Annotated in this window: 50 protein-coding genes (1 of these 50 running past the window's edge); 20 read left to right on the top strand and 30 right to left on the bottom strand. The window is 72.8% G+C overall.

All coding sequences use genetic code 11. The features are described from left to right. The 4 genes in view from ACGF0D_RS32210 to narI are tightly spaced (each overlapping or abutting the next) and all read left to right on the top strand, a layout consistent with a single transcriptional unit that may run on beyond the window. Nucleotides 1-2232, top strand: the 3' portion of a protein-coding gene (locus ACGF0D_RS32210) for a nitrate reductase subunit alpha (protein ID WP_392922239.1). It extends 1458 nt beyond the left edge of the window; the window shows 2232 of its 3690 coding nt (coding positions 1459-3690); the start codon falls outside the window, past its left edge; its stop codon occupies nt 2230-2232. After that, the gene (gene narH, locus ACGF0D_RS32205) at nt 2232-3824 is read left to right on the top strand and encodes a nitrate reductase subunit beta (RefSeq protein ID WP_392922237.1); all 1593 of its coding nucleotides are present in this window, start codon (nt 2232-2234) and stop codon (nt 3822-3824) included. Before ACGF0D_RS32210 ends, narH begins: the two co-directional genes overlap by 1 nt. Then, complete coding sequence (gene narJ / locus ACGF0D_RS32200) at nt 3821-4549, top strand: nitrate reductase molybdenum cofactor assembly chaperone (protein ID WP_392922234.1); 729 nt, start codon at nt 3821-3823, stop codon at nt 4547-4549. Before narH ends, narJ begins: the two co-directional genes overlap by 4 nt. Next, a complete protein-coding gene (gene narI, locus ACGF0D_RS32195; protein WP_392922231.1) occupies nt 4549-5274 on the top strand; it encodes a respiratory nitrate reductase subunit gamma in 726 nt (241 codons plus the stop codon). The genes narJ and narI overlap by 1 nt, the downstream gene beginning before the upstream one ends. Before the next feature lie 48 nt (nt 5275-5322). Here narI and ACGF0D_RS32190 read toward each other — a convergent pair whose 3' ends face one another. From ACGF0D_RS32190 to ACGF0D_RS32180, 3 genes are all read right to left on the bottom strand, one after another. Further along, the gene (locus ACGF0D_RS32190; RefSeq protein ID WP_392877228.1) at nt 5323-6132 is read right to left on the bottom strand and encodes an SAM-dependent methyltransferase; all 810 of its coding nucleotides are present in this window, start codon (nt 6130-6132) and stop codon (nt 5323-5325) included. 78 nt (nt 6133-6210) lie between these two features. Then, entirely contained in the window at nt 6211-6459 is a 249-nt protein-coding gene (locus ACGF0D_RS32185; RefSeq protein ID WP_392922228.1) for a hypothetical protein, read from the bottom strand. Between the two features lie 58 nt (nt 6460-6517). Continuing rightward, complete coding sequence (locus ACGF0D_RS32180) at nt 6518-6808, bottom strand: hypothetical protein (protein WP_392877232.1); 291 nt, start codon at nt 6806-6808, stop codon at nt 6518-6520. A 389-nt stretch (nt 6809-7197) separates the two neighbouring features. On the opposite strand from ACGF0D_RS32180, the gene ACGF0D_RS32175 reads away from it, so the two are divergent. After that, the gene (locus ACGF0D_RS32175; RefSeq protein WP_392877234.1) at nt 7198-7650 is read left to right on the top strand and encodes a universal stress protein; all 453 of its coding nucleotides are present in this window, start codon (nt 7198-7200) and stop codon (nt 7648-7650) included. Between the two features lie 7 nt (nt 7651-7657). Beyond that, nucleotides 7658-8494: an alpha/beta fold hydrolase gene (locus ACGF0D_RS32170; RefSeq protein ID WP_392922225.1), complete on the top strand. Its 837-nt coding sequence runs from the start codon at nt 7658-7660 to the stop codon at nt 8492-8494. Nucleotides 8495-8560: 66 nt separating this feature from the next. Here the strand turns inward: ACGF0D_RS32170 and ACGF0D_RS32165 are convergent, their stop codons facing one another. Then, nucleotides 8561-9265 carry a GNAT family N-acetyltransferase gene (locus ACGF0D_RS32165; RefSeq protein WP_392922223.1) on the bottom strand — a complete coding sequence of 235 codons (705 nt, stop codon included), beginning with the start codon at nt 9263-9265 and terminating at the stop codon, nt 8561-8563. A gap of 258 nt (nt 9266-9523) precedes the next feature. Between ACGF0D_RS32165 and ACGF0D_RS32160 the strand changes: the two genes are divergently transcribed. From ACGF0D_RS32160 to ACGF0D_RS32145, 4 genes are all read left to right on the top strand, one after another. Next, nucleotides 9524-11068: an MFS transporter gene (locus tag ACGF0D_RS32160; RefSeq protein ID WP_392922220.1), complete on the top strand. Its 1545-nt coding sequence runs from the start codon at nt 9524-9526 to the stop codon at nt 11066-11068. Between the two features lie 141 nt (nt 11069-11209). Further along, the gene (locus tag ACGF0D_RS32155; RefSeq protein WP_392877242.1) at nt 11210-11599 is read left to right on the top strand and encodes an SCO5389 family protein; all 390 of its coding nucleotides are present in this window, start codon (nt 11210-11212) and stop codon (nt 11597-11599) included. 277 nt (nt 11600-11876) lie between these two features. Continuing rightward, nucleotides 11877-12980, top strand: coding sequence for an LLM class flavin-dependent oxidoreductase (locus ACGF0D_RS32150; protein ID WP_392922218.1), 1104 nt, complete (start codon nt 11877-11879; stop codon nt 12978-12980). Nucleotides 12981-13135: 155 nt separating this feature from the next. Further along, nucleotides 13136-13765: a hypothetical protein gene (locus ACGF0D_RS32145; protein WP_392922215.1), complete on the top strand. Its 630-nt coding sequence runs from the start codon at nt 13136-13138 to the stop codon at nt 13763-13765. Nucleotides 13766-13877: 112 nt separating this feature from the next. Here ACGF0D_RS32145 and ACGF0D_RS32140 read toward each other — a convergent pair whose 3' ends face one another. Both ACGF0D_RS32140 and ACGF0D_RS32135 read right to left on the bottom strand, forming a co-directional pair. Further along, the gene (locus tag ACGF0D_RS32140) at nt 13878-15347 is read right to left on the bottom strand and encodes a WGR domain-containing protein (RefSeq protein WP_392922212.1); all 1470 of its coding nucleotides are present in this window, start codon (nt 15345-15347) and stop codon (nt 13878-13880) included. A 93-nt stretch (nt 15348-15440) separates the two neighbouring features. Continuing rightward, complete coding sequence (locus tag ACGF0D_RS32135) at nt 15441-17522, bottom strand: hypothetical protein (RefSeq protein ID WP_392922209.1); 2082 nt, start codon at nt 17520-17522, stop codon at nt 15441-15443. A 152-nt stretch (nt 17523-17674) separates the two neighbouring features. On the opposite strand from ACGF0D_RS32135, the gene ACGF0D_RS32130 reads away from it, so the two are divergent. After that, a complete protein-coding gene (locus ACGF0D_RS32130; protein WP_392922207.1) occupies nt 17675-18664 on the top strand; it encodes an alpha/beta hydrolase in 990 nt (329 codons plus the stop codon). 31 nt (nt 18665-18695) lie between these two features. Here ACGF0D_RS32130 and ACGF0D_RS32125 read toward each other — a convergent pair whose 3' ends face one another. The 7 genes from ACGF0D_RS32125 to ACGF0D_RS32095 form a co-directional block, all read right to left on the bottom strand. Beyond that, complete coding sequence (locus ACGF0D_RS32125; protein ID WP_392922205.1) at nt 18696-19289, bottom strand: GNAT family N-acetyltransferase; 594 nt, start codon at nt 19287-19289, stop codon at nt 18696-18698. Beyond that, entirely contained in the window at nt 19273-20208 is a 936-nt protein-coding gene (locus ACGF0D_RS32120) for a class I SAM-dependent methyltransferase (protein WP_392922203.1), read from the bottom strand. The genes ACGF0D_RS32125 and ACGF0D_RS32120 overlap by 17 nt, the downstream gene beginning before the upstream one ends. A gap of 128 nt (nt 20209-20336) precedes the next feature. Beyond that, on the bottom strand, nt 20337-20837 hold the full coding sequence (locus ACGF0D_RS32115) for a Pycsar system effector family protein (RefSeq protein ID WP_392922201.1): 501 nt from the start codon (nt 20835-20837) through the stop codon (nt 20337-20339). Nucleotides 20838-20947: 110 nt separating this feature from the next. Beyond that, nucleotides 20948-21916, bottom strand: a complete 969-nt coding sequence (locus tag ACGF0D_RS32110; RefSeq protein WP_392922199.1) for a hypothetical protein — start codon at nt 21914-21916, stop codon at nt 20948-20950. Beyond that, nucleotides 21906-24059, bottom strand: coding sequence for a hypothetical protein (locus ACGF0D_RS32105; protein WP_392922197.1), 2154 nt, complete (start codon nt 24057-24059; stop codon nt 21906-21908). Before ACGF0D_RS32105 ends, ACGF0D_RS32110 begins: the two co-directional genes overlap by 11 nt. Beyond that, nucleotides 24056-25006, bottom strand: coding sequence for a hypothetical protein (locus ACGF0D_RS32100; RefSeq protein ID WP_392922196.1), 951 nt, complete (start codon nt 25004-25006; stop codon nt 24056-24058). The genes ACGF0D_RS32105 and ACGF0D_RS32100 overlap by 4 nt, the downstream gene beginning before the upstream one ends. Before the next feature lie 122 nt (nt 25007-25128). Beyond that, nucleotides 25129-25818: a Crp/Fnr family transcriptional regulator gene (locus tag ACGF0D_RS32095; protein ID WP_392922194.1), complete on the bottom strand. Its 690-nt coding sequence runs from the start codon at nt 25816-25818 to the stop codon at nt 25129-25131. A gap of 443 nt (nt 25819-26261) precedes the next feature. Between ACGF0D_RS32095 and ACGF0D_RS32090 the strand changes: the two genes are divergently transcribed. The 5 genes from ACGF0D_RS32090 (at nt 26262) to ACGF0D_RS32070 (ending at nt 31071) form a co-directional block, all read left to right on the top strand. Further along, nucleotides 26262-27977 (top strand): sensor histidine kinase, encoded by a 1716-nt coding sequence (locus ACGF0D_RS32090; RefSeq protein ID WP_392922192.1) that lies wholly within the window; start codon nt 26262-26264, stop codon nt 27975-27977. A gap of 17 nt (nt 27978-27994) precedes the next feature. After that, nucleotides 27995-28381: a roadblock/LC7 domain-containing protein gene (locus ACGF0D_RS32085; protein ID WP_392922190.1), complete on the top strand. Its 387-nt coding sequence runs from the start codon at nt 27995-27997 to the stop codon at nt 28379-28381. A 78-nt stretch (nt 28382-28459) separates the two neighbouring features. Next, entirely contained in the window at nt 28460-28822 is a 363-nt protein-coding gene (locus ACGF0D_RS32080; RefSeq protein WP_392877276.1) for a DUF742 domain-containing protein, read from the top strand. Next, nucleotides 28803-29459 carry an ATP/GTP-binding protein gene (locus tag ACGF0D_RS32075; RefSeq protein ID WP_392922187.1) on the top strand — a complete coding sequence of 219 codons (657 nt, stop codon included), beginning with the start codon at nt 28803-28805 and terminating at the stop codon, nt 29457-29459. The genes ACGF0D_RS32080 and ACGF0D_RS32075 overlap by 20 nt, the downstream gene beginning before the upstream one ends. A 64-nt stretch (nt 29460-29523) precedes the next feature. Further along, entirely contained in the window at nt 29524-31071 is a 1548-nt protein-coding gene (locus ACGF0D_RS32070) for a cytochrome P450 (protein ID WP_392922185.1), read from the top strand. Between the two features lie 37 nt (nt 31072-31108). Here ACGF0D_RS32070 and ACGF0D_RS32065 read toward each other — a convergent pair whose 3' ends face one another. The 3 genes from ACGF0D_RS32065 to ACGF0D_RS32055 form a co-directional block, all read right to left on the bottom strand. Next, nucleotides 31109-32734, bottom strand: coding sequence for a purple acid phosphatase family protein (locus tag ACGF0D_RS32065; protein ID WP_392922182.1), 1626 nt, complete (start codon nt 32732-32734; stop codon nt 31109-31111). Nucleotides 32735-32852: 118 nt separating this feature from the next. Continuing rightward, nucleotides 32853-33668: an SAM-dependent methyltransferase gene (locus ACGF0D_RS32060; protein WP_392922251.1), complete on the bottom strand. Its 816-nt coding sequence runs from the start codon at nt 33666-33668 to the stop codon at nt 32853-32855. Between the two features lie 206 nt (nt 33669-33874). After that, nucleotides 33875-35227 (bottom strand): MFS transporter, encoded by a 1353-nt coding sequence (locus ACGF0D_RS32055; protein WP_392877283.1) that lies wholly within the window; start codon nt 35225-35227, stop codon nt 33875-33877. A gap of 146 nt (nt 35228-35373) precedes the next feature. Here ACGF0D_RS32055 and ACGF0D_RS32050 point away from each other — a divergent pair, with 146 nt between their 5' ends. After that, the gene (locus tag ACGF0D_RS32050; protein ID WP_392922179.1) at nt 35374-36978 is read left to right on the top strand and encodes an alpha/beta hydrolase; all 1605 of its coding nucleotides are present in this window, start codon (nt 35374-35376) and stop codon (nt 36976-36978) included. A gap of 77 nt (nt 36979-37055) precedes the next feature. Here the strand turns inward: ACGF0D_RS32050 and ACGF0D_RS32045 are convergent, their stop codons facing one another. The 12 genes from ACGF0D_RS32045 to ACGF0D_RS31990 all read right to left on the bottom strand — a co-directional run bounded on the left by ACGF0D_RS32045 (nt 37056) and on the right by ACGF0D_RS31990 (nt 48217). Beyond that, nucleotides 37056-38042, bottom strand: a complete 987-nt coding sequence (locus ACGF0D_RS32045; RefSeq protein ID WP_392922176.1) for a LuxR C-terminal-related transcriptional regulator — start codon at nt 38040-38042, stop codon at nt 37056-37058. A gap of 275 nt (nt 38043-38317) precedes the next feature. Next, complete coding sequence (locus ACGF0D_RS32040; RefSeq protein ID WP_392922173.1) at nt 38318-40381, bottom strand: glycoside hydrolase domain-containing protein; 2064 nt, start codon at nt 40379-40381, stop codon at nt 38318-38320. 56 nt (nt 40382-40437) lie between these two features. After that, nucleotides 40438-41808 carry an FG-GAP repeat domain-containing protein gene (locus ACGF0D_RS32035; RefSeq protein ID WP_392922170.1) on the bottom strand — a complete coding sequence of 457 codons (1371 nt, stop codon included), beginning with the start codon at nt 41806-41808 and terminating at the stop codon, nt 40438-40440. 53 nt (nt 41809-41861) lie between these two features. Continuing rightward, entirely contained in the window at nt 41862-42788 is a 927-nt protein-coding gene (locus ACGF0D_RS32030) for a hypothetical protein (protein WP_392922167.1), read from the bottom strand. A 122-nt stretch (nt 42789-42910) separates the two neighbouring features. Next, on the bottom strand, nt 42911-43204 hold the full coding sequence (locus tag ACGF0D_RS32025) for a hypothetical protein (RefSeq protein ID WP_392922164.1): 294 nt from the start codon (nt 43202-43204) through the stop codon (nt 42911-42913). Further along, nucleotides 43195-43449, bottom strand: coding sequence for a hypothetical protein (locus ACGF0D_RS32020; protein WP_392922161.1), 255 nt, complete (start codon nt 43447-43449; stop codon nt 43195-43197). Before ACGF0D_RS32020 ends, ACGF0D_RS32025 begins: the two co-directional genes overlap by 10 nt. A 330-nt stretch (nt 43450-43779) precedes the next feature. Then, nucleotides 43780-44931: an MAB_1171c family putative transporter gene (locus ACGF0D_RS32015; protein WP_392922158.1), complete on the bottom strand. Its 1152-nt coding sequence runs from the start codon at nt 44929-44931 to the stop codon at nt 43780-43782. Beyond that, nucleotides 44931-45452, bottom strand: coding sequence for a hypothetical protein (locus tag ACGF0D_RS32010; protein WP_392922155.1), 522 nt, complete (start codon nt 45450-45452; stop codon nt 44931-44933). The genes ACGF0D_RS32015 and ACGF0D_RS32010 overlap by 1 nt, the downstream gene beginning before the upstream one ends. Nucleotides 45453-45525: 73 nt before the next feature. Continuing rightward, nucleotides 45526-46050, bottom strand: a complete 525-nt coding sequence (locus ACGF0D_RS32005) for a hypothetical protein (RefSeq protein WP_392877302.1) — start codon at nt 46048-46050, stop codon at nt 45526-45528. An 89-nt stretch (nt 46051-46139) separates the two neighbouring features. Then, complete coding sequence (locus ACGF0D_RS32000; RefSeq protein ID WP_392922153.1) at nt 46140-46490, bottom strand: 5-carboxymethyl-2-hydroxymuconate Delta-isomerase; 351 nt, start codon at nt 46488-46490, stop codon at nt 46140-46142. A 130-nt stretch (nt 46491-46620) separates the two neighbouring features. Further along, nucleotides 46621-47013: a ribonuclease domain-containing protein gene (locus tag ACGF0D_RS31995; protein ID WP_392877306.1), complete on the bottom strand. Its 393-nt coding sequence runs from the start codon at nt 47011-47013 to the stop codon at nt 46621-46623. Nucleotides 47014-47146: 133 nt separating this feature from the next. Further along, nucleotides 47147-48217 carry a phosphatidylinositol-specific phospholipase C domain-containing protein gene (locus tag ACGF0D_RS31990; RefSeq protein WP_392877307.1) on the bottom strand — a complete coding sequence of 357 codons (1071 nt, stop codon included), beginning with the start codon at nt 48215-48217 and terminating at the stop codon, nt 47147-47149. Between the two features lie 292 nt (nt 48218-48509). On the opposite strand from ACGF0D_RS31990, the gene ACGF0D_RS31985 reads away from it, so the two are divergent. Continuing rightward, nucleotides 48510-49154 (top strand): dihydrofolate reductase family protein, encoded by a 645-nt coding sequence (locus ACGF0D_RS31985; protein ID WP_392922151.1) that lies wholly within the window; start codon nt 48510-48512, stop codon nt 49152-49154. A gap of 118 nt (nt 49155-49272) precedes the next feature. Here ACGF0D_RS31985 and ACGF0D_RS31980 read toward each other — a convergent pair whose 3' ends face one another. Together ACGF0D_RS31980 and ACGF0D_RS31975 are read right to left on the bottom strand one after the other, a co-directional pair. Next, on the bottom strand, nt 49273-50151 hold the full coding sequence (locus ACGF0D_RS31980; RefSeq protein ID WP_392877311.1) for a geranyl diphosphate 2-C-methyltransferase: 879 nt from the start codon (nt 50149-50151) through the stop codon (nt 49273-49275). Nucleotides 50152-50253: 102 nt separating this feature from the next. Continuing rightward, on the bottom strand, nt 50254-51597 hold the full coding sequence (locus ACGF0D_RS31975) for a family 2 encapsulin nanocompartment cargo protein terpene cyclase (RefSeq protein WP_392922148.1): 1344 nt from the start codon (nt 51595-51597) through the stop codon (nt 50254-50256). Nucleotides 51598-52114: 517 nt separating this feature from the next. On the opposite strand from ACGF0D_RS31975, the gene ACGF0D_RS31970 reads away from it, so the two are divergent. Both ACGF0D_RS31970 and ACGF0D_RS31965 read left to right on the top strand, forming a co-directional pair. Continuing rightward, nucleotides 52115-54307, top strand: coding sequence for a germacradienol/geosmin synthase (locus tag ACGF0D_RS31970; RefSeq protein ID WP_392922145.1), 2193 nt, complete (start codon nt 52115-52117; stop codon nt 54305-54307). 176 nt (nt 54308-54483) lie between these two features. After that, nucleotides 54484-55809 (top strand): radical SAM protein, encoded by a 1326-nt coding sequence (locus ACGF0D_RS31965; protein ID WP_392922142.1) that lies wholly within the window; start codon nt 54484-54486, stop codon nt 55807-55809. Nucleotides 55810-56000: the final 191 nt, after the last annotated feature.

Genomic DNA, 56000 nt, shown 5'->3' with positions numbered 1-56000 from the left:
CCGGGCCTGCCCGGCGACTGGCCGACCGGCTACGGGGACGCCGAGGCGCCCGGCACCCCCGCCTGGCAGCAGCGGCACACCTCGGTGCCAGCCTCGGCCTGCGCCCGGATCGCCCGCGAGTTCGCGACCACGGCGGAGAGGTCGCGGGGCCGCTGCATGATCGTGATGGGCGCGGGCACCAACCACTGGTTCCACTCCGAGACGATCTACCGCTCCTTCCTGGCGCTGCTCCAGCTGACCGGCTGCCAGGGCCGCAACGGCGGCGGCTGGGCGCACTACGTCGGGCAGGAGAAGTGCCGCCCGTCCACCGGCTGGGCGACGCTGGCCGGGGCCGCCGACTGGGCCCGCCCGGCCCGGCAGGAGATCGGCACCGGATGGTTCTTCCTCCACACCGACCAGTGGCGCTACGACCACTTCCGGGCCGAGGTGCTGGCCTCGCCGCTCGGATCGGGGGTCTTCCGGGGGATGACCGCCGCCGACTGCCTGGCCCGGGCCGCCCGCACCGGCTGGATGCCCTCGTACCCGACCTTCGACCGCAACCCGCTGGACCTCGGGGACGCCGAGGACCCGGCCGCCGCCGCGGTGGCGGAACTCCGCGCCGGGACGCTGCGCTTCGCCGCCGAGGACCCGGACGCCCCGGAGAACTGGCCGCGGGTGCTCACCCTGTGGCGCTCCAACCTGTTCGGCTCCTCGGCGAAGGGCGCCGAGTACTTCTCCCGGCACCTGCTCGGCACCCACTCCGGCCTGCGCGCCGCCGAGGCCCCCGAGTCGGTGCGCCCGCGCGACGTGCGCTGGCGCGCCGAGGCCCCGGAGGGCAAGCTCGACCTGCTGCTCTCGCTGGACTTCCGGATGACCTCCTCCACCCTGCTGTCGGACGTCGTCCTCCCGGCCGCCACCTGGTACGAGAAGCACGACCTGTCCAGTACCGACATGCACCCCTTCGTCCACGCCTTCGCACCCGCCATCGACCCGCCCTGGCAGGCCCGCAGCGACTTCGACGCCTTCCACGCCATCGCCCGGCGGTTCAGCGAGCTCGCCGCCACCCACCTGGGCACCCGCCGCGACCTGGTCGCCACCGCGCTGCAGCACGACACCCCCGGCGAGACCGCCCAGCCCGGCGGCACCGCCCCGGACTGGCGGGCCGGCGACTGCGAGCCCGTCCCGGGGCGCACCCTGCCCGGACTCACCGTGGTCGAGCGCGACTACACCGCGGTCGCCGCGAAGCTGGCCGCCCTCGGCCCGCTCGCCGAACGGCTCGGCCTGCCCGCCAAGGGCATCGCGCTGCACCCGGACGAGGAGGTCGCGGCCCTGGCGGCGGCCAACGGCACCGCCCGGGGCGGGGCGGCGGACGGCCGCCCGCTGCTGGACACCGCCGTGAAGGCCGCCGACGCGATCCTCGCGCTGTCCGGCACCACCAACGGCCGCCTCGCCGTCCAGGGCTTCCACACCCTGGAGCGGCGCACCGGACAGCCGATGGCCCGGCTCGCCGCCGAGCACGAGGGCCGGCGGGTGACGTACGCGGACACCCGGGCCGCGCCCGTCCCGGTGATCACCTCACCGGAGTGGTCGGGCAGCGAGGCGGGCGGGCGGCGCTACACCGCGTTCACCCTCAACACCGAGCACCTCAAGCCCTGGCACACCCTCACCGGCCGCCAGCACTTCTTCCTCGACCACGACTGGATCCACGAGCTGGGCGAGGCCCTGCCCGTCTACCGCCCGCCGCTGGACATGCACCGGCTGTTCGGCGAACCCCGGATCGGCCCCGACGGTCAGCGGGAGGTGACGGTGCGCTACCTGACCCCGCACAACAAGTGGTCCATCCACTCCGAGTACCAGGACAACTGGTTCATGCTCTCGCTCTCCCGCGGCGGCCAGCTGATCTGGCTGAGCGACCGCGACGCCGCCGCCATCGGCGTCGCCGACAACGACTGGATCGAGGCGGTCAACCGCAACGGCGTGGTCGTCGCCCGGGCCGTGGTCTCGCACCGGATGCCGCCCGGCACCGTGTACATGCACCACGCCCAGGACCGCACCGTCAACGTCCCCCGGACGGAGCGGGAGGGCCGCCGCGGCGGCATCCACAACTCGCCCACCCGGGTCCTCCTCAAACCCAGCCACCTGATCGGCGGCTACGCCCAACTGACCTGGGGCTTCAACTACCTGGGCCCCACCGGCAGCCAGCGCGACGAGGTCACGACGATCCGCCGCCGCTCCCAGGAGGTGCAGTACTGATGCGCGTGATGGCACAGGTCGCGATGGTGATGAACCTCGACAAGTGCATCGGCTGCCACACCTGCTCGGTCACCTGCAAGCAGACCTGGACCACCCGAGCCGGCGTCGAGTACGTCTGGTTCAACAACGTGGAGACCAGGCCCGGCCAGGGCTACCCGCGCCGCTGGCAGGACCAGGAACGGTGGCGGGGCGGCTGGAAGCTCAACCGGCGCGGCCGGCTCACCCTGACCTCCGGCGGCCGGGTCGAGCGGCTGGCGAGGATCTTCGCCAACCCGGTGCTGCCCACGATCAAGGACTACTACGAGCCCTGGACGTACGACTACAACAAGCTCACCGACGCCCCGCTCGGCGACGACTACCCGGTGGCCACGCCGCGCTCGATGCTCACCGCCAAGCCGATGAAGATCGAGTGGAGCGCCAACTGGGACGACAACCTCGGCGGCCTGCCCGAGCACGCCGACGCCGATCCGATGGTCGCCCGGGTGCGCCGGCAGGCCGAGGAGAAGGTGCGGTTCGCCTTCGAGGAGAGCTTCATGTTCTACCTCCCCCGGATCTGCGAGCACTGCCTCAACCCCTCCTGCGTCGCCTCCTGCCCGTCCGGGGCGATGTACAAGCGCGCGGAGGACGGCATCGTGCTGGTCGACCAGGACCGGTGCCGGGGCTGGCGGCAGTGCGTCACCGCCTGCCCGTACAAGAAGGTCTACTTCAACCACCGCACCGGCAAGGCCGAGAAGTGCACCTTCTGCTACCCGCGGATCGAGGTCGGCCTGCCCACCGTCTGCTCGGAGACCTGCGTGGGCCGGCTGCGCCACCTCGGGGTGCTGCTCTACGACGCCGACAAGGTCACCGCCGCCGCCTCCGTCCAGGACGAACAGGACCTCTACGAGGCCCAGTTGGGCGTCTTCCTGGACCCGGAGGACCCGGTGGTACGGGCCGCCGCCGAGCGCGACGGCATCGCCCACGAGTGGATCGAGGCCGCCCGGCGCTCCCCCGTGCACGCCCTGGTCGTCCGCCACCGGGTGGCACTGCCGCTGCACCCGGAGTTCCGCACCCTGCCGATGGTCTGGTACGTCCCGCCGCTGTCGCCCGTCGTCGAGGCGCTCACCGAGACCGGCTTCGACGGCGAGGACGCCGGCAACCTCTTCGGCGCCATCGACGCCCTGCGCATCCCGGTCGAGTACCTGGCCGGCCTGTTCACCGCCGGCGACCCGCGGCCCGTGCGGACGGCCCTCGGCCGGCTCGCCGCGATGCGCACCCACCTGCGCGCCCGCAACCTCGGCGAGGAGCCCGACCCGGCCGTGCCCGCCGCCGTCGGGCTGACGGCTCAGGACGTCGAGGAGCTGTACCGGCTGCTGGCCATCGCCAAGTACGAGGAGCGGTACGTCGTCCCCACCGCCGCCCTGGGCGAGGCCCGGGCGCTGGAGGAGTCGGCCGTGCCCGCCGAGTGCGCCGTCGAACCCCGGGACGGACCGGGCGGCAGCGGCCCGTTCGGGGAGAACTCCGGCCGCCGGGCGCTGCCGATGGTCTCCCTCGACTCCTTCCACGCGCTGCGCCGCCGGCAGCGCGCCGACCGCGAGGAGGACGCCCGATGACCCTCCGAGGACACCTGCCGGCCGGCCGTGCCCGGCGCCGCGCCGTGGTCCGCCAGGCCGCCGCGCTCTGCCTGGTCCACCCGGACGCCGAGCTGTACCGGCGGCTGCCGCTGCTGCGCGAGGCCCTCACGGCAGGCCGGCCCGGGGTCCTCCCCGGGGCCCTCACCGGCGCTCTCCCCGGCGCCGACGGCCTGCTGCGCTTCCTCGACCACGCCGAACGGGTCGGCCGGGCCGCGCTGGCCGCGCACTACGTCGAGGTCTTCGACTTCACCGACCGGCACAGCCTCCACCTCAGCTGGTGGACCGACGGCGACACCCGGCGGCGCGGCACCGCGCTGCTCCGCTTCCGCGACACCTACGGGCGCCACGGCCTGGACCAACTCGACGGCGAACTGCCGGACTTCCTCCCGGTCGTGCTGGAGTTCGCCGCCGCCACCCGCACCGACGGCCTGCTCCGCGACCACCGGCCCGGGCTGGAACTGCTGCGCCTGGCCCTGCTGGAGGCCGGCACCCCGTACGCCGGCCCGCTCGAAGCCGTCTGCGCCACCCTGCCCGGACCGAGCCCCACCGACCGCGCCCAGGCCCTCGCGCTCGCCCGCTCCGGCCCGCCCCACGAGGAGGTCGGCGCCGGGGCCGAGCTGCCGCCGTACGGGCAACCGCCGCCCTACGGGGACCGTCCCTACGGGCACCTCAACCAGCTCCCCGTGATCGCCGGAGACCGCTGATGGACACCTTCCTGTGGGGCGTCCTGCCCTACCTCGCCTTCGTCTCCCTCACCGTCGGGCTGCTCTGGCGCTACCGCTACGACCGGTTCGGCTGGACCACCCGCTCCAGCGAGGTGTTCGAGTCCCGGCTGCTCAACTGGGCCTCCCCCGCCTTCCACTACGGCATCCTCTTCGTCCTCGCCGGACACCTGATCGGCCTGTTCGTCCCCGCGAGCTGGACGGACGCCCTCGGCATCGGCGAGCACGCCTACCACCTGCTCTCGCTGATCGGCGGCACCGCCGCCGGCGTCCTGGCGGTGGCCGGCCTCGCCACCCTGCTCTACCGGCGGCGCACCAACACCCCCGTCTTCCGCGGCACCACGCGCAACGACAAGGCGATGTACCTGCTGCTCTTCGGCGAGATCTGCCTCGGCCTGTACGCCAAACTCACCAACTCCGGCCTGAGCGAGGGCTACGACTACCGCGTCACCATCGCCCCCTGGGCCCGCGGCCTGTTCACCCTGCGGCCCGACACCGGCCTGTGGGCCGGCGTCCCCACCACCTACCGGGCCCACGCCGTACTCGGCATGCTGCTGATCGCCGCCGTCCCGTACACCCGGCTGGTGCACATGTTCAGCGCGCCGTGGTTCTACCTGTTCCGCCCGTACCTGGTCTACCGCAGCCGGCCCGCCGGGCAGCGGGCCGAGCGCCCGCCGCGCCGCGGCTGGGAGGGCATCGACACCTGAGGGCGCCTTCGGGAGCGGTGGAACGTCACTGCCCGGCCCGGCGCCCGTTCAGCCCTTCGTGCTCGTGGCCGCCCGGAGGCCGAGTCGTTCGAGCATCCCGTCGTCCATCGGAGTCTTCGCTGCCGGGGGGACGTAGAGCGTGGAGATCCCCGTCAGCGGCGCGTCGGGAAGCTTGGCCAACGGGACGCGCTTCATGACAGGCTCGCAGATCGGGAACTGGGCCGCCTCGTAGACGACCACCTCGTGATCGGGCGAGTACTCCTCCAGCAGGGCGTCGACCAGGACCTCGACGCCCGCCCTGCTGAAGGCCTGGTCGGTCCGGTATCCGATCTCACCGATCACCGCGATCTGCCAGAGGATCAGCGGGACATTGGGGTCGAACCGGCGGTGGTGGATGAGGAAGTCGGTGGACTCGTAGCTCTGGCAGCCGAGCTTCCCGGGATCGAGGCCGAGGTCGGCGAACAGGCAGTCCTCGGCCGAGATGCCCGGCAACATCCGCGCGTCGTACCCCTCCTCGCGCGCGATCCGTACCGCCTCGTGCGCGGGATGGACGAACACGCCGGGGTGCCCGTAGAACGCGACGCAGACCCGGCCGCCCTCCCGGACGCACGAGAGGATCCGCTCGATCATCTCGGTGTACGTGACGAGACGGTCCTTGCCCTCCCCGTAGAAGGACTGCAGCGACTCGGCCGTGCTGTTCAGCTTCTTGAGCCAGTAGCCGGTGGCCACGTCGGCCACCAGGAACAGCAGTTTGTCGGCCTGCTCCATGTGGGCGCGAGCCTCGATGGTCACCTGACCGGCGATGCCGATCCCGGTGCCCACCACGGTCAGAGATCCGCGGGTCTTCGGCGTTGTCAAGACTTCTCCTCTTTCCAGGTTCGTGGTCGATGCTTCGGGCCGCCACGGGGGGACCCGGGGGTTCGGCTGGTCCTCCGCCTAATGGGGGTGGTGAATGACCCAGACGAGCGTCATGACGAGCGTCGTGCTGGCCAGCACCGGCCCTTCGCCCGTCTCAGCGGCGATGAAGGTCCTGACGCGCAGCGGGTCATTGCTCGTCAGCACGTCCTTCTCCTCCTGTGAGAGTCCGGCCTCCGCCATCATCTCGGCCGGGTACTTCTCGAATCGACGAACGGCCGCGGGATCCTCCGCGAGTTTGAGGACGAATTCCGTCAGGCGCTGAGCCATGTCGATCCCTCCTTCGGCTCTGCAGAACAGGGCGGGTTCCCTCGCCCCGGCTGCCCTACTACTCGGTGTCCGGCTCGACCCCTTCGACGGCCGCGACCGCCACGGTCACCGCCACGACGACATAGACCGGCCAGAATCCGTGCGACGCCGCCTCGAACTGCGCCTTGGCTCCCACGTCTGCCGCGAGCGCGTTCCGGATCAGCGTCGCGTCCGCACTCGCCAGCACGACCTGCTCGGCGGGAGTCAGCCCTGCGGCGGACATCGTGGCCAGTGAGTCCTCTCGGAAACGAGCCAGCGTCCCAGGATCCTCCGCGAGCCTCAGCACGAACTCGGTGAACTTCTCTGCCATCTTCTCCACCACCCTTCTCGGAAGCCTTCTCGGGATCACGAGCGGTCAGACGGGGGATCAGCCGCGTTCCACCTGCTCGCCGGGTGTTCGGCCGCGGACCGGCGACGCGACGAACCCCAGGGCATGCCGACCGGACCGGGCCCTCCCGGACTCCTCGACAGCGGCCGACCGCAGCGCGCGCCCGGCCTCCGGCGGGCGTGACGCCCACGTCCCCTTGTTCCACTGTGAGCCCAGGAGACGCCAGTGGCCACTCCGGCAGCAGCCGCTCCCGGGCGCTCGTCCGACGGCCGTCACCCGGGTGCCGGGCCGTGGTGGCGGCGCCGCCCGGCGGACAGCACCGTGGTCAGGGGGCGGCGATCCGCAGCACGGCGATCCACAGGACGGTGCAGATGAACGCGAACGACTCCGCGCCCCGCGTCGTGGTCGGCGTCGACGGCTCTCCGCCGTCCTACGCCGCGCTGCGCTGGGCGGCCCGGTACGCCACGGTGACCGGCGGGGTGGTCGACGCGGTCGGCGCCTGGGAGCCACCGAGCCACTTCGGCTGGTCGGCGCCGGTGGTCGACAGCACCTTCGACCGGGAGCTCGCCGAGCGACGGTTCGCCGAGGAACTGCACACGGTGCTCGGCGACGACTGCCGGGTGGAGGTCCGCCAGACGATGGTCATGGGCGACCCCTCCGAGGTCCTCCTGGAGGCGGCCCGGCGCGCCGACCTGCTGGTGGTCGGCAGCCACGGCCACGGCGGCTTCGCCCGCAGCCTGCTCGGCTCGGTGAGCACCCGCTGTGCGCAGCACGCCGCCTGTCCGGTCGTCATCGTCCGGGCCCCCGTCACGGAAGGAAAGTGAGACGCCCATGGCGTACATCACCGTCGGCCAGGAGAACTCCACCCCGATCGACCTCTACTACGAGGACCACGGCTCCGGCCGACCGGTCGTCCTGATCCACGGGTTCCCGCTCGACGGGCACTCGTGGGAGCGGCAGAGCGCCGCGCTCCTCGACGCCGGGTACCGGGTGATCACCTACGACCGCCGCGGTTTCGGCCGGTCCTCACAGCCGACCACCGGCTACGACTACGACACCTTCGCCGCCGACCTCCACACCCTGGTGGAGACCCTCGACCTGCGGGACGCCGTGCTGGTCGGCTTCTCCATGGGCACCGGCGAGGTCGCCCGCTACGTGTCCAGATACGGTTCCGGCCGCCTCTTCAAGGTGGCCTTCCTGGGCTCCCTGGAGCCGTACCTGCTGAAGACCGACGACAACCCGGAGGGGGCGGGTCCGAAGGACTTCTTCGACGGCATCGTCGCCGCCCTGAAGGCCGACCGGTACGCCTACTACTCCGCCTTCTACCGGGACTTCTACAACCTGGACGAGAACCTCGGGAGCAGGATCAGCCCGGAGGCCGTCCGCAACAGCTGGAACGTCGCCACCTCGGGCGGCGCCTTCGCCGCTGCGGCGGCACCGTCCACCTGGTACACGGACTTCCGCGCCGACATCCCGCGCATCGACGTGCCGGCGCTGATCGTGCACGGCACCGCCGACCGCATCCTGCCGATCGACAGCACCGGACGCCCGTTCAAGAAGGCGCTGCCCGCCGCCGAGTACGTGGAGATCGAGGGCGCGCCGCACGGCCTGCTCTGGACCCACGCCGAGGAGGTCAACGCGGCGCTGCTCGCCTTCATCGGGGGGTAGCCCGGGCGGCGGCTGCCTCCGGGACGGCCGGTCCACCAAGGACGCGGCCGTCACGGGACGCGACGGTCACGGGATGCGGAAGCCGCGGAAGGTCACCGGCTTGCGGGTCTCGAAGCCGAGGCGCTCGTAGAGTGCGACGGCGCCGGTGTTCGCCTCGGCGACGTGCAGGAAGGGGCGTTCGTCCCGCGCCAGGATGCGCGCGACGAGCGCTCCGAGCAGGCGGGCGGCGTGGCCCTGCCCGCGCGCCTCGGGTGCGGTGCAGACGGCGCTGATCTCCGTCCATCCCGGGGGCCGGAGCCGTTCGCCCGCCATCGCCACCAGGGTGCCGTTGTCGCGGATGCCGAGGTAGGTGCCCAGCTCGTGGGTGCGCGGCCGGAACGGACCCGGTCGGGTCCGCTCGACGAGGGCGAGCATCTCGGGCACGTCCTCCACTCCCAGTTCGACCACGCCGGTGTCGGGCCCGGCACCGCGGTGGTCGGGGCGGCCGCTGCCGGTCCGGATCATCTGGCGGCCTTCCAGGGAGAAGACCGGCTCCCAGTCGGACGGCGGGGTCGCCGGGCAGCTGAACATGTCGGCGAGCTCGCCGGGACCGAGCAGCCGGACGAGCTCGGCCCACTCCCGGGGGCCCGCCTCGGCCGGGACCGCCGCGAAGGTCGAGACCTCCGGCAGGTAGGTGGCGGCTGCTCCGATCCGGCGGGCGAGGTGCGCGTGCCGGCCGCGCAGTGATTCGCCCACCGGGTCGTCGAGTGCGACGGCGTCGCGGTTCACCATCGTGCTGGTCCTCTCGGGTCGTGCGGTGCGGTGCGGTCGTGTGCTGTGGTCGTGCGCTGTGGTGCGGTCGGCGCCCGGCCGACAGTGTGCCACTCGGCTCCGGGACGTCGCCGACCGGCTCCGGCACCCGTCCGAAAGCTCCGCCCGTACCCGTAATGAACGATTGTGTTCCCTATCTGCCGGGGATACCGTCGGTAGTGGTGAACCAATCCGTCTCCCCTGCCCGCCCTTGACCCCTCACCCATAGGGGGACCTGCCATGGCCACCTCGCGCGCCCTGGCCGAGGCTTCACCCGCGACCGCACGTCGGGGACAGCACCCGGGGGTAGCACTCACCGTCATCGCGGCGACGCAACTCATGGTCGTTCTCGACATCACGATCGTGAACATCGCGCTGCCGCACATCCAGCAGGCGCTGCGGTTCAACACCACCGACCTGTCCTGGGTCATCAACGCCTACACCCTCACCTTCGGTGGGCTGCTGCTGCTCGGCGGGCGGGCGGGCGACATCCTCGGGCGGCGTCGGGTGTTCATCGTCGGCGTCCTCGTGTTCGCCCTGGCCTCGCTGCTCGGCGGCGTCGCGCAGTCCGCCGGCTGGCTGCTGGCCGCCCGGGCGTTCCAGGGCATGGGCGGGGCCATCGCCTCGCCGACGGCGCTGGCGCTGATCGCCACCAACTTCAGGGAGGGCCAGGAGCGCAACCGGGCCTTCGGCGTCTACTCCGCCGTCGCCGGAGCCGGCGGCGCGATCGGGCTGCTGCTCGGCGGCATGCTGACCTCCTGGCTGTCCTGGCGCTGGGTGCTGTTCGTCAATGTGCCGATCGGCATCGCGATCGCCCTGCTGGCGCCGCTCTACATCAACGAGTCCGAGCGCCACCCCGGCCGCTTCGACCTGCTCGGCGCCTTCACCGCCACCACCGGCATGGTCTCGCTGGTGTACGGCTTCATCCGCGCCTCCGACCACGGCTGGACGGACCCCGTGACGCTGACCTCGTTCGCCCTCGCGGTGCTTCTGGCCCTGGTGTTCGTGGCGAACGAGCGGCGCGCCCGGCAGCCGATCACCCCGTTGCACCTGTTCCGCAACCGCAACCGCTCGGGCGCGTTCGGGCTGATGCTCTGCGTGGCCGCGACGATGTTCGGCATCTTCTTCTTCATCACCCTGTTCGTGCAGGAGATCCTCGGATTCAGTCCGCTGAGGGCCGGTTTCGCGTTCCTGCCGATCAGCGTCGCGATCGTCGCGGCCGCCCAGTTCGCCGCCCGCACCCAGCTGCGCTTCGGGCCGAAACCCTTCCTGGTGAGCGGCTCGCTGCTGGTCCTGGGCGGGGTGGCCTGGGCGACGCAGATCGACGTCGACAGCAGCTACGTCGGCGGCGTCCTCGGGCCGACCATGCTGTTCGGCCTCGGCATGGGCTCGATCTTCGTCCCCGCCACCCTCACCGTCGTCTCCAAGGTCTCCCCGCACGAGACCGGCGCCGCCACCGGCATGCTCAACACCAGCCAGCAGGTGGGCGGCTCGCTCGGGCTGTCGATCCTGGTCACGGTGTTCGGCACGGCCAGCCGCAACGAGGCCCGGCAGCAGGTCGGGGCGTTCCTCCGGCAGGCCACCCCGCAGCAGGCCGCCCAGTTCCGGGCCACCGGGCGCCTCCCGGCGCCGTACTCCTCGCAGATCCTGGCGCACGGCATCGCCGGCGCGTTCCAGATGGGCCTGGTGTTCGCGGCGCTGGCGGTGACGATCGCGGTGTTCGTCATCAAGGTCGGCCGCCTGCCGGTGCCGTCCGCCGTCAGCCCTTCGGGGGGCGGCGCTTGACAGGGCGTCAGGGTGACCGGGAGAGTCTTTCTTGCAATGGTTTTCATCTTCGATAGCCGTTGCGGGTGAGTGACGCCCGTGCGCGGGTCGGTGCCGCCCGCCACGGGTCGAAGCCCCACGCCTCCCCGAAAGAGGACACCCATGTCGCTCGACGTCTCCCCCGCCCTCCTCGCCCAGGCCCAGCAGGGCCGCGTCGACGAGGCCGACTTCCTCGACACCGTCCGCGCCTCGCTCCCGTACGCCTACCGGGTCGTCGCCGGGCTCAGCACCGAACTCGCCGCCGGTGAGCAGGAGTTCACCACCGACAACACCACGCCGAGCGACGAGGAGCGGGCCCAGCTGCTGCGCGCGCTCGCCAGCAACGCGATCCGGGGCAGCCTGGAGAGCCACTTCGGGGTGAAGCTCGCCTTCGTCAACTGCCACCGGGTCGGCGCCTTCCGCCCCGGCACCGAGGACGGTGCGGCGTACCGCGAGTTCACCTCGCTGCACAACCAGATCCGCAACCAGAGCCCGGAGCTGCGCAGCTGCTGACCGCGGCCGGGCGCGGTCCGGACGACTGGTTCGACTTCGCCTCGGATGCTGTTCGGCTGCGGCTCGGATTGCTGTTCGGAGGTGATCCGGGCGCGCCGGCTCCCGCCCTGCTCGACGGGGCGGGAGCCGCCGCACGTGACGCCCGTGTTGCACCCGCGTTGCGCCCCGTGGCGGCCGGTGTCCGGATCGCGCGTCGATCTTGTCCGGCGGCGCGGCGGCTGCGTACGTTCGGAACGCACCACCCGACCGGCCCGCCCCTCACCACGTGGAGCCCACGATGTCGCCGACCCCTCGCCCGCTGCGGAAACTCGGCTTCCTGACCATCGGGCTCTTCGACGAGAAGGACCCCCGCCGGGGCCACGAGTCCACCCTCGACCTCATCACCCTCGGCGAGCGGATCGGCTTCGACAGCGCCTGGCTGCGCCACCGCCACCTCCAGTACGGCATCTCCTCGCCGATCGCCGTGCTCGCCGCCGCCACCCAGCGCACCAGCCGCATCCAGCTCGGCACCGCCGTCACCCCGCTCGGCTGGGAGAACCCGCTGCGGCTCGCCGAGGACCTGGCCACCGTGGACGTGCTCTCCGGCGGCCGGCTCAACCCCGGCTTCAGCGTCGGCCCGCCCACCCACTACGAGCACGTGCGCGGCGCGCTCTACCCCGACACCGGCGAGCAGGAGGACTTCAGCCCCCGGCGCGCCGAACGGCTGCTCGCCCTGGTCCGCGGCGAGGACGCCTCCGGCTTCGCCGGCACCGAGGGCATCGAGGAGTACTCGCGCCGGATCCAGCCGCACTCCCCCGGCCTGGCCTCCCGGCTCTGGTACGGCGCCGGCAGCCTGCGCTCGGCCCGCTGGGCGGGCGAGCAGGGCATCAACCTGCTCACCAGCAGCGTGGTGAAACCGGAGGAGCAGGAGGGGCCACTCGACTTCGCCGCCATCCAGGCCACCCAGATCCGCGCCTTCCGCGAGCGCCACCCCGACGGCGAACGTGCCCGGGTCTCCCAGGGCCTGGTCGTCATCCCCACCGACAGCGCCACCCCCGAACAGCGCGCCAAGTACCGGGCCTACGCCCTCGCCCGCACCCCGCGCACCCTCGCCCCGCAGGGCCCGGCCCGGCTGCTGTTCGCCCCCGACCTGGTCGGGACGACCGAGGAACTCGTCCAGCGGCTGCACGCCCACGCCGGCTACCGCGAGGTCGACGAGGTGGCCTTCGCGCTGCCGTTCTCCTTCGAGCACGAGGACTACGTGCAGATCCTCACCGACCTGGCGACCCGCCTCGGGCCCGCGCTCGGCTGGCGTCCGGCTTCGGCTCCGGTTTCGGCTCCGGTTTCGGCTTCCGCTTCCGCTTCCGCTTCCGCTCCGGCAGCGGCCCCTGGGGAGCGCTGACTGGGCGGCCTCGCGGTTTCCCCAACGGGCCTACCGGGCAAGGGAATCCGCAGCAACCACGGCGTCCGGCACGGCCTCCCGTACCGATTCGTCCTCCCGGGCCGGTACGGACGGACGGCCGCCCGGCCGGACGCCGACACGGGGGGGAGACCGTGATGGGCCCGTACCAAGCCGCACCCGTACCGCCGCCGACCCTGCAGCCCTGTCCGAGATGCCGGCTCACCGACCAGGTCCGCAGCGTCCCGGCCGTCTACCACACCGGGCGGACGAGGGTGATCGTCCGACCCTCGCAGCAGGGAGCCGGCAGCCACCGGACCCGCGAGGTCGTCTCCGACCTCGCCCGGGCCCTGGCACCCGCACCGATCCGCGAACAGCCACCCGGCCGCGTGGCGACGGGCCTGGGCGTGACCGCCCTCGCGATCGCCTTCTTCACCTTCTTCGCCGGGGCCTTCGCCCGGCAGTTCAACGACGACACGCCCGCCTTCGCCACCCCGGTCCGGGACCACCAGGCCTTCGAGATCCCCGTGGCGATCCCGGTGACCGCCGTCATCGCCGCCGTCGCCCTCCTGGTGACCGCCGCCGCGCTCCGCGCCGCCGCGGACCGCGAACTCTCCGGCCGTGCCCGGGCCGAACAGCTCTGGGCCCAGGCCTGGTACTGCGCCCGCTGCGGCACCGTCCACTTCCCGCCCGCCCCCGGCCGGGCCCCCACCGCCCTCAGCCTCCCGGAGTTCCGCCGCATCGTCTGGACGACCGGCGGCTACGGCCACCTCGCGGACCGGTACTGACTCAGAACCCGCCGGTGTCGAGGTCGTGTCCGAACGGCGCGGGCAGCCACACCCGGACGGCCGACCGAGGCCCGGTCACCGGCCGCGTGCGGCAGGTGACCGGGCCACCGGCTCAGAGCAGGCGCTTGATCTCCCCGCGCGCGCGGTAGAAGCCGCCCGAGGCGGACTCCCGCACCTCGGCGACCAGGTAGCGTGCCCCGGCTATCCGGATGTCCTTGGGGAACTGCACCCGCCACGACGAGTCGTAGCCCTGCGAGACCACCCGCATCCGCAGCCGGGCGCCGTCCTGGACGCACTCGACCTCCACCTCGCCGCCGGTCCGGGCGGTGGCCACCGTGACCGTCTCCAGCCCGGCGCCGGCCAGCACCGGCTCCCAGCCCGCGCCCTTGACCTCGGCGGTCTTCGGCAGCGTGCCGTTCTCGGCCGCCCGCACCGCCTGCTCGCTGGCGTCCAGGCAGGCCAGCGAGCCGTCCGTGGTCACCAGGTAGAGCCGGCCGTCCCGGTACTGCATGCTGTACGCCGAGCCGCAGCCGGTGGCGAGCTTCCACAGCCGGGTGCCGTCGGCGGCGAAGCAGTACACCGAGGAGTGGTTGTCCCCGGCGAAGACGTACTCGCCGTCCGGGGAGGCCGCGCAGGAGAAGACGGCGGCGTCGCAGCGGTAGGCGGCCACCTCGGCGCCGTCCGACTTCCGCAGCCGGTGCACCCAGCCGCGCGCGGTCCCGGCGAACACCTCGTCGGCCTCCTGCCAGCCGAACAGCACCTCGCCCTGGGTCGGGGTGTGCCAGCGCTGGTCGCCGCTGCGGTTGTCGTAGCGGGCGACGCCGCGCGAGTGGCCGTGGTAGACGCCGTCGGCGTCGCAGCGCACCATCCAGCCGGCCCGGCCGTCGGCCTGGCGGCGCCACTGGAACTCGTCCTCGTGGTCGACCGTGGTCAGCCCGCCGCGCTCGTCGGCGACGCCGAGCACGCCGTCGTGGATGTCGAGCCAGAAGATGTCCACGTCCTGGGCTATCTCGTACGCGACGCGCGGGATCTTGCCGCCCAGGTCGTACACCTTGCCGTCGTCGCAGCCGGCGTAGATCCACCAGTCGTCGGCGACGATGCACTTGACGCCGTCCGGCAGGCCGTAGCGGCCCGTCACCTCGCCGTCGTGGGTGAGGGTGTAGACGTCGCCGCGCTCGTTGCCGACCCAGGCGTGCTCCTCGCCGACGAAGATCCCGAAGGCGGGCGAGCCGGAGCGGAAGCGCCACAGCAGCGGCGCCTGGTTGGCGGTCGAGCGGGTGCTGACGATCTCCCGCCTGGTCACCGCCCGGCGCTGGCGCACGCCCTGGACGGCCGGGGCGTAGCCCTTGCGGACCTTCTCGCCGATCTTCTTGGCCGCCGACGCGGCCGCCTTCTCCGGGCTCGGGAACGTCGTCGACTTGCTCTGCCCGGGCTCGCCGATCCGCCCGTACCGCACCGTCACCACCTGGCCGGCGAGCCGCACCTCGTAGAACTTGTGCGCGCTCCCCTCGTCCTCGGACAGTTCGAGGTACGTGACCTGCTCTTCCACGGCGACGGACACGGTGCGGCCCCTTTCGGGCATCGGAGATGGGGGCGGCGGGGGCGGCCCGCCGACACCTCCAAAACTACGGCCCGTCACTGACAATCGGCTCCGCGGGGGGCGGGACCGCCGAGGTCAGTACAGCTCGGCCAGGAGGGCGCGCAGCCGCTCGTCCTCGCGGATGATGTCGTACGCGAGGCCGGAGGTGACGATCCGGCGGTCGCCCTCGACGAGGTCGCCGAGGTACGGGAGCGGGGAGGTGTCCCGGGCGGCCGCGCCCAGTGCGTGCAGGGCCTCGCAGCCGCCCGTGACGTCGGCGCCCGTCTCGGCCGAGTGGAGCGCGGCCCCGGCGAGGCGGCCGAGGTCGACGGTGTCGGGGTCGGCGATGTCGAGCAGCGCGCGGGCGGCGCCGGCGGCCCTCTCGGGATCGTCGAGCAGCGCCTCCAGTCGGGGTGTCAGGCCCTGGCCGGCCGCCCCGAGGGAGGCGGCGGCGCGCAGCGCGCGGACCACCGTCCAGCGGTACCACGGCCCGCTCCCGGCCGTACGGTCGAGGACGGAGGCCAGGATCCGGACGGCTTCCTCGGCGTCGCCGTCGATCTGCCAGATCGCGCGGGCTATCGCGATGTCGGCGTCCAGCCGCGGGACGGTCGGTTCCGGGCCGTCGCTCACCGCCGCGAGCAGGGCCGGGAGCAGTCCGGTGGCGGCCGGGCCCAGGTCGGCGGCCGCCTGGGCCGCTTCGGCGAGCTCGCGGGAGGCCGCCAGTCGTTCCGTGACGGCGTCGAGCAGGAGGCCCGGGTCGCCGGTGACCTCGTGGTGGGCGCGGGCCACCCGGAGCGGACCGGCCTGTGCCCGCAGCGCCTCGGCGGCGCGCTCGCGTGCCTCGGGCGGGCCGCCCGCGACGACGGCCGCGACGGCGGAGGCGGCGTACGGGAAGCGGGGCAGCACGGCGCACAGTTCGGGCAGGCCGGCGGCGGCCCGCGGGCCCCACTGGCGCAGCAGATCGACCAGGTGGGCGGTCTCGTTGTCGCCGAGCCCGTCGACGGCCAGCCGGGCGCGGGCGGCGGCGAGCAAGGCCCGGTCGAAGGGGAAGGCCTGGCCCTGGGAGCCGCCGGCGGCACAGCGGGCGTGCGGGCGCCGCGCCAGGTCGCGGGCGAGCAGCGGGGCGGCCTGCCGGGGCGCGATCCGGACCAGTGCGGCGAGGGCCTGGTCGGCCGCCTCGTCGTCCGGCCGGCCGGCGAGTTCGACGAGTACGGGCGCGGCTTCGGCGGCGAGCGGGCCGAGCTTGGCCAGCAGGCTCGCCGCCGGGGCCTGGGCGGCGAGCGGGGCGATGGCCGGGATCAGCCGCGGCGGGGCGCTGCGCGAGAGGTGGCAGGCGTGGTCGGCCGCCCACAGGGCCTCGGCCTGCACCTCGGGGCGCGGGTCGCGCAGGGCGGCCTCCAGCAGGGCGAGGGCCGCCTCGCGGTCGGCGTCGGTGTCGCGTTCCAGCAGGGCGTCGACAACCGTGTACAGCAGTTCCTCGTGGTGGATGCTGTAGCGGTCGACGGTGAGTTCGCGGGCGGGCAGCAGGCCGAGCACGGCCGCGTGGTGGTCGGCGTCCCACCGCTCCTCGTTGTCCAGGCAGACCAGGACCGCGGCCAGCCGCAGCGGCGCCTCGGTCTGCCCGGCGAGCAGGAGCCGGGCCTCGGCGGCGGCCGTGCCGAGGTCCGACCGACCGAGGGCGACGAGAAGTTCGGCGGCCACGTGCGGATCCTCCTCGGCGGACCAGCGCTCCCGCAGGGCGGTCAGCGCCGCGCCGGCCTCGCGGGTGTGGCCGACGGCCCAGGAGGCGGTCAGCCGGACGTCCTCGTCCTGGTGGGACAACAGGGGCAGCAGCAGAGGGAGTTGATCGGCCACGGCGGCCCGCACGGCACCCTCCGGCACCTTCCACTCGTCCTCGCTCTCGGCCAACCCGCCCAGCAGGCAGAGGACTTCGACCGTCCGGGTCCCGGCGGCGGCGATCCCGGCCAGGTACGGCACCGCGTCCACGCTGGCCGAATAGACCGTGCCCTGGTGGAGGATGCAGCCGTACAGTTCGGAGACCGCCTCCTCGGCCGCCTCGTCGTCGCCCTCGGCGAGCGCGCGCAGCAGGGCGGGCAGGTCGTCGGCGGGGCCGTACGCGTGCGAGACGGTGGCCCAGGGGTGGGCGTCGAGCCCGGCGAGGGCGGCGGTGAGGTCCATGGGCGCGATCCTCGCAGGCAGGACCGACAACTCCCCCGCTGTGAGGGCGGTTCGGGGACGGTCCGGGGGGTGCTGCGGCGTCCCACGGGTGGGGCTGGCAAGCTGGGTCGGTCGGCGCCGCCCCGGCGCCGCACGGCGAGGGGGTACCGGTGATGGGTGGATCGGCGGTCGGGGGCGTGCCTCCGCTGGACCCGGAGGTTCGGGCGGCACTGGCGTCCGCCGGCGACCGGGCGCGACAGGTGCTCACCCCGGAGGGCCTGACGGCCTGGCAGGAACGCGACCTCGCCGCCCGGCCCCGCCCGACCCCGGACCAGTTGCGCGACGGTGACCGGTTCGAGGTGACGGAGCTGCACGTGCCGCGGGCCGACGGCGGGGGCGAGGTCACGCTCGTCAGCGCGCGGCCCGCCGGGATCCGCGAGGAGCTGCCGTTGCTGTACTACCTGCACGGCGGCGGGATGGTGACCGGCAACGCCTGGTCCGTCCTGCCCCGGCTGCTGCGCGGCTGGGCGCTGCCGCTGCGGCTGGCGGTCGTCTCCGTCGAGTACCGGCTGGCCCCGCACACCCGCTTCCCCGGCGCCGTCGAGGACTGCTACGCCGGACTCGCCTGGGCGGCCGAGCACGCGGGCGCGCTGGGCGTGGACGCGCGACGCGTGGTCATCGGCGGCAAGAGCGCCGGTGGCGGGCTCGCCGCGGCGCTGGCCCTGCTGGTCCGCGATCGGGGCGGTCCGGCGCCGCTCGGCCAGCTGCTGCTGAGCCCGATGCTCGACGACCGCGGCGACACCTTCTCCAGCCACCAGCTGGCCGGCCACGACACCTGGGACCGCACGTCCAACGCCACCGCCTGGCAGGCGGTGCTCGGCCACCGGTACGGTGCCGCCGACCTCTCGCCGTACGCCGCCCCGGCCCGCGCCACCGACCTGTCCCGACTGCCCGCGGCGTACGTCGAGGTGGGGTCCGCCGAGACGTTCCGGGACGAGGCCGTCGCCTACGCCGACGCGATCTGGCGAGCGGGCGGCGAGGCCGAACTGCACGTGTGGCCCGGCGCCTGCCACGGCTTCGACAGCCTCGCCCCGCACGCGGCCGTCAGCCGGGACGCCCATGACGCCCGCACCCGCTGGCTGCGCCGCGTCCTCCAGCGGTGAGGCCGGCCCGGCAGGCATTCCGCACGGCCCGTCAGTCCCCGGCCGCCGCCCCTTCCCCGTCCAGCAGGCACGCCAGGTGCAGCTTCGCGACCGCCCGTCCCTCCACCAGGACCGCCCTCGGCTCCCGCCCCCACACCTCGAAGCCGCAGGCGGTGTAGAGCCGCAGGGCCGGCTCGTTGCCCTCCGAGACGGTCAGCAGCACCTGCCGCAGCCGCCCGTCGTCCGCCGCCGTGCGCAGCACCTCCCGCACCAGGGCGCGGCCGATCCCCCGGCCGCCCGCGCCGCGGGCCACCGCCATGCCGTACAGCGTGCCCTTGTGCCGCTCCTGGCTGCGCCGCGGCACCTTCAGCCCGGCGGTGCCGACCAGTGCGCCGCTGCCGTCGAAGGCGCCGATCAGGGCGCCCGGACCGTCCTCGGCCCCGGCCAGCCGGCGCAGCGTCGCGGACAGCGGCTTGCCGGCCTCCTCGGCGTGGCTTGAGGTGAAGGCGCTCGGCGTCTCGCGCAGCGCCGCGAGCCGGAAGGCCCGGTACGGTTCGGCGTCCGCGACGCCCAGGCGGCGCAGCAGCACGGAGCGCACCACGGAGTGCGCCGCGGGCCGCCGGTCGTGCTCAGCCGAGACGGACACGGGTGCACCTCGTCACGTACGGCAGGGCGATCTCGTCCCGGCCCGCCAGGTCGGGGTGGGTGGCCAGCAGCTGCTCGACGTCGGCCAGCAGGCGGACCCGCTCGTCCTCCGGCAGCGCGATCACGTAGCTGCGCGAGGCGACCATGTCGACGATCCCGGCCCGGGTGGTGAGGTGCTCCCAGCCGATCTCCAGCCGCTCGGGCGCGCCGAACGGCGCCGGGAGGACGGGCCTGGTGTCGATCCGCTGCCGCGCCGAACGGTGCATCAGCACTCCGAGTGCGGCGGCCCAGGGCTCGGTCTCGTCCCGGACGTTCCACACCAGCGAGAGCGTCCCGCCGGGGGCGAGCACCCGGGCGATCTCCGGCAGCGCGGCCGCCGGGTCGAACCAGTGCCAGGCCTGCGCCACCACCACGGCGTCCACGCTGCCGTCCGGCAGCGGGATGCGCTCGGCCGAGCCCGCCCGGACGGCCGCCTTCGGCACCGCCGCGGCCAGCCGCGCCCGCATCCCCTCGTCGGGCTCGACCGCCACCACGTCCAGGCCCGCCTCGACCAGCATCCCGGTCAACTTGCCCGTCCCGGCGCCCAGATCGAGCACCCGGCGGGCCTCCCGGGGCACCGCCGAACCGATCAGCGCCCGCGGATAGCCCGGCCGACCGTGCTGGTACGCGTCCGCCGCCACCCCGAACGACCGCGCCCGCAGCCGCCCGGCCCACCGCCTGGTCGCCCCCTGCCGCGTCATCCCGCAGGCCCGCCCGATCTCCTCCCAGGTCGCCTCCCGCCCGCGCCGCAGCTCCTCCACCAGCTCCGTCCGCCGCTCCTCCAGCGCCTCGATCACCCCCGACAGCCGCCGCAGCCCCTCCACCCCGCCGCCACCGGCCACATCCTCCGCCACCCGCCGACCAAGATCACCCGTCTCCATGGCCCGGCACTGTACGGACCGCCGACGGAAGCCGTCAACACCCATTGCCCCGTCGCGCAACATCCGTTGCCTCAGCCATGCCACCGGCCCCGGCCGTGATGCGGCCGGGGCCCGTCAACGGCCCGCCGTCACACTGGCCGGAGGGTGAGCACGAACTGCGGAAGCGCCAGCAGGAGCAGCACGGTCCCGGCCTCGATCCAGCGGTACTTCGTCCGGATGATCGCACTGGTACCGGCCAGCGCCGACAGCAGCGGCCCCGCCGGATCGCGCCCCACCCGCTCGAACGCCCGGCGCAGCCCGTCCGAACCCGCCCCCGGGACGATGTGCTCGAAGTACCCCGGCCCGGCTGCCCCGCTGCTCCGCCCCTTGCGGTGGCGCGGCACCAGCACGGAGGCGAAGCAGCCGACTGCCAGCAGGGCGCTGACCACGGCGCTCCAGCGCAGGAGCGGAGCCAGCCAGGCCAGGGAGCCCGGACCGGCGCCGCCGTCCAGGGGGATGAAGGTGGCCAGCACCGCCCCGGTGAAGGCCAGGAACACGGCGGCCTTGGTGTCGGCCCGGACGAGCTCCGCGCTGTTGGCCGCCATCAGGCGCTCCATCGCGGACACGGAGGACGGACTGGACACCTCCATCGGCGCAACGGACCGGCGGGGCCGCCGAGGGACCGGCCTCCGAGGGCTTCTGCCCACGGACCGCCTGCGGGTCCCGCACGGCGGCGGCTCGCGGCGTACGGCTGCCCGGGTCATCGCGGCGCCCCGTTCGGGACGCCGTTCGGGACGCCGCCGGCCCAGCCGTTGACGTAGGTGTGGAGCCTGGTGAAGCCCGGCCCCGGAGGGTGCGGGGGCGCCGGGGGCTGCTGGGCGGGCCCGGGGACCTGCCTCCCGAGGGCGACCAGGCGGTCTCGCAGGATCCTGGACAGCTCCTCCTGCTCCTGGTCCGTCACCTTGCCCAGCATGAGTGCCATCTGGTCCTGCCAGGTGGTCTCGCCCCGGAGCAGGTCGGCGTGGTCGACCACCCAGTCCAAGACGTCGCGCACCTCGTCGGGCTTCCTGGCAAGCCAGAGGGCCGCGAGAGCGACCGGGCCGTCCTGCACCTGGCGCCGGCAGAACGCGTACTCCTCCTGGCTCTTGGCCGTCCAGTCGAAGGGCATGTCCATCGCGTCCGGTTCCCCGAGGCGCAGTTCGTTGCCGTGTTCTCGTGTGGAGACGTCAGCGACGCGGTAGCCGAGTCCGTAGTGGGGCAGGACGTACGGCGCCGCGAGGTACTGCAGCAGCTCCTCGGTGCCCAATCTGGTGCCCGAGGCAGCGAACTGCTCCCTGAGCTGGTGCAGGCGGCCGTCGAGGTCCTTGCGAACCGGTAGCCAGCCCTGGCCGGTCCGGGTCTGTACGACCCGTGCGGCATCGTGAACCCACCAGAGAACGTGTACCTCCAGTGAGACCGTGCCGTACGACGTGGGGAGGCGAACATCCCGCATGCCCGGCCGCTCGTTGAGGTCGACCAGGTAGGCCTGGTCGATTCCGCGCAGTCCCGAGCGCCCGGTGGGTCCGCCCGCCGGTTTCGGGTGGCCCTTCCCAAGCTGGTGGTACACCCCGTGGCGGTCCCCCAGGACCAGGGCACGGTCGCGTCGCCCGGACCAGCGGTGCCAGAGGACCTCCCGCCAAGGGGCGCGGGTGGCCTGGGTGTAGACGGGCGGGTCGTGTTCAACGGTCATCGGGGCCTCCGAAGGCGGGGGTGGGCTGGTAGGGCTGGGGCTCGCCCCGCCGCCAGGCCGCCAGGGCGCGGCGGGCGATGTCGCGGCCGACCAGGTCGGGGTCGTCGCTGCGGTCGATCTCGACCAGCAGCCCCAGCTCGCCGGGGCGCATCTCCTGGGCGAGGGCGGTGAGCAGCGTCTCGACGGGAGCCCGAAGCGGTTCGTCCCAGACCGCTCGGTGACACCAGTCGAGCAACCTCCGGCTGGTACTGGCGAACAGGTTCCGGGAGTTCAGCGCTCGCCTGATGAAGACGAGCACCGCGTCGCCGAACTCACCCTCGGGGCCCAGCTGCTGCCGGAACCACGAGGGGTCGAGGAGCAGCCCGGGAATGGTCGTGAGCGCGAGCTCGGCGTCATGCCCTCGCCGGTCCGCCCACATCATGAGCTGGCGAAACACAGCCGTCTGGTTCCCGCCGTCGAAGAGGCTCTTCAGCGACCAGCGCGCCGTCGCCGCCACCGAGCGCTCGTCGCCCTCCTCCCCGCGGTAGCAGCGCCGGATCAGCGAAGTCGCGGTCTCCGGCCGGGCTGCCCCGAAGTCTCCGCCACACGCGGCGGCCACGGTCGATCGAACTCGCCAGCCGGCACTGTAGCTCCAGCTGTCGACCCGGTGCTTCACCTCTCCGGCGAGGATCGGGTCCTGCGACACGATGCCCAGGGCGTAGGCGGCCGTACTGCGGCTCTGCGCACGGTCGGACCGGGCCAGCTCGTGAATGTGCAACAGTGCTCGGCGGCCACCACCCCAGCCGGCGGCAAGCCCCATCACCCGACCCACGGGTCTGGCCAGTTCGGACTCGGTCCCGGGAACGTTGTCCATCCACTCGGTCAGCAGTCCGGACACCTCACCGTACTGCCGCCACACGTGTCGCAGCACCGTCTCTGCTTGCCGGTGCCGCTTGAAGCGCAGCGGCTCCACCGTGTAGGTGTAGCCCGAGGTCTCCCGCATTTCAGGGGGCAAGCACTCGGCTCGAATGACCTCCAGCAACTCGTCCAGCGAGCGCCGGAAGACGAACCGCGGATTCGGGCGAGCTCCCTCACCGGGTGTGGTCCGCCCCTGTTCACCGTCCCCGTTCGCTTGTGTCACCGCATCGAGGCGACCGTCGGCCAGTTTGAGCAACCGGTCGGTCTCATCCCGGATGATCCGATGGTCAAGACCCTCAAGGACACTCGTCACCAGCAGGAAGGCCAACGCGTCCGGGTCATCGCGGATCTTCTTCAGGAGGTCCGGGACCTCCGTCTCCGCGAGAAAACTGAGTCGCTGGCCGAGGTCGGCCAGGTTGGGACCCTCGTCGCCGGTCCGGCTCAGCGCATCGACGAGCTCCGCGACCTGCGCCGGAACCAGCTCGGGCGCCAACAGCGCTTCCAGGTCGACTTCCAGACGATCCAGCAGTATCCGGCGTCGCTCCTCCTGCGGGACCGCCGCCGCCAGGCGCGCGTCGAACACTTCACGCGGTGTCGGAGGCATGTAGCTCACCGGGCTGATGTCCAGCTCACGGACAATTCGCCGGAGGGTGCCGGGGTCGTGGGGCAGCATGACAACCATGCAGGCATCGGCCTCCTCCAACCGGACCCCCAGGTTGGCAACCGCCGTGGGGCCGAACCGAGCCGTGGGCGACAGGCCGTGCACCAGGTACCCGCGCGCCTCGCTGTGGGTGGGCCGCCAGGAGGACAGGTCCGAGTCGCTGTCGAGTGCGCGCAGCGCCAGGCTCTTCCCACTGCCCTCGAACAGCAGGTTGAGGGCCGTGGTGCGGCGCCCGGTGCCGGGCTCACCGGCCAGGAAGAGCAGGCGGGTGCCGAGCGTCCTCAGCGCTTCGGGGAAGCAGTCCGGCTTCGCGTACCCGGTCTGGGCGGCCAGGATCTCCATCGCGGAGATGGGGCCGTCCTGCGCCTCGACGCGCTCGCCGCTGCCCGGCGCCGCCCCGGCGGCGCCGTTCTCGACGCGCTGGTCTCCGTGCACCGAACCGGTGTTGATGTTGCCGTTCGGCGCGTAGATAAAGGCCCGGCCCGGTCCCCAGGCAGCGAACCGGTCCGCCAGGTCGTCGTCGAAGTCGGGGTCGTCCGCCGCGCCGGGCGGCCCCTCGATGGCCGGGCGCTCGTCAGCGTTCACCGGCGGTGCTCGTTCTTGTCGCCGTTCACGATGTCGCCCAGGTTGCCGTTGATCGTCCCGAACTTCACCCCCTCCACCCGGTCGCCACCGTAGGAGTCGCCGCGCACGTTGGTGACCCGCTGGTCGCCGTGCACCGTGCCGCTGTTCAGGTTGCTGCCGTCGCCCCGCTGGGTCACGACCGTCCTCGGCGCCCGACGCCCCTCCGCCGGCCGGTCCGCCTTCCGGCCGCCGTCCCGTCCCTCCTGTTCCTCGACGACGGCGTCGCCGAGGATCCGGCGGTCGTAGAGGTTCCCGGACGGCGCGGGCACGTAGAGCCACGCCTGCTGATCGAAGCGCTTGCCCTCGACGGTCGCCGGCACCTCGATGAAGTGGTCGGGGTGGCGCCCGGTGTAGCCGCTGACCACCGCGTCCTGGTAGCAGCGGTCGGACAGGATGGCCGCGACGTGGGTGATGCTCTCGTTGGACGCGGCCAGCATGGCCTTCACCGGCCGGGAGTCGAGCAGCCGGTGGGTGTCGTTGCGCGGGGTGCCGTTGCCGTCGAACTCGCCACCGGCGTCCGGGAGTGGGCCGATGTTGAGGCTGACCCGCAGTCGGATGCGTACCGTTCCGACCGAGTGCACGTTGAACTCCGTCAGCACCTCCTGGAGGGTGTTCAGCCAGGGGTGGATCAGGAAGGGCATCCAGCCCGGGTCGAAGCCGAACACGTATCCGTCGCCGGTCGAGTCGGGGAACCGCCGGTCCTTCCAGACCTCCCCCAGTCCGGCCCGCTCGAAGGACCACTTGAGCACCTGCGGCACGGACCTGCTGATCACGCCGTGCTCGATCGCGGGGTACCCGGTGAAGTCCTTGGCGTCCACGGCGACGATGCCCCGGTACGGCGGGAGGTGTCGGCTGCGGCTGTACGGCAGGGCGCTGGCCTCGGGCATCGGCTGGTCGAACTCCGTCATCTCTGCTCCTCGCGGTTTCCCGTGCTGACCTTGCGTCACCCAGCTTCGCGACACAGCGTGGTCCGGTGTGCTCGCTCAGTGCAGAAAACATGTGACGGAGGACACATCGAGGAGTCGGCCCTTCAGTCCGCAGGCGCCGCCGCTCGACGGAGGGCGGGGAGGTCGGCGAGGGTGATGGACTTCCGGCCGGTCTCGACGTGGTGGGCGGCCAGGGCGGCGAGGGCCGTGGTGACGGTGTTGCGGGACACGCCGAGGTGCTGGGCGAGTTCGTCGCGGGTCAGGGCGAGTTCGATCCGGCGGCCGGCCGTCGGGGCGGGGCCGACGGAGAGGTCGGCGAGGGCCACCAGGGTGGCTGCCAGCCGGGGGACGACGTCACCGCCGGAGCGGGCCAGGTCGGACTCGCGCAGCCGACCCATGGCGTAGCGGACCATCACGGGGAACAGCTCACGATCGGCGACGAAACGCAGGAAGGCGGCCTTGGCGAGGACCGCGACCGTGCAGTCCGAGATCGCCTGGACGCTGGCCGAGCGGACGCCGTCGTCCAGGACGGCCACTTCGCCGAGCAGTTCGCCCGGGCCGCGGAAGGCCAGCAGCCGGACGCTCCCGTCGCGCTCCCGGCGGCTGACCTTGGCCACTCCGGCCAGCAGCGCGAGGACGTGGGTGCCCGGTTCGCCCTGGCGCAGGAGGGTGGTGCCGATCGGGTGCCTGCGCTCGAACGCGCCGTCCAGCATGCCCGTCCAGGCCGCGTCGCCCATGAGGTGGCGCAGGGTCCGGCCCAGCGGGCCGGGTGTGCGGCTGTCGTGATCGTCCATGCGACGACCCTAGGAGGAACCCCGGGCCGCACGCATCCGAATCCGGGCCTCGTGGTGCGCACCATCGGCCCGGCCGCGGTGCGCGTGTCCCACGTGCGGGTGATTGCCGGGGCCGTGGTTGACCGGGGTTTGCCGCCGTAGCACGAACTCGTGGGCCGGTGGCCGGACTTGGCGTGGAAACCCTCCGCATGAGCGAATCCGGGGCGGGTCGGCGGCGCGCGGGCGGCGGGGCGAGAAGCCTGGTGGGGCGGCGGTGGCCGGTCCGGGTTGCGACTGGTGTGCGGGATGTCGGTGTTGTCCGACAGGTTGCGACAAGTCGGTTGCGAGACGGTATTTTTGACTTTCAGTCAGGATGTCCTGAACTTGGCTATGCTGCACCACCACGCCTCCGGAGCCGGTCCCCCGTTTGTCCCCGTACTGTTCCGATTGTCTGAGGATGCTGAATGCTTCGAGCTGGATCGTCGCCCACCAGACGGCGCCGAGCGCCCCTGCTCGGCTGGCTGTTGCCGACGGCCGTGATGGCGGCGGCCGTGGCGGTCGCCGCGGCGGTGGTGGCCGCCGGGGCCCGGGCCGAGGTGCTGTGGTGCGGGGCGACGGGCACCGTGCTGGTGGCCGTGGTGGCCGCCGAGTCGGCCCGCCGCGGGCGGGCGCTGAGTGAGTCGCGCGACCGGCACGCCCGGCAGGTCGAGGACCTCCAACGCCGGCTGGCCGGGCAGGAGGACGAGCTGGACCGGCTCGCCCGGGGCGAGATGCGCAGGATCGTCGCCGGGGCCCGGTACGGCTACTCCTTCGACATCCTGACCCGCCCGTTGGAGGAGGGCGACGCACCCGTCTCGCCGAGGTTCCGCCGCTCCCTGGTGGCCGTCGCCGAGGGCGTCGCCAAGGCCGTCGACGACGAGGTCAGCCGGCGCGACTCGGCCGAGCGGGCCTTCGTCAACATCTCCCGCCGGGTACAGGCCATCATCCACCGGCAGGCCAAGGACCTGCGGGAGATGGAGGACCGGCACGGCAACGACCCGGCGGTCTTCGACGACCTGCTGCGCCTGGACCACGGCAACGCGCTGACCGGCCGCCTCGCCGACAGCATCGCCGTCCTGTCCGGTGCCCGCCCCGGCCGCCAGTGGACCCGTCCGATCGCGCTCTACAGCGTGCTGCGCGGCGGCATGTCCCGGATCCTGGAGTACCAGCGGGTGGACCTGCACCCGGTGGCCCAGATCTCCGTCACCGGACCGGCCGTCGAACCGCTGATCCACGCCGTCTCCGAGTTGCTCGACAACGCCACCCGCTACTCCCCGCCGCACACCCACGTGCACCTGAGCGCCTCCGAGGTGCAGAGCGGGATGGCGATCGAGATCGAGGACGGCGGCCTCGGCCTCACCGACGAGGCCCGGTTCCGCGCCGAGCGCTCGATCCGCGAGGCGATGGTCTCCAAGGACTTCGACGACCTCACCGAGTCCCCCCGGCTGGGCTTCGCCATCGTCGGCCGGCTCTGCCAGGCGTACGGCTTCCAGATCTCGCTGCGCCGCTCCGCGTACGGCGGCGTGCGGGCGGTGCTGGTCGTGCCGCAGGAGCTGCTCACCACCGCGCCGCCGACCGGGCGGGCGCACGGGATCGGCGCATTCTCCGGCCCCCGCCCGCTCCCCCCGAACCCGCCCCGGCACGCGGCCCCCGGCCGCCCCTGGGGCGCCCGGACGACCTCCGCCGGCGTCGGGCCGTCCTACGGCTCGACCAACCCGTGGGGCCCCTCCGGCCCGGGCGCCGGGGACGACGAGGTGATCGTGACCGAGTGGACGCCCAACGGCCTGCCGCAGCGCCGGCGCAGCCGCCCGATGGTGCCCCGGGGCGGCTACGGCGGGGCCGCGCGCGCCGCCGCCCAGCCCGCCGGGCCGATGGCCCAGCCGTCCGGGACGATGCCCGGGTCGATGCCCGGGTCGATGCCCGGCCCGACGGCGGGGCCGATGGCGGGACCGCCGGCCCAGGCGTCGCGCCCCGCGAGGGAGCCGAAGCAGCCCGGCCTGTGGCTGGAGGACTTCATGAACGGCATCAAGGGCACCGGTCCGAGCCCGTCCGGGCCGGGCGGCACCGGACGCGGCACGGGATCCGGACACACCGGCGCCGCAGACACCAGTGAAGACACGGCAGGGAAGGGCGAGCAGTGATTCCGCACCGCAGCAACATGGACTGGATCCTCAACGACCTCGCGCACAGCGTCCCGTGCGTGCGCCACGTCATCGTGCTGTCCGCCGACGGCCTGCGGATCGCCCAGTACGGCACCGACTCGGACACCGCCGACCGCCTCGCCGCCGCCTGCGCCGGGCTGCAGAGCCTGGCCGGCGCGATCGGCCACGAGTTCCCGCACGGCGACGGCTCGATGCGGCTGGTGGTGATCGAGGTGGACGGCGGCTACTTCTACCTGATGGCGGCCGGCGACCGCGCCTACCTCGCGGTGCTCGCCGAAGAGGGTGTGGACGCCGGGCTGGTGAGCCACCAGATGCGCGACCTGGTCGCCCGGATCGGCGAGCACCTCTCCACGCCGCCGCGCAACCCCGAGGCGGTCGCGTGAACGGGCACCCGGCCCGTCCCGCCGCGACGGGTTCCGGCGGCGGGACGGGCACATGAACGAGCACAGTGAGGCGGTGGCATGACGGCCGAGCAGGGTGGCTGGGACGGCCCTGAGCCGGACCGGCTGTACGTGATCACCCGGGGCCGCAGCGGCCCCGCCGGACCGGGGGTCTTCGACCTGGTCACCCTGATCGTCTCCCGCGCGGAGCCGACCCCCGCCCACCAGCCGGAGCAGGCCGCCATCCTGCGGCTGTGCCGCTCCCCGCTCTCGGTCGCGGAGGTCTCCGCGTACCTGGAACTGCCCGTCAGCGTGGTCATCGTGCTGCTGGCGGACCTGCTCGACGACGGGCTGATCGAGGCCCGCAGTGCCGCCGTGCCCGCGGCGGAACTCCCCGACCGTGCCCTGTTGGAGGCGGTGATCCATGGACTTCAACGGCTCTGACACGGTGGTCGGGCCGGCCGGTGCGGACGTGCTGCCGGACACCGTCACCACGGCGGTCAAGGTGGTGGTCGTCGGCGGCTTCGGCGTCGGCAAGACGACGCTGGTCGGCTCGGTCAGCGAGATCCGCCCGCTGACCACCGAGGAGACCATGACCCAGGCCGGGGTCGGGGTGGACGACCCGACCGGGGTGGAGCAGAAGACCTCCACCACCGTGGCCATGGACTTCGGCCGGATCAGCATCAGCGACCGGCTCGTGCTGTACGTCTTCGGCACCCCCGGCCAGGAGCGGTTCTGGTTCCTCTGGAACGGCCTGTTCGAGGGCGCCCTGGGCGCGGTGGTGCTGGTGGACACCCGCCGGCTGGAGGTCAGCTTCGAGGTGATCGGGCGGCTGGAGGAGCGCGGCGTGCCCTTCGTGGTGGCCGTCAACGGCTTCGCGGAGGCGCCGGCCGTTCCGGTCGACGAGCTGCGGGGCGCGCTGGACCTGCCGCCCGAAGTGCCGATCGTCACGTGCGACGCGCGCAGCCGGGAGTCCGGCCGGGACACCCTGATGACCCTGATGCACTACCTGTACGAGCTGGCCGCCCCGTCAGTCCCGGCGCCGTCGGCCCCGGCCCCGGCCCCGGCCCCGGCCCCGTAGCCCGTACGACCGGGCGAGCGTACGACCGCCCGTCACCGAACCCCATCCGCGACCGGAGACCTCCTTGACCACCCCGTTCCCCGAACCCGCCGGCCCCGCCCACGTGTCGGCCGCCGTTCCGCCGCCCGGCTGCCCGGCCCACGCGAGCGGCGGCGCCGTCTCCCCGACCGGCCCCGGCGGCCTGCGCCGGCTGTACGGCCCGGAGGCCGAGACCGACCCGGCGGGCCTGTACGAGAAGCTGCGCGCCGAGCACGGCGAGGTGGCCCCGGTGCTGCTGCACGGCGACCACCGGGCCTGGCTGGTGCTCGGCCACGGTGCCAACATCACCGTGATGCGCACCCCCTCGCTGTTCTCCCGGGACTCGCGCCTGTGGAGCGCCTTCCGCAACAACGAGGTTCCGGCGGACTCCCCGCTGCTGCCGGTGGTCGCCTGGCAGCCGATCTGCGTGTTCGCGGACGGCGACGAGCACCGCCGGCTGCGCGGCGCCCTGCTGGACGGTCTGAACGGCTTCGACCGGCGCGGCATCCGCCGCCACGTCCGCCGCTTCACCACCGACCTGGTCCAGGTGGTCGGGCCGACCGGGCGGGCCGAGCTGATCTCCCAGTTCGCCGAGCACCTGCCGATGCTGGTGATGACCAAACTGCTCGGCATGCCGGACGAGTACGGGCCGCAGCTGGTGACCGCCGCCCGGGACCTGCTGAAGGGCACCGAGACGGCGATCGCCAGCAACGAGTACGTGGTCGCCGGTCTGCGCCGGACCATCGCCATCAAGCGGGAGAGCCCGGGCGACGACCTGACCAGCCGTCTGCTGGCGCACCCGGCCGGGCTGACCGAGGACGAGGTGATGGAGCACCTGCGGGTGGTGCTGCTGGCCGCGAACGAGACCACCGTCAACCTGATCGCCGACTCGCTGAAGATGGTGCTCACCGACCCGCGCTTCCGCGCCCACCTCTCCGGCGGCCAGATGACCCTGGGCGAGGCGCTGGACCAGGTGCTCTGGGACTCCCCGCCGATGTCCCTGGTGGCCGGCCGCTGGGCGACCGCCGACACCGAGCTGGGCGGGCAGCGGATCGGCGCCGGGGACCTGCTGCTGCTCGGGCTCGCGGCCGGCAACGTCGACCCGGTGGTCCGGCCCGACCTGACGGCACCGCTGTACGGCAACCGCTCCCACGTGTCCTTCGGCGCCGGGCCGCACGAGTGCCCCGGCCAGGACATCGGGCGGCACGTCGCCGAGGCCGGGATCGACATCCTGCTCACCCTGCTGCCGGACGTCCGGCTCGCGGTGCCCGAGGAGGAGCTGACCTGGAGCTCGGCCTGGATCTCCCGTCATCTGACGGCGCTGCCGGTGGAGTTCACGGCCCGCGACATCGAACCGGACCCGGTCTCGGTGGCGGAGGCCGAGCAGGCGGAGGCGGAGCAGGCCAGGGCGGAGCACGCGGACGCTGCGCCGCGTCGGGCGGAAGCGGACCGGGCGGACGCGGACCGGGCGGCACCGGCCGTCCCGGCGGCCCGGGGTGCCGAGCGCGCCGGGCCGCCGGGGCAGGCGGCCCCGACGGTCCCGGCGCAGCGCCGCAGTTGGTGGGACGCGCTCACCGGCCTGTTCCGGCGCTGAGCGGCCCGGTCGTACGGGTCGGCAGGGACGGGCCCGGTCAACCGTCCGTGCGGCGCCGGTACAGGGTGAAGGTGTCCACCGGGCTGAGGTCGCCGTGCGGCCCGTCGAAGGTGTAGTAGGTGACCTTCATGGTGGTGGTGCCGCCGCGCCGGTCGCCCGGGTCGACCTCGAAGGCCGCGAAGCCGTGGGCGTGCTCGCGGTCCTGGACGGCGGCCCAGGGCGCGTCCTCGGTGAGCCAGATCGACTCCCGGTACGGCGCACCCGGCCTCGGGTCCTCCAGTCCCATCACCACCCGGCCCTTGGGCTGTTGGAAGAGGTCGTCCTGGGTGGTGGCGGTGTTGCCGCCGGCGCCGATGATCATGTGGACGGTGCCGCGCCCGGTGTCGATCAGGTCGGTGCGGGTACCGGTCGGCACCGGGGTGCGGGTGTCGTTGGGCAGGGTGCCGCGCACGGGGTGGGAGCGCTCGTAGTAGTGCTCGTGGCCGCACACCACCAGGTCGACCCCGTAGGCGTCGAACAGCGGGCCCCAGGCCTCCCGGAGGCCGAGGTCGCTGCCGGAGCCGTGCATCGAGCTGGAGATCATCGGGTGGTGCATGCAGACGACGATCCAGTCGATCCCCCGGTTGTTCCGGGCCGACCGCAACTCCCGTTCCAGCCAGCGCCGTTGGGCGCCACCGGAGTAGCCGCGCAGGTAGACGTCGCCGGAGTTCTGGATCGCCTCGTCGTCGTTGGCGAGGCTGATGAACCGCACCGAGCCGACGGTGAAGGCGTACCACATACCCCTGGTCTCCTCGTCGGAGGAGGCCGAGGACTCGGGGAGGTCGAAGTAGGCCTGGTAGCCGAGCGCGCCGATCGGGCCGTTGCCGCCCTCGTTCTCGTGGTTGCCGACGCAGGGCATCCAGGGCCGCAGCCGGGTGGACCGGCTGTTGCCGATGAACCAGTCGGCCCAGGTCGCGGTGCGGCTCTGGCCGTGGCGGCCGGCGTAGGAGGAGTAGCAGAGGTCGCCGTTGACGAGGTTGAACAGCGGCCCGACGCGCTCGACTGCGGCGACGATGTCGGCGGAGGCCGAGGTGCCGACCTGGCTGCTCATGTACACCGGGTACTTGCCGAGCGGGGAGGGCATGCCGTCGGGGAAGGTGATCCGGCGGCGGAGGTTGGGCGCGCCCTGGTCGCCGAAGCTGGTGAAGGTGAAGGGGGCACGGCCGCGCGGGGCGGTGGTGAAGGTGCCGGTCTCGGCGGTGGCGCCGTCGTGGCCGGCGCTGTAGAGGTAGGTGGTGCCCGGGCGCAGGCCGGTGAGCCGCGCGTGGTGGACGTACACCTCGACCTTGTCGATCGAGTCCCGGTAGGTGCGGGTCTCGGCCTGGACGACCCGGCCGAGGCCGCCGTCCGGCGAGCCGTACCGCACCTGGGGGCGGCGCACGGACTGCGGGGTGAGCCAGGAGACGGTCATCTCCGTGCCGGCGTCGGTGCCGAACTGGAGGTGCAGTCCGGCCACTCCGGCCGTTCCGGCGCGGTGCGGGGTGGTCAGCAACAGCGGGCTGGTGGGGGCGTCGTCGGCCGGTTGGGCGGCCGCGGGTTGCGCGGCCGCCGTCGTGCCCGTCGCCACCAGGGCGGCTCCGGCCGCCGAGGTGCCCTTGAGGATGGACCTGCGTGCAATGGTCATGAAAACTCCGCCTGTCGAGTGGGGGGTTCGACGGGCAGTCACTTTAATGACATGTGCACGTAAAGACGATCGTTTTGACGGATCGATTTGACGGAACGTCAGAAATGGTGGGCTTCGGCTACGCCTTGCGACCGACTCCTCCGTACACCCCGACCTCGTCCCCGCCCCAGGCCCCGGCGGGTTCCGGGTGCCAGCGGTTGACCGGGACGACACCCGGGTCGTCCAGCTCCAGCCCGGTGAAGAAGCGCTCGACGCGCTCCCGCGAGCGGAAGTGGAGCGTGATCCCGGCCTCCGCGTAGCGGCGGGAGGCGATCTCGGCACGCTCCGGCGCGAGGTCGGCCGTCGCGGCGGAGAGGGCGAGGAAGCTGCCGTCGGGCAGGGCGTCCATGAGCTTGCGGACGGGCGGGTGCACGACCTCGTCGGAGAGGAAGTGGACGATGTTGATCAGGGTCAGAGCGACCGGCTGGCGCAGGTCCAGAGTGGCGGCCACCGCCGGGTCGGCGAGGAACCGTTCCGGTTCGCGCAGGTCGCCCTGGGCGTAGGCGGTACGGCCCTCGGGGGTGCTGGTGAGCAGCGCGCGCGAGTGGGCGAGCACGATCGGGTCGTTGTCGACGTAGACCACCCGGCAGGCCGGGTCGACGGCCTGCACGACCTCGTGCAGGTTGGGCGCGGTGGGGATGCCGGTGCCGACGTCCAGGAACTGGCGGACGCCGTGCACCGCGGCGAGCCGGCGGACCATCCGGTGCATCACGGCGCGGGCGGCGGTGGCGTCCGCGCGCACGCCCGGCAGCTCGGCGAGCACGCGGTCGCCGACCTCGCGGTCCGCCGGGAAGTTGGTCTTGCCGCCGAGCAGGTAGTCGTAGACCCGGGCGGAGTGCGCCCGGTCGGTGTGCAGGTCCACCTGCGGCCGCTCCTCGTACCCGGGCTCGGTCAGCCAGCTCTCCGACAGGCCGGCGCCCGGCGCGCAGTCGTCCGACAGGTCGAAGTCCGGTATGTCGTCACCCGGTATGTCGAAACCCGATGTGGTGGTACCCGATGTGGTGGTACCCGATATGTCGGTACCCGATGCGTCCGTGTCCACGCTCGCCCTCCCCGCTCAGCGATGGTCCGGACCACTCAACCACAGCGGATGACTGTCCGTCAGGCGGTTTCCGCTGTCCGCTGGACCGCCCTTTCCGCCCCTCGGACGGCCGCGGCGAAGGACGGCACCCTCATCGCCGTCAGCAGCGCGACGGCCGGCCCCGCCGTGCAGACGGTGACGTACACCGGGATGACGCCCAGCAGGTGCCGGGAGCCCAGCCACTCGGCGAACAGCGGGAAGGTGCCGCCGAACGCGGCGATGGTGGCCGCGTTGACCACGCCGAGGCCGACCGCCCGCACCTCCGTCGGGAAGAGCAGTCCGGTGAAGACGTTGAGCGTGCCGAGCACCGTCGCCACCAGCATCCCCAGCACCACGGCGACGACCTGGAACGGCAGCCAGCCCTGGCGCAGCCCCGCGAGCAGCACCCCGACCAGCGGGATCGGCAGACCGAAGCCGAGCCGGGCGACCGGCAGCAGGCCGAAGCGGTCGGCGGCGGCGCCGGTGAGCAGCATGGTGACCAGCACGACGCAGAGCACCACGGTCATGAAGGAGGCCGCCTCCTCCTTGCCGATCACGTGGTAGGCGGCGGCGTACTGCGGCAGGTACGCCAGCGCGAAGTAGTAACCGACCGTCCCGCCCAGGGTGTTGAGGAAGACGGTGAGCGCCGCCCAGCGGTGCTCGCGCAGGGTCCGCAGGATCGACGGCCGGGCGGAGCGGCGCGCGTGCTCCCGGGCGCGGCGGAACTCCGCGCTCTCCGGCGCCCACCGCCGCACCCAGACGGCGGCCAGCCCGAGCAGCGCGGCGACCACGAAGCCCCAGCGCCAACCGCCGTTCTCCAGGCCGGACTTGCCGATGGTGTGGAGCAGCAGGGTGAGCAGCGCGAAGGAGAGCAGCGAGCCGATGATGATCCCGCCGTAGGAGACCGAGCTGAAGGCGAAGCGATGCCGCGGCGGGGCGGTCTCGGTCACGTACGCGGCGACGCTGGGCGCCTCCCCGCCGAAGGCGAGGCCCTGGACGATCCGCGCGAGCACGGCCAGCAGCGCCGCCCAGATCCCGATGGTGCCGTGGCCCGGGATCAGGGCGATGCCCAGGCTGGCGACGGCGATCACCGCCATGCCGAGGCTGAGCGCGAAGCGCCGCCCCCGGGTGTCACTGATCCGCCCGATCAGGTAGGAGCCGACCGGCCGGGCAACGAAACCCACCGCGAAGGTGACGTACGCGCCGAGCACGCCGCTGACGCCGTGCTTGCCGTGCCCGAAGAGGTCCGCCGCGAAGTAGGGCGCGAGGACGGCGTAGATGCTCCAGTCGAAGGACTCGACCACCGAGCCGACCGTCGCCGCGGCCAACTCCCGTCGCCGCCCGTCGGCTTGCGCCTGCTGACGGAGCGGGGCCACCGCACTGCTTTCTGTCATGACCTCAGCATGGCACCGTTCGGACCCCCGGGGGAATCACTCGTCACACCCGGGCGCACGGCGTCGCGCGGAGCCCTTGCGCGGCACTCTGAGAATCCCATGTGACTGACGTGACGGGCAGGTGATATTTGTGTGCGGTGCATTCCATGATCACCCGTACCCCGCGGCGCGCCCTGCCCGCCGCCGTCGCAGCCGTAGCCGCCGCCGCCCTGCTGGCCGGTTGCACCAGCGGGGGCGGCACCGCCGCCGCACCCGCGACCACCTCGGCCGCCGCCACGACACCGAGCGCCACCACGGCCCCGACGCCGACGGTCAAGCCCACCGGCGCCGCCGACCCGGCGCTCAAGGCCTTCTACGGCCAGCAGCTCGCCTGGGGTCCGTGCGCGAAGGACGCGCGGAACGAGGCGGACACCTCGGCGCTGCAGTGCGCGGCCCTCAAGGTCCCGCTCGACTACACCGCCCCGGCCACCGGCACCCTGGACGTCGCCGTGGTCCGCAACCCGGCCACCAAGCCCGACCAGAGGATCGGCTCGCTGCTGATCAACCCCGGCGGCCCGGGCGGCTCCGGCGTCCAGATGGTCACCTTCGACCCCAAGGGCTTCGACGGCCCGGTGCACGACCGCTACGACATCGTCGGCTTCGACCCGCGCGGCACCGCCGGCACCAGCCCGCTCAACTGCCTGGACGACCAGACCCGGGACGGCTGGCTGGACACCGACCAGGCCACCGCCGACCACGGCAAGCAGCTGGCCGACGCCTGCCAGGCCAAGTACACCCAGGTCCTGCCGTTCGTCAGCACCCGCAACAGCGCCCGGGACATGGACGTGCTGCGCGCCGCCCTCGGCGACCAGAAGCTCAGCTACCTCGGCCTGTCCTACGGCACCTACCTCGGCTCGCTCTACGCCGAGGAGTTCCCGGACAAGGTCGGCCGGGTCGTCCTGGACGGCGCCACCTCGGCCTCCACCTCGCTGATCCAGCACAACATCGAGCAGCAGGCCGGCTTCGAGCGGGCCCTGAAGGCCTTCGCCGCGGACTGCGTCACCAAGGACGCCTGTTCGCTCGGCAAGGACCCCGACCAGGCGGCGGAGAAGCTCGCCGCGTTCCTCGACGGGCTCAAGGACAAGCCGCTCAAGACGGAGAAGGGCCGCACCCTGACCTCCAGCATCGCCTGGACCGGTGTGCTCAGCCGGCTCTACGGCGGTGAGAAGGCCTGGACCGGCCTGCGCAACTCCATCGGCTGGGCGATGGTCCGCGGCAAGGGCGACTACCTGCTCGACCTCGCCGACGGCTACAACGGCCGTGACAAGGACGGCCACTACAGCCCCTCGGCGGACGCCTACACCGCCATCCACTGCGCCGACGGCGCCACCGACGCCCCGGCCGGAGAGGCCCTGCAGGCCGCGCTGACCGACCTCGCCGCCAAGGCCCCGCTGGTCAGCAGGCACGACCCGACGGCCGCGCTGTTCGACCCGGACTGCCGGATCTGGCCGTTCCGCGCCACCGAGAAGCCGCACACGATCAAGTCGGCCGCCGCCACCCCGATCGTGGTCGTCGGCACCACCGGCGACCCGGCCACGCCGTACGCCTGGGCCGAGAAGCTCACCGCCGAGCTCGGCAACGCCGTCCTGCTCAGCCGCGACGGCGAGGGCCACACCGGGTACGGAGCCAGCAAGTGCATCCGCGCCTCGGTGGACGCCTTCCTGCTGGACGGCACCGTCCCGGCCGCCGGCATCCACTGCCCGACGGACTGACCGCTCGACCCACCCAGCGGCGGCGGCGCCGGGCCTGCGAGCCCGGCGCCGCCGCCGCTTTCGCAGTCACGAAGGGCTCAGAGCCAGCCGCGTCGGGCCGCCTTCAGCCCGGCCTCGAACCGGCTGGTCGCCTCCAGGCGCTCCATCAGCCCGGCCATCTGCCGCCGCACCGTCCGCATCGAGACCCCGAGGCGCTTGCCCGCGGCCTCGTCCGTCATCCCGGACGCCAGCAGCCGCAGCAGTTCCTTGTCCCCCGGGGCGATGCCGTCCTCCGGCGCCCGCTCGCGCGCGGCACCCAGGGGAACGGCCGTGTCCCAGGTCTGGTCGAAGAGCGCGACCAGGGTGGCCACCATTCCCGGCGAACTGGTGCAGAGCGCGCCCAGCCGGGAGTTGTCCGGATCGATCGGGACGAGGGCCGTGACCCGGTCGAAGATCAGCACCCTGGCGGGCAGGATCGGGCTGGTCCTGACCTCGCCGCCGCGCTCGGTGGTCCACTGGGCGTAGGCGAGCGTGGCCGGGTCGTTGCGGACGCTGTCCTGGTAGACGGCGCACATCCGCACGTTCCGCCTCAGGGCCTGCTCGTCGAGCACCCGCGAGGCCGCCAGGCTCTCCTCGGACTGGGCGCCGCCCGGGATGATCGACAGGCACTCCGTGTGGAGCCGGCGGGTGAGGATCTCGAGCCGGCCCTGGATGGCGTCGAGGCCGACGAGGCGTTCGTTGCCGTCCCGGTCGGTGTCGGGGCGCAGCGCCGAGTACTCGGCGACCGCCCTGGCCGCGGCCGCCTTACCGGCCGCCAGGGCGTGGTGCCGCCGGGCCAGTTCCTCCTCCTGACGGTGGAGCAGGTGGGCGAGGCCCGCCTCGGGGCTGACGGCCCGGAGCCCTCCGACCGCCTCCCTGGACGGCGCCAGCAGGCCGAGTTCGACCAGTCGGTCGAGCGCGTCCCGGAGCTGTGACTCGGTGACGCCGACCTGTTCCGCGAGATCGGTGAGACGACTGGAGGCCCCTTCCAGCATCTCCCGGTAGACCTTCTCCGTGCAGGTGTCCAGCCCGAACGCTTCCAGCACTTCGCATCCCCCAGCTCCACAGTCGGCGTCGGCGATCCCCACCGGTGACGATCATAATCGCCGTTCCCCGTTCCTTCACCTGGCACCAACCGATTCCACCCATGGGCACGCCCCGCCCGGCCCCGCCCGGCCCCTGCCGGTCCTGTCACGGCCTGTCACGGCCTGCCACGGGTGAACGCCGACCGGGCCCCCACCGCCGCACGGTGGGGGCCCGGTTCCGGGGATCAGGCTCTCGGTTCTGTTCCTCGGTTCCGCGTCGGGTCGTGCGCCTGCGCTCAGAGCAGGTCGCTGACCTGCGAGAAACCGTTGTCCGGCCACATGCTGTAGCCGCTCGCGGTGTTCAGCGTCCCGTTGCCGTTGCCCGTCCACAGCAGCAGATTGCCGTCCGACAGCTTGCCCGCGATGTCGGCCTTGCCGTCACCGTTGAAGTCACCCGCCACCAGGTCGGACACGGCCTTGAAGCCGTTGTCCGGCCACATGCTGTACCCGGTCGTCGGGTCCAGCGTCCCGTTGCCGTTACCCGACCACAGCAACAGGGTGCCGTCCGACAGCTTGCCCGCGATGTCCGTCTTGCCGTCACCGTTGAAGTCTGCCGCCACCATCTCGCCGACCTGGCCGAACCCGTTGTTCGGCCACATGCTGTACCCGCTCGCGGTGTTCAGCGTCCCGTTCCCGTTGCCGGTCCACAGCAGCAGATTGCCGTCCGACAACTTGCCCGCGATGTCGGCCTTGCCGTCCCCGTTGAAGTCACCCGCGAGCAGGCTTTGCACGTCCTTGAAGCCGTTGTCGGGCCACATGCTGTAGCCGGTCGTGGGGTCCAGCGTCCCGTTGCCGGTGCCCGACCACAGCAGCAGGTTCCCGTCCGACAGCTTCCCGGCGACGTCCGTCTTGCCGTCACCGTTGAAGTCCGCCGCCACCATCTCGCTCACCTGGCCGAACCCGTTGTTCGGCCACATGCTGTACCCGCTCGCGGTGTTCAGCGTCCCGTTCCCGTTGCCGGTCCACAGCAGCAGATTGCCGTCCGACAACTTGCCCGCGATGTCGCGCTTGCCGTCGCCGTTGAAGTCGACCCGGGCCGGGTCGGCCGTGGGCTGCGGGTTCGGGGCGGAACCGGAGACGGCCACGTCGAGGTAGTCCCGGTCGATGTTCAGGGTGTAGCCGCCCCAGCTCTCCGTCACGTCCCCGCTGTACTGGTGGACGCGGGAGTGATTGACCCACAGGTCACCCGGGACGTACGGGTCGGCGGTGTCGGCCTTCCCGTTCCAGTTCGCGTAGTAGAGCACGTCCGGGATGGTGTAGCCCTTGTCCCGGTTCCGGACGATGTCGGCGATGCCGCTGGAGGAGGAGCTGTAGACCGAGGACTTGTAGCCGCGCTCGTGGAGCCGGCTGGTCCAGGCCGAGACGAAGGCCAGGACCGACGAGCTGTACTGGGGGGCGTAGTTCTCCATGTCGTAGTGGAGCAGGCTGCCCTGGCCGAAGCCGAGCGCCTGGGCCTTGGCGACGGCGTCGTCGGCGGCGGCCGCGCCCTGACTCGCGGGGTTGGTGATCCGCGGGGCCTGGACGCCCGCGTAGATCGGCAGGAACCGCCAGCCGTCGCCGGCCTGTTGGCGGACCCAGTCCGCGGTGAGGTTGTCCTGGGTGCAGGTCCGCTCGGCGCCGCCGATGTAGATGCCCACGGCTCCGTACGGCGAGGCGGACTTCCAGGCCCGCATCAGCGCGGACGAAGGGGCGGTGCAGGCGTCGAAGCCCTTGCCGGTGAAGTCGGTGCTGCCGGCCGGGAGGGCGACCGTGGTGGTGAGGGCCTGCACCCCGGCGGCCGGGGCCTCGGCGGAGGAGGCGTCGGCGGCCGGGGCCTCGGCGGAGGGCTTCTTCCCGGCTGCGGCGGGCGCCGCCGCCGTGGACGGCAGTCCCGCCTCGGCGACGACGGAGCGGACCAGCGCCTCGTCGTCCCCGTAGGTGGCGGTGACCCGGAGGCCGCCCGCGGTGGCGGTGAACTCGCGGCTCATCGGGTCGGCGGTGACGCCGGGCGCGGAGCCGGCGTCGGCCGGCCGGACGCGCAGCGTCTCCGTGCGGCCGATCAGGCCTGACGGGCAGTTCATGCCCTCGCCGGGGGTGCCGAGGTAGATCGCGTGCCGGTCGAGTCGGACGCAGGCCGTGGGGTCGGTGGCGAGGTCGACCACCTGCCAGTCGGCGGGAACGGTGAACCGGTGGCCCAGGTAGGTCACCGACTGGGTGTCGGACGGGACGGTCGGGGTCGGGGCGGCGACGGCCGCTCCGACGGTGACGGCGGAGAGCACGAGGGAGCTTGCGGCGGCGAGCAGGGCGCGGCGGGCACGCATGGGGATCACCTTGTCGTGTGTGGAAGGGAGTTCGGTCACGGGTTCGCAGCGCCGCGTCAGCCGATGAGGGGGTCGACGGCCTTGAAGCCGTTGTCCGGCCACATGCTGTAGCCGCTCGCGGTGTTCAGCGTCCCGTCGCCGTTGCCCGTCCACAGCAGCAGGTTGCCGTCCGACAGCTTGCCCGCGATGTCGGCCTTGCCGTCGCCGTTGAAGTCGTCGGCGACGAGGTTGTCGACGGCCTTGAAGCCGTTGTCGGGCCACATGCTGTAGCCGCTCTTGGTATCCAGCGTGCCGTTGCCGTTGCCCAGCCACAGCAGCAGATTGCCGTCCGACAACTTCCCGGCGATGTCCGTCTTGCCGTCACCGTTGAAGTCCGCCGCCACCATCTCGCCGACCTGGCCGAAGCCGTTGTCGGGCCACATGCTGTAGCCGCTCTTGGTGTCCAGCGTGCCGTTGCCGTTGCCCAGCCACAGCAGCAGATTGCCGTCCGACAGCTTTCCGGCGATGTCGGCCTTGCCGTCACCGTTGAAGTCGCCCGCGACCAGGCTGCTGACGTCCTTGAAGCCGTTGTCCGGCCACATGCTGTAGCCGCTCGCGGTGTTCAGCGTCCCGTCGCCGTTACCGGTCCACAGCAACAGGTTGCCGTCCGACAGCTTCCCGGCGATGTCCGTCTTGCCGTCACCGTTGAAGTCCGCCGCCACCATCTCGCTCACCTGGCCGAAGCCGTTGCCCGGCCACATGCTGTAGCCGCTCGCGGTGTTCAGCGTCCCGTTCCCGTTGCCCGTCCACAGCAGCAGGTTGCCGTCCGACAGCTTTCCGGCGACGTCGGCCTTGCCGTCACCGTTGAAGTCGAGGCGGAGCTTGGGCGGCTCCGGCACCGCGTCGTCGACGATGTTCTTGTAGCGCAGGCCGACGTAGTAGCTGGTGGGCCAGCCCTCGACGCTGCTGCTGTTGATGTTGGCGCGGGTCGGGCCGTGGGTGGGGTCGTTGCGGTTGCTCTCCGCGTAGTACGTGAAGTCGCCGTTGGCCTTGTTGGTCCAGCCCGCGAACAGGAAGGTGTGCTCGGCGGTGTAGTCGAGCGCGTCACCCGGCTTCAGGTCGGAGAACGGGACCTTCGTGGACACGTTGGGCAGGGTCTGGGTGACCAGGCTGCTGGTCAGGTGCCAGGCCATCGAGATGTACCCGGAGCAGTCCTCTCGGTAGGTCCCGTTGCTGTCGGTCCACCAGCCGCCCTGGTTGTACGGGACGTGCTGGTCCACCCAGCTCTGGGCGCGGGCCAGGACCTCGCTGCGGGTGATGGTGCCGCCGGCGCTGGACGCCGCCTGGACCGGCGCCGCGGCCGTGAACACGGTGGCGCAGGCGGAGGCCGCGACGAGGGCCGCCAGCGAACGGGTTGCGGCGCGGGAGGTGCGGGAGGAACGGGACATGAGGGTTCTCCTTCTCGGTGTCGGCGTCGCGATGACGCCCGGTGACGGTGCTGTCAGTGCTGCTGCGGAGCGGCCGGCGCGGTGCCCAGCCGGTCGGCCAGGCCGGTCAGGGCGCTGCGGTCCTCGGCCTCGGTCGGCGCGCCCGCGCCGCTGGTACCGGGGGTGCCGTCGGGGACGGCGAACTGGAGGACGGCCAGGACGTTGTCCCGGCGGACCAGGTAGACGTGGCCGGTCTGCGGGCCCGGGGCGGACTGCCCGGCGACCGCCGTCCACTGCCGCGCGTAGGCCGTGCCGTCGTCGGTGGTCGCCGTGGTGGTGACCTCGGCGTCCTGCGGCAGCTTCGCCTCGCGCTGCAGGGCGCGGGAGGTGTCCCGGCAGGCGTCCATCGCGGCGCGGAGGTCCGCGTACGCCTGCTGGGCCGCCGTGGCGTCGCGGTAGCTGAAGGTGTCCTGGATGGCGGGGGTCCTGAAGGCGCTGACGTAGCCCTGCTGCTGCCAGGTCGTGGCGCCCTTGACGGTGGCGCACTCGTTGAGGCGGACGTCATGGGTGACGGCCTGGGTGTTCGGCGGCGCGATCGGCTTCCACGAGGCGGCGGCGTTGGCGGGCAGTCGGTCGGGCGGCAGCGGAGCGGGCAGGGCCGCCGGCGCCTGCTCCCCGCCCTTGGGGGCGGGCGCCGCCGTGCCGGGCACGGGGGCGGGCGGCACGGTCGGGGCCGCCTCCGCGGAGGGCGGGGCCGGTGCCGCCGGGCTGCCCGGTCCTGACGGCACCTCGGACGCCGCCTCGGTGGGAGCCCCGGCCTCGGCGGCCGGGGAGGGCGGCGAGGGTGTCGGCGACGCGGCCGGGGCGCTGACCTCGGTCCGGGCGGGCGGCACCGCCGAGGCTCGGGTGCCGGTGTCGAGGCCGGCCCAGGCGAGGCCGCCTGCGGTGACGGCGCAGAGCGCGACGGCGGCGCGGACGAGATTCGACTTCGTGGTGGCCATGGCGGGCTCCTCCTGGGCGGGTAATGGCATGGGCACGTCAGAACATGGGTGGTGACGGTCGGTCGGATGCGGGACCGACGGTCCGGTCCCGGAGCAGGGATCAGTGCTGGATCAGTGGCGGATCACTGGTGAATCAGGGCGAGGCCGTGCCGGGAGAGCGGTTCGCGCACCCGTTCCAGCAGGGTTCGCACCGTGTCGAACGCGGCCGCCTCGGAGTCGGAGCGGACGAAGAAGTAGAGCTCCATCCCCTCGGCCGTAAGCCGGACGGTGAGGTGTTCGAGCCCCTCAGAGGGCCTGGCATGAGCCCAGATCAGGTCCTCGACGACCGGGCCGGCGGGTTCGACCGATCCGGTCGGGGGCCCGCCCCTCGAGGCCTCCAGCAGGGCGAACACGATCCGCACGGAGTTCAGTCCCACCCGATCACGCTCGACGGCCCATCCCAGCCGATGACGTTCGTCGGCGCGTCCCAGCCGATCACACCCGTCGGCCCGTCCCACCCGATGACCCCCGTGGACGCGCCGCCGTCGGCCGTGCCCGGGGCCCCGGCCGTGGCGGAGGTCCCGGCCGTGGCGGGGGTGTCGTCCGCGACGGCGGCCGGGGCGCAGGCGAGCGACAGCAGGGCGGCGGCACCGGCGGACAGCAGCAGAGCGGCGCGGAACATGGTTATCCCCCAGGACAGGAATCGGTGGAGCGGGCCGAATGCGGGCCCTTGCGGTCTGCGGGGTCCGTCCGGGAGTTGGCGTCCCGTCCGTTCTCCCCGCTGACCACAATCCTGCTGGTCCGGCCGTCCCCCGGGAACGGGTACGGGCTGTCACCTATGGGTCGGGCCACTTGGTGCCACCGATCACGGCGGCGATTATGATCGTCACGGCCCGAGGGCATCGAACCCCGATTCGGCGGCCGTCGACCGGGAGACACAGGAGGGGACTCCCGGTGGCGCCGCCGGGGCCCGACTCCTGACCGGGCGTCGGGCCCCGCCCGCCCGGGGTTCTCAGTCGTCGCCGAGGTTCCGGTAGGCGGCCGCGACGGTGAGCATCCAGGCGATCTCCTCACGCGGGGTGCGGCCGCCGGTGGCGGCACCGGTGAGGGCGGCGGGAGGCGCCGGAGCGGGCAGGTCGCGGGTCCGGTGCAGGACCGCCGTGCGCAGCCAGCGGGCCTCGACCCGGGCCAGGTCCTCGCTCGCGTCGAGCAGCACCGCCCCTCCACCGGTCGGCGTGTCCTCCCGCAGCACCAGGACGGCGTCCCGGATGGCGAACGCCCGGTGGGCGAGGTCGACCGAGCGGTCCCCCGGGGTCAGCAGGTCCCGGAGCCGGCTGCTCGGGGTGCCGAGCACCACCTGCGGGACGGCCCCGATGACGTCCGCCCAGAGCGGGTACAGCCGCCACAGGGCGTACTGGTCGCGCACGTAGCCGACCAGGGTGCCCAGGGGCGGGACGGTCACGCCGAGCACGAACAGGACGATCATCAGGGCGGGCAGCATCTCGCAGACCGTGTCGGTGAGCGGCACCGGCTTCCCGTCCGCGTCCAGCTCGGTCGCGTCCCCGCTGCTCAGCACGAAGTACACCCGGTAGAGCGTGTAGGACAGGCCGGTGGCGCTCGCCGCCGCCAGGAGGGTGACCCCGAGCCGCACCGCCCCGCGTGGGACGCTCGCGCGGTTGGCCCAGAAGAGCGCCGCGCCCCGCGCGGTGGCCACCGCGAAGACGAGGTTGTACACCCCCAGGTACGCCGCCACCCCCGGGTCCCCGTAGTGGGCGTCGATGCCGAAGGCGCCGTCGTAGTCGTGCGGGAGGACGAGGAAGAACAGCAGGGTGAGGGCGAGGGCGGCGGCGCAGGTGAACAGCAGCCGTCCCCGGGCGGCGCCCCGTCCTTCCGGACGCCGGCGGACGGCCTGGACGTACTCCAGCAGGAAGTAGGCGGCCCCGACCCCGGCGAGGTGCTTGAGCAGCAGCGTCACGTCCCGGACCTGGGTGAGTTGCGCCAGCCCGCTCTCCACGGCCTCCGGCCTGACGCTGACGCCCAGCGCGATCGAGACGAAGCCGCCCCAGAGCGCCCGGTTGGCCCGGGTGGCGAAGGCCGTGGGCGTCCGCCAGAGCACGACCGCCCAGGCCAGTGCGGGCATCAGCCAGGTGAACAGGGGGCGCATCAGGCCTTCCTCCAACGGGGCGGGCGTACGGGGTGCAGCAGGCTCGCGGCCAGCCGGCCGGAGACCGCGCTCGGGCCGTCGTCCGTGCCGACCAGGTCGGCCAGCAGCAGGGCGATCATCTCCGCCTCCTGCTCCTCGGCGGTGTGGTAGCCGGTCCGGCCCGCGCCGAGCAGCCCGGCGATCAGCTCGGGCGTCAGATCGGGCAGCAGGACGGACAGCCGGGAGAGTTCGAACGTACCGGTGTGGCCGCACAGGACGTGGCCGAGCTCGTGCAGCTTGATCAGGTCCCGGTGGGCCGGGCTGGTGCGCGGCTCGTAGTAGACGACGTCCACGCTGGGCAGCGCGATCCACAGCCCGCAGGGCAGGTCGGGGCCGAGCGCGGGCAGCGGTTCCAGGACGATGGGCCGCCCCCGCTCCTGTTCCAGCAGCGCGCGGAAGCCCTCGACGGTGAACGGGTCGGGCAGGCTCAGCGCGGAGAGCCGCTGCTCGCAGCGACGGCGCAGGCCGCGGGGAAACGCCATGGGGCAGGGTGTTCCTAGTCGTGGAGGAGACGGACCGGACGCAGGGACCGGACGGATGGACATGTGGTCCTGCTCAGTCCCCGGCGTTCGGGTCCGGCTCCGCTCCCGCGGCGCGCTCTTCGACCTGCCGGAGGTTGTCGGCCAGGGCGAGCAGCACCCTCAGGCTGCCGTCCGAGAGCGCGGAGGCGCGCTGGACCAGGCTGACCACGCCGTCGTTGCCGAGGGCCCGCCGCAGTTCGCCGATCCGCTCCAGCTGGTCGAGCTGCTCGTCGACCACGGAGGCCTTGGCGTCGTCCAGGAAGTAGCCGGCGCCCGCGCTGATGCCGAAGCCCCGGCCCAGCCAGTCCAGCGTGTCCACGGTGGGGTTGGAGGCCTGGCCCTTCTGGTTCAGGCCGAGGTGCAGGTTGCGGACGGTGTCGCGCGAGATGACGTCCCGGCCCGCCATGCGGTTGATCCGGTCGGCGATCTCCCGGTACGCCGGGGGGCGCCCGCCCGATCTGGCCGCCTCCCGGGCCATCAACCGCTCCAGTCGGCTGGCGATCGCCGAGGCGCGGTCGACCGGGTCCTCCGGCCCGCCCGTTGCTGCAGCCCTCACCATCTGTCCCTCTCCTCGAACCGGCCACGATACCGTCGGCACCCGCCGGGTGGTAGCGGGCTCGGTCCTGGAGCTCTCGGATCCCGGGGCCCTCAGTTCCCGGGGTGGTGGAGGAACCGGTAGGTGTCCCGGTCGAGTTCGGTGACCTGGACGCCGATGGCGGCGGGCCGGTCGATCCGGGCGCGCAGGGCGGCGAGCACCCGGGCGGTCAGTTCGGCGCGCTGTGCGGTGCTGCGGCCGGCCAGGATCTTCACCTCGACCAGCACCGCGGCCTCGCCGCTCGTGCCGTCGCCGACGTGGTGCCCGCCGGCGGGGCGGAAGAGGGTCTTGCAGTCCGCCACCGTGGTGTCGATCACCTCGGTGATCGCCTGGTGGACCTCGGCGGCCAACGCCGCCCGGTCGAAGTCGAGTTCGGCCGAGTGGTCGACCAGGATCTGCGGCACGGGAACCTCCAGGAGTCGTCGCCGGACACCTCGCCCGACGCCGACGACGCTATCGGACGCGCCCTGGGCCCCGGCGCGGGGTGCCGCGCCGGGGCCCAGGAGGGGTGTGACAGGTGGAACAGTGGCCGGGTCAGCAGCCGAAGTTCACCTTGCGGAAGGTCACGTAGTGGTCGGCGGTGTAGTAGTCCTCGTGGTACTGCTTGCCGGTGACGATGCGGCGGGCGCCGCGGGTCGGGGAGCCCGGGGTGACCACGGTGTACTCGTGGTAGTAGCCGGACGTCTGCGCGGGCAGCACGCGCTCCCGGTTCTGGAAGACGACGCCGTCCTGGCTGTACGGGAAGGGACCGCCGGAGGCGATCAGGTCGAGGGTGGTGTGGGCCTGCGAGGGCAGCGCGGAGAGGCACACCGAGCCGCTCACCGCGGCGTGCGCCTCGGTGGCGACGGCGATCGGCGCGAGGGTGACCAGGGCGACGGCGGCGGTGGCGGCGACGCGGGTCTTCCACGCGCGTAGAGTTCGGGTCATGACAATCAGGATGGCGGCCGTCCCGGGCCATCGGAAGCCCCGTTCCGATTCTTCATCTCCGGTCAACTCGGCGTACCCTCCGGTGTCCTGACGCGGTCAGCCGCCGAGCCCCGGCCCGGCCGCCGCGCCGGCCTCAGCCGCGCGACAGCACCAGGGACTGCACCGACGGGAGCCTGCGCCAGTCGCTGGAGACGATACTCGCGTGCGCCTTCGCCAGCTGCTCGGTGCGGGCCCGCGCCTGGTCGGCGGTCGGGTCGGTGGCACTGATCTCCGGGGCGACCAGGTGGGAGTCCGTCATCACCAGCAGGTAGTGGGCGTTGTCGTACCAGGCCGTGTCGATGGTCCTGACGTAGGTCGAGGCGTCACCGTCGAAGACCACGAACCAGGGCCGGATCGACGCGTCGCCACCGGTGTACTGGCCGCGCGGGTCGCCGGTGGCGGCGCCGAGCACGGACGGGAACACCTGGGCCTGGCCGATCCGGCCGGCCGCCGCGAGGTCCCGCAGGTGCCGGCCCTGCTCGACGTCGGTGTGCAGGGTGTCGAAGGGGTTGCCCAGCTCGACCGTGCCCGGGATCGCGTACAGCAGCACCTTCCCGGCCAGCGCCGAGCGGCTCGGCCAGTTGCCGGCCCGCACCGCCTCGTCGACGTTCGGGTACGAGCCGCCACCGGGCTTGGCCAGCAGATCGGCCGGGCGCAGCACGGCGGAACCGAGGTGCTGGGCGATCAGCGCGTCCAGCTGGTCCGGGCCCATCCCGAGGTTGGCCGAGTAGCCGGGCTTCAGCTCCAGCTTGATCACCAGCGGCCCGGCGCCCGGGTGCGCGGCGAGCCAGACCCGGACGTCGTCCAGGCAGCTCTCCAGGTTCTGGTCGGTGCCGCCCGTGTAGAGCTGCCCGGGGGTGCCGGCGGCGGTGCAGTTGTTGGAGTTGCCGAACGGGTTGGAGTGGCTGACCTGCCACTGCTTGGTGATGATGTTCGGCCACAGGTCCAGCTCGATCATCCCGGTGCCGGTGTCCAGGCCCTGGGCCAGGTACGGGAAGGCGGCCGGGTCGTAGGTGTTGTGGATGCCGACGGTGGTCGCGGAGCCGAACGGCAGGTCGCCCGACCCGGCCGTGGTGGCGTCCGCCGGGGCGGTCGGGATCAGCGCCGCCGCGGCGGCGAGCAGGCCGGCGGCCAGGAATCCGGTCAGGGTGCGGCGTACGGTCATCGGAACGGTCCCCCCAAGTCGTGGGATGCCGGCCGCCCTGCTCCCGGGCAGCCTGACGAAGCATCGCCCGCCGGGGCGTGCTCCGGATGAAGAAGGCACGACAATAACGTGACGGCTGCACAGCTTCTCCCCCGCACCCCTCCCCTTCCTCCACGCGCTCCCCACCCGTCGCACCCGCCACGCCCACGGGACGGTGACGGACCGTCATCAGTCCGCGACACCTGGTTAGCGTGTCCCGCGAGCGGGGTGCGGGCGGCCGGCCCGAACCCCGGCACCAGCTGCGGAGGAAGCGATGTCCTTGGTCCGGGTCCACAACTTCTCGATCTCCCTGGACGGTTACGGCACGGGTGAGGGGCAGAGCCTCGACGCGCCGTTCGGCCACGCCGCCGACCGGCTGCACACCTGGTTCTTCCACACCCGGGCGTTCCGGCGGATGCAGGGCAAGGAGGGCGGCGACACCGGCGTGGACGACGCGCTGGCCCGCACCTGGGGCGACGGCATCGGCGCGGAGATCATGGGACGCAACAAGTTCGGCCCGCAGCGCGGCCCCTGGCAGGACGAGGACTGGCGGGGCTGGTGGGGGCCGAACCCGCCGTTCCACACCCCGGTCTTCGTGCTCACCCACCACCCGCGCCCCTCGCTGGAGATGGAGGGCGGGACGGTCTTCCACTTCGTCGACGCCTCACCCGAGGAGGCGCTGCGCCGGGCCCGGGAGGCGGCCGGCGGCCTGGACGTGCGGATCGGCGGCGGCCCGAGCACCGTCCGGGCCTTCCTGGAGGCCGATCTGGTCGACCACCTGCACGTGGTCGTGGTGCCGGTGCTGCTCGGCCGGGGCGAGCCGCTGTGGACCGAACTCGAGGGGCTGGAGCGGCGCTTCCACACCGAGGCGGTGGCGAGTCCGAGCGGCGTCACCCACCTGACCTTCACCCGGCCATAGGGCCCGGACACGAAACGACGGCGGCGGCCTCCCCGCGGGTACGGGGAGGCCGCCGTCGTGGTGCGTCGCTACCGGATCACAGCCTCCGGATCACGGCGCCCGCAGCGGCGCTACCGGGTCAGACCCGGTCGGCCGCGATCAGCACGTACTGGAAGGAGCCGTCCTTGTAGGACTCGATGAACGCCTCCTCGATGCCGGTCACCAGCGAGGTGGTGTTCCGCAGCTCCCAGTAGGGCAGGGTGTCCGGGGTCAGGTCGATGACGGCCTGCGGCACCAGGCGGTTGTCGGCCATCGCCCGCAGGTACTCGCGGCGGGAGTGGATGTTGCACTCGAAGTGGGCGTTGATCTGCGAGACCCACTTCGACGGCTGGCCGTAACGCGGGTTCCAGCAGCCGGTGATGGTGACGTACCGGCCGCCGACGCTCAGCACCCGGGAGTGCTCGGCGAACAGGTCGTGCAGGTCGACGTACATGCTGGACTCGTTGTTCCAGGAGCCCGCGACCGAGCCGGTCTCGATCGGCATGTTCAGCATGTTGGCGACCCGGGAGCGGACGAACCCGCCGATGCCCAGCTCGGCGGCGCGCTTGTTGCCGAAGTCGGCCTGCTGGGCGGAGAGGGTCAGGCCCTCGACCCGGCAGCCGAAGCGCTGGTGCGCCATCACCATCGAACCGCCACGGCCGCAACCGGCGTCGACCAGGGTGTGGTCGGCGCGGATGTCGCCCAGGTGGCTCAGCAGCACGTCGGCCTGGGCGGACTCCAGGCGGTGCAGCTCGGCGATCACCTTCTTCTCGCGCTCGCTGTCGGCCGGGTCGCCGATCGCGGCCTGGTCGATCGCACCGATGCCGTAGTGGTGGTGGTAGAGGCCGTCGACGTCACCCAGGCGGAGGTTGACCGGACGGGCCTCGTGGTCCCAGTAGCGTGCGATGTCGCCCTGGTACGGAGTCGCCGGGCCGGGGATGGCGTTGCCGGGGGTGGTGATGTCGTCGGTCACGGACATGGGTCAGCTCCTAGCGGATGGTCAGGGGATCGGTCGTCAAGGGATCGGTCGTCAAGGCAGTCGCGCCGCCGGTGGGGGTAGGGCCCACCGGAAGGGGTGGTGTCACCAGAAGTCCGGCAGCGTGTAGCGGTAGGTGTTGGTCTGGTGCCAGTAGTGGTTGCCGTCGAGCCACGCGGCCACGCCGCGCAGGAACCGTACGAGCGTGGGCACGGGGCAGGACACGGCCAGGGCCGCCGCCTCGGCCTCGAAGGCCAGCATCAGCTCGTTGTGGACCTCGACCGCCTTCAGGTAGCCCTCCTTGCGGGAGACGCCCTCACGCTCGGAGATCACCACCGGCAGGTTGAGGTGCAGTCCGGGGCTGGCGAGCTCCTTCGTGTACGAGTACAGGTCGTTGACGATGGTGGTGGCGTTGCCCGCCAGTGCGATCACCCGCTGCATCGCGGGCAGCGCGTGCAGCTCGACCGGCAGCTCGTAGCCGCCGACGGTGTCGGTGATCGTCGGGCAGGGGCGGAAGTTGTTGAACTGGCGCATGGCCAGGTACTCCCACACCTCCGGGACGTGGTCCGCCTGGTCCCAGGAGGCCTCGGCCAGGTACCCGAGGTGCAGCCGCGCCATGTCGTGCCGGAACCGGTCCGACTGGGAGGGCGTGGCGGCCCGGGTGAAGTACTCCATCGCGGAGTGGTAGGCGCGCCGGGGCGCGTCCGAGGAGAGCGAGGCCTCCCAGTCCGGGTGGTACTCCGTCGTGGTGTGCAGCGGGTCCAGCGCGGTGTGCGCGAGCAGCAGGCGGCTGCCCAGGCCGATCGGCGAACCGCCGAGGTCCTCGCAGTAGCAGTCGTCCACCGCGTTCTCGGCCACCATCAGGCGGGCCGCGAGCATCAGGTGGTCGACGCTCGGCGCGTCCGGGTGGCAGGCCACCATGTAGCGCCCGGTGGAGAAGCCGTCGAAGTCCTTGTCCCACTCCGGCGGGTAGAGCTCGACCTCCTCCATCGCCCAGACCTTGATCTCCGCGCTGAGCGCCTCCACCCGCACCGGGTCGGGCTCGGCGATCGGGTGGTGGTACAGGCCGGGGATCGGGTCGCCGCTCTTCGGCTTGCCACTCGTGGCCGCGGCTGCCGGGCCGTGGACGGTCGGACCCGCCGCGGCCGGACGCGGCGTCGCGGTCAGCGCGGACGGGACGGGCAGGACGTGACCGGACGGCACCTGGAACCCGGGGGTCTCGGGCAGCGAGACCTCGGGCACCGCGATGTCGGGCGTCGCGGCGGCGGGCTCCGCCGCGGTGCCGGGAGCCGAGGTCTCCGCAGCCGAGACCTCGGACTCGGGAACCCCGGCGGCCGGAGGTTCGACCACCGGGGCCTCGGGGGCCGGGATCTGCGACCCGAACCGCAGCCCGGAGGTGCCCAGTCCGCTGGGCCCGCCCAGGATCCGTTCGATCGCCGGCGAGCTCATGGGCCCACCGCCGGAACGGTGACGGGCCCGGATGCTGTGTCCGTTCTGGCACGCAGGGGCATGGAGCCTCCTCTGGAAGGGGTCGCACAATATGACGGGACGTCAGCTCGCCCGTCGCGACGGGGAAACCGGTTTCCGGCCCCCCGTCTCGCTCGGTTCCCCACCGTAGGCGCGAAGGCGCGTTCCGCATCGCAACGGACGATCTTCCTCACCCGATAGGGTGAACGTTCATGCTGACTGCGTTTGAATGTGCCGCAGCCGTGCATCGCCCCGCCCCAGGCCTTGGCGCCCCTGACCCGACCCGGCCACCCGACCCCGCCGCCGCCCGCGTCAACCCGGTGAAACCCAGCCGTGTCCCGCTCCGGCCTTCGGCGTTGTGCCCGTCATGGCGGGGGCTGTTCGAATGCGAAATTCAATGACCGGCGGCGCCTTCCATGTGATGGTCGCGCATCCGCACGGGCTGCGCGTCCACCCCTTCACACCTCCGCACTTCCGCACTTCCTGGAAGGAACGCGCAGTGGCAGCGATTTCGATGCCGGACTTCTATATGCCGTGGCCCGCCCGCCTCAACCCCCATCTGGAGACCGCCCGGGCGCACAGCCTGCTCTGGGTCCGCGAGACGGGCATGCTCGAACCCGTCTGGGACGAGGAGCGGTTCACCGCGATGGACTTCGCCCTCTTCGCCGCGTGGACCCACCCCGACGCCTCACCCGACGAACTCTGCCTGATGAGCGACTGGTACGTCTGGGGCTGGTACGTCGACGACTACTTCCCCCAGGCGTACACCGAGGCCGAACAGCTCGGCTCCGCCAAGGAGTACCTCTTCCGCCTGCTCGACTTCATGCCGACCGACGGCACCACCTCCGCCCTCGCCCCGGAGAACCCGCTGGAACGCGGGCTGGCCGACCTCTGGGCCCGCACCGCACCGGGCAAGTCCGAGCCCTGGCTGCGCCGTTACGTCACGGTGGTCCAGGACATGGCCGAGGAGGCGCTGCGCGAGCTGTTCAACCTCGCCCGCGGCGGCGATCGCGTCCTCGACCCGATCGAGTACCTGGAGGTCCGCCGTTCCGTCGGAGGGATGCCTTGGTCCGCCCAACTGCTGGAGCATGCCCTGGGGTTGGAGCTTCCGCCGCGGCTGCTCGACGAGCGTCCGCTGAAGCTGCTCAACGCGGTGTTCGCCGACTCCCAGGGGCTGCAGAACGACATCATCTCCTATGAGATCGACCTCGCCGAGGGGAAGGTGAACAACGGTGTGACGGTCGTGGAACACTTCCTGGGCTGCACGACCGAGCGCGCCGTGGAGGTCGTCGACGACCTGGTCACCGACCGGCTCCAGCAGTTCGAGCACTCCGCTGCGACCGAACTGCCGATCGCCTTCGAGGAGCAGCTGCTGACCCCCGCCGAGCGGGCCGACGTGCTGCGGTACGTCCAGGGCCTCAAGGACTGGATGGCGGGCAACCTGGAGTGGGCCCTGCGCCCCGGCGGCCGCTACCTACCGGCGGACCACGAGGCGTCCTCGCCCGCGCCGTCCTTCCTCGCCCCGACCGGCATCGGCACCGCGGCCGCCCGGCTCGGCCTCGCCCCGGCGCCGCTCGGCCTGCGGGCCCGCAGCTACCTCAACGCCCCGCGTCAGCCCCGCGAGCAGCTCGAACTGCCGGAGTTCTACATGCCGTTCCGAACCCGGCTGAACGGCAACCTGGAGGCGACCCGAGCGCACGCCAAGGCCTGGATGCGCTACATCGGCGGGCTGGACGAACCGGGCCTCGGGATCTGGAACGAGGCAAGCTTCGAGTCGACGGACCTCGCGCTGTTCACAGCACTCACGCACCCGGACGCCACTGCCTCGGAGCTGAACCTCCTCAACGACTGGTACACGTGGGGCATCGTCCACGACGACTACATCCTGGAGGTCTTCAAGCGACGGTGCGACTTCGCCGGCGCACGTGTCTACACCGAACGACTCGTGCAGTTCCTTCCGGTCGACACCCGCACCATGCCGGTGCCGTCGAACCCGTCGGAGCGAGGCCTGGCGGATGTGTGGTCCCGCACCGCGCCGGCTCTCCCGGACCGACTCCGGCTGAAGTTCTCCGGACTGGTGAGGAACTGCATCAAAGCAGGGCTGTGGGAAGTGGCCAACCGGGTACAGAACCGCATCCCCGAACTTGTGGACTACGTCGAAATGCGGCGCGTGACGGTCGGGGCGGGCCTCTATCCGGAGATGATCAACTACACGGCGCGGGCGACCGTCCCTGACTCCGTCCTGCACAGCCGCCCAATGCAAAGGCTGCAGGCCGCGGTCGGCGACTGGGTCGGCTGGTCCAACGACGTGGTCTCCTATCAGATTGACGTCGAGTTCGAGGACGAGGTGCACAACGGCCTGCTCGCCCTCCGCCGCTTCGCAGACTGCGGGCTGCCCCGGGCCGTGGGCGTGGTGAACGATCTCCTCACCTCACGCCTGCACGAGTTCGAGCACATCTGCGAGACGGAGCTGCCGGCTCTGGCCGACGAGCTGGAACTGTCGCCCGAGGACCGGGCAGCGGTCGCAGGGCACGTCCGGGCATGGCAGGAGTGGATCGCCGGGTGGCTCGAGTGGCACCTGCGGACGGGCCGCTACACGGAATTCCGCACGCAGACCACACTTCCCGCCTTACTGCGTGCGGCCCCCACCGGGCTCGGCACCGCCGCCGCCCGGCTCGGCATGAACGCCTGACACCGGCGCCCCGGGAGTCCCGTACGCCCTGAGATCGCGGGCCGAGGCGCTGCCCCGCCTCGGCCCGCGGCACGGACCGGTCGGTCATCTCCGGGCCCGGTGCACGACCGCTCCGGTGCGGGGGACCAGAATGGGCTCGGCGCCGTGAGCACGGGGCCAGGAAGGAAGACCAGCGCATGGAGAGCCAGGCCCGCAGTCGCACCGCACTCGTCGAGGCGCTCATGGAGCGCTATCCCGACGTGCCCCGGGAGGCGGTGATCAAGGAGGACCTGCTGCGCGGCGGCATGGCCTTCGACGAGTCCGCGCTCAGTGGCAGCGCGGGCGCCGACGGGGGCGGCGAGGTCAAGCCGAAGTCGTACTTCATCTTCTCCTTCGACCACCGCACCCTGCCCGAGCTGGGCGCCGCCGCGCTCAACCGGCCGCCGGAGGAGGTCGTGCTGACCGGCGGGCCGTACGGGCTGCGCCGCACGGTGGTCTCGGTGCGGGTGAACCCGGACTCGCCGTACCGGGTCGGCGCCGGGGACGACGGCACGCTCGGCCTGTACCTGGACGGCGCCCGGATCGCCGACGTCGGCCTGCCGCCGATGCCGGACTACTACCGGCACACCCTGGCCAACGGGAAGTCGGTGATGGAGGTCGCCCCGACCATCCAGTGGGGCTACCTGATCTACCTCACGGTGTTCCGGGTCTGCCAGTACTTCGGCGCCAAGGAGGAGTGCCAGTACTGCGACATCAACCACAACTGGCGCCAGCACAAGGCCGCCGGCCGCCCGTACACCGGGGTCAAGCCGGTCGAGGAGGTGCTGGAGGCGCTGGCGCTGATCGACCAGCACGACACCACCCGCGCCTCCCAGGCGTACACCCTCACCGGCGGGGCGATCACCTCGCACGTCGGCGGCCGGGACGAGGCCGACTTCTACGGGCAGTACGCCAAGGCCATCGAGGAGCGCTTCCCCGGCCGCTGGATCGGCAAGGTGGTGGCCCAGGCGCTGCCGCGCGAGGACGTCCAGCGCTTCCACGACTACGGCGTGCGGATCTACCACCCCAACTTCGAGGTGTGGGACAAGCGGCTGTTCGAGCTCTACTGCCCGGGCAAGGAGCGCTACGTCGGCCGGGACGAGTGGCACCGCAGGATCCTCGACTCCACCGAGGTGTTCGGCCCGGAGAACGTGATCCCCAACTTCGTCGCGGGCGTGGAGATGGCCGAGCCGTTCGGCTTCACCACGGTGGACGAGGCGATCGCCTCCACCGAGGAGGGCCTGCGCTACTTCATGTCCCACGGCGTGGTGCCGCGCTTCACCACCTGGTGCCCCGAGCCCACCACCCCACTCGGCAAGGCCAACCCGCAGGGCGCGCCGCTGGAGTACCACATCCGGCTGCTGCAGACCTACCGGGCGACCCTGGAGGAGTTCGGACTCTCCTCCCCGCCCGGCTACGGCCCGGCCGGCCCGGGCAAGGCGGTGTTCTCGGTGAGCTCCTTCATGGACTCGCTGACCGGCTGAGGTACGACCCGGTGGCGGGGGGGGGGGGGGGGGGGGGGGGCCCCCCGCCGGGGGGGGGCGGGGGGGGCGGCCCGCGGGGGGGGGGGGGGGGGGGGGGGGGGGGGGGGGGGGCCCGCCCCGCCCCCCCCCCCCCCCCCCCCCCCCCCGCCCCGCGGGGGGCCCCCCCCCCCCCGCGCGGGCCCCCCGCCCCG

Origin of the sequence: Kitasatospora sp. NPDC048298, assembly GCF_043201465.1 — a bacterium.
GTDB lineage: Bacteria > Actinomycetota > Actinomycetes > Streptomycetales > Streptomycetaceae > Kitasatospora.
Note: the sequence above shows the minus strand (reverse complement) of the source record. Positions and strands in the feature narration are given on the sequence as shown.

Bases quoted from the DNA above. Each gene is read 5' to 3' on its own strand.
- ACGF0D_RS32120 (WP_392922203.1), bottom strand. From the start codon at position 20,208: ATGGAGACGGGTGATCTTGGTCGGCGGGTGGCGGAGGATGTGGCCGGT.
- ACGF0D_RS32030 (WP_392922167.1), bottom strand. From the start codon at position 42,788: ATGGCCACCACGAAGTCGAATCTCGTCCGCGCCGCCGTCGCGCTCTGC.
- narJ (WP_392922234.1), top strand. From the start codon at position 3,821: ATGACCCTCCGAGGACACCTGCCGGCCGGCCGTGCCCGGCGCCGCGCC.
- ACGF0D_RS32035 (WP_392922170.1), bottom strand. From the start codon at position 41,808: ATGTCCCGTTCCTCCCGCACCTCCCGCGCCGCAACCCGTTCGCTGGCG.
- ACGF0D_RS32135 (WP_392922209.1), bottom strand. From the start codon at position 17,522: ATGGACCTCACCGCCGCCCTCGCCGGGCTCGACGCCCACCCCTGGGCC.
- ACGF0D_RS32010 (WP_392922155.1), bottom strand. From the start codon at position 45,452: ATGGCGTTTCCCCGCGGCCTGCGCCGTCGCTGCGAGCAGCGGCTCTCC.
- ACGF0D_RS32020 (WP_392922161.1), bottom strand. From the start codon at position 43,449: ATGTTCCGCGCCGCTCTGCTGCTGTCCGCCGGTGCCGCCGCCCTGCTG.
- ACGF0D_RS32130 (WP_392922207.1), top strand. From the start codon at position 17,675: ATGGGTGGATCGGCGGTCGGGGGCGTGCCTCCGCTGGACCCGGAGGTT.
- narI (WP_392922231.1), top strand. From the start codon at position 4,549: ATGGACACCTTCCTGTGGGGCGTCCTGCCCTACCTCGCCTTCGTCTCC.
- ACGF0D_RS31990 (WP_392877307.1), bottom strand. From the start codon at position 48,217: ATGACCGTACGCCGCACCCTGACCGGATTCCTGGCCGCCGGCCTGCTC.
- ACGF0D_RS32005 (WP_392877302.1), bottom strand. From the start codon at position 46,050: ATGGTGAGGGCTGCAGCAACGGGCGGGCCGGAGGACCCGGTCGACCGC.
- ACGF0D_RS32150 (WP_392922218.1), top strand. From the start codon at position 11,877: ATGTCGCCGACCCCTCGCCCGCTGCGGAAACTCGGCTTCCTGACCATC.
- ACGF0D_RS32140 (WP_392922212.1), bottom strand. From the start codon at position 15,347: ATGCCCGAAAGGGGCCGCACCGTGTCCGTCGCCGTGGAAGAGCAGGTC.
- ACGF0D_RS32165 (WP_392922223.1), bottom strand. From the start codon at position 9,265: ATGGTGAACCGCGACGCCGTCGCACTCGACGACCCGGTGGGCGAATCA.
- ACGF0D_RS32080 (WP_392877276.1), top strand. From the start codon at position 28,460: ATGACGGCCGAGCAGGGTGGCTGGGACGGCCCTGAGCCGGACCGGCTG.
- ACGF0D_RS31995 (WP_392877306.1), bottom strand. From the start codon at position 47,013: ATGACCCGAACTCTACGCGCGTGGAAGACCCGCGTCGCCGCCACCGCC.
- ACGF0D_RS32090 (WP_392922192.1), top strand. From the start codon at position 26,262: ATGCTTCGAGCTGGATCGTCGCCCACCAGACGGCGCCGAGCGCCCCTG.
- ACGF0D_RS31985 (WP_392922151.1), top strand. From the start codon at position 48,510: ATGTCCTTGGTCCGGGTCCACAACTTCTCGATCTCCCTGGACGGTTAC.
- ACGF0D_RS32170 (WP_392922225.1), top strand. From the start codon at position 7,658: ATGGCGTACATCACCGTCGGCCAGGAGAACTCCACCCCGATCGACCTC.
- ACGF0D_RS32055 (WP_392877283.1), bottom strand. From the start codon at position 35,227: ATGACAGAAAGCAGTGCGGTGGCCCCGCTCCGTCAGCAGGCGCAAGCC.
- ACGF0D_RS32075 (WP_392922187.1), top strand. From the start codon at position 28,803: ATGGACTTCAACGGCTCTGACACGGTGGTCGGGCCGGCCGGTGCGGAC.
- ACGF0D_RS32175 (WP_392877234.1), top strand. From the start codon at position 7,198: ATGAACGCGAACGACTCCGCGCCCCGCGTCGTGGTCGGCGTCGACGGC.
- ACGF0D_RS32015 (WP_392922158.1), bottom strand. From the start codon at position 44,931: ATGCGCCCCCTGTTCACCTGGCTGATGCCCGCACTGGCCTGGGCGGTC.
- ACGF0D_RS32110 (WP_392922199.1), bottom strand. From the start codon at position 21,916: ATGACCGTTGAACACGACCCGCCCGTCTACACCCAGGCCACCCGCGCC.
- ACGF0D_RS31980 (WP_392877311.1), bottom strand. From the start codon at position 50,151: ATGTCCGTGACCGACGACATCACCACCCCCGGCAACGCCATCCCCGGC.
- ACGF0D_RS32040 (WP_392922173.1), bottom strand. From the start codon at position 40,381: ATGCGTGCCCGCCGCGCCCTGCTCGCCGCCGCAAGCTCCCTCGTGCTC.
- narH (WP_392922237.1), top strand. From the start codon at position 2,232: ATGCGCGTGATGGCACAGGTCGCGATGGTGATGAACCTCGACAAGTGC.
- ACGF0D_RS32115 (WP_392922201.1), bottom strand. From the start codon at position 20,837: ATGGAGGTGTCCAGTCCGTCCTCCGTGTCCGCGATGGAGCGCCTGATG.
- ACGF0D_RS32095 (WP_392922194.1), bottom strand. From the start codon at position 25,818: ATGGACGATCACGACAGCCGCACACCCGGCCCGCTGGGCCGGACCCTG.
- ACGF0D_RS32065 (WP_392922182.1), bottom strand. From the start codon at position 32,734: ATGACCATTGCACGCAGGTCCATCCTCAAGGGCACCTCGGCGGCCGGA.
- ACGF0D_RS32100 (WP_392922196.1), bottom strand. From the start codon at position 25,006: ATGACGGAGTTCGACCAGCCGATGCCCGAGGCCAGCGCCCTGCCGTAC.
- ACGF0D_RS32155 (WP_392877242.1), top strand. From the start codon at position 11,210: ATGTCGCTCGACGTCTCCCCCGCCCTCCTCGCCCAGGCCCAGCAGGGC.
- ACGF0D_RS32160 (WP_392922220.1), top strand. From the start codon at position 9,524: ATGGCCACCTCGCGCGCCCTGGCCGAGGCTTCACCCGCGACCGCACGT.
- ACGF0D_RS32180 (WP_392877232.1), bottom strand. From the start codon at position 6,808: ATGGCAGAGAAGTTCACCGAGTTCGTGCTGAGGCTCGCGGAGGATCCT.
- ACGF0D_RS32185 (WP_392922228.1), bottom strand. From the start codon at position 6,459: ATGGCTCAGCGCCTGACGGAATTCGTCCTCAAACTCGCGGAGGATCCC.
- ACGF0D_RS32050 (WP_392922179.1), top strand. From the start codon at position 35,374: ATGATCACCCGTACCCCGCGGCGCGCCCTGCCCGCCGCCGTCGCAGCC.
- ACGF0D_RS32085 (WP_392922190.1), top strand. From the start codon at position 27,995: ATGGACTGGATCCTCAACGACCTCGCGCACAGCGTCCCGTGCGTGCGC.
- ACGF0D_RS31965 (WP_392922142.1), top strand. From the start codon at position 54,484: ATGGAGAGCCAGGCCCGCAGTCGCACCGCACTCGTCGAGGCGCTCATG.
- ACGF0D_RS31975 (WP_392922148.1), bottom strand. From the start codon at position 51,597: ATGAGCTCGCCGGCGATCGAACGGATCCTGGGCGGGCCCAGCGGACTG.
- ACGF0D_RS32145 (WP_392922215.1), top strand. From the start codon at position 13,136: ATGGGCCCGTACCAAGCCGCACCCGTACCGCCGCCGACCCTGCAGCCC.